We start from the raw sequence: 55,973 nt of genomic DNA, 5'->3' as shown, positions 1-55,973 counted from the left end.
CGGGGACGGCAGCGGGGACGGCAGCCGGGAGGGGCAACTGACGGTGGTGACCAACGCGGTGAACATCGCCGCGGACCTGATCGTCCGTCCGGAGATCCGGCTCGTCGTCATCGGCGGCCAGGCCCGCAGCGCCAGCTACGAACTGGTCGGCCCGGCCGCCGACCAGCACCTCGCCCGCTACCGCCTCGACTTCGCCTTCATCGGCGTCGACGGCCTCAGCGCGACCGCCGGCTGCACTACCCACGACGAGATGGAGGCCCACACCGACCGCGCCTTCCTCCGCGTGGCCTCGCGGGCGGTCGTCCTCGCGGACGCCAGCAAGCTCGGCCAGGCGACCTTCGCCTCGATCTGCCCGCTGGACGAGATCGACACCCTCGTCACGGACACCGACCCCGCCGAGCCCGAGCGCAGCGCGCTGGCCGCGGCGGGGGTCCGGGTGATCCTGGGCTGACCTCTCGGGAGCTGATTCCGCTCCGGCTGACTGCCCTGCGCTGACCGATCCCGCGTCGCGGATCCTGCGTCGCGGATCCTGCGTCAAGGATCCATGGCGGCTCAGCGAGCGCCGTCGAGGAGAGACAGCAGCCGGGCCACCTCCGCCGAGACGGCGTCCCGGCCCGGCGCGAGCCACGTGCGCGGGTCGACGAGCTTCGGATCGGCGGCGAGCGCGTCGCGGACCGCCTCGGTGAAGAGGCGGTTCAGGTGGGTCGAGACGTTGATCTTGCGCATCCCGGCCGCGGCGGCAGCGACCAGCGCCTCGTCGGGCACGCCGGACGAGCCGTGCAGCACCAGCGGAACCGGGACGGCCTCGCGCAGCCGCGTGATGAGCGCGAGGTCGAGTGTCGCCGTGCGGGACGTCATCGCGTGCTCGCTGCCGACCGCGACGGCGAGCGCGTCCACGCCCGTCCGTGCGACGAACTCGGCGGCTTCCGCCGGGTCCGTCCGCACGCCCGGCGCATGCGCGCCGTCCTTGCCGCCGATCTCGCCCAACTCGGCCTCCACGAAGAGTCCGTTGGCGTGGCACCAGGCGGTCACCTCGGCCGTGCTGCTCAGGTTCTCCGCCCATGCGAGCTTCGACCCGTCGTACATCACCGATCCGAATCCGCACGCGGCGGCCTCGCGGATCAGCCGCTCGTCGGTCGCGTGGTCCAGATGCAGCGCCGCCTGCGCGCCGCTGTGCTCGGCAGCGAGGCGCGTCGCGGCGGCGAGGGGAGCGAGCACGCCGTGGTAGCGGACGGCGTTCTCGCTGATCTGCAGCACGACCGGCGCCTTGGCCTGCTCGGCCCCGGCGAGGATCGCTTCGGCGTGCTCGATCTGGATGACGTTGAAGGCGAAGACGGGACGTTCGTCGAGTATCCGCTGCAGGGGGACGAGAGGCACGGTGGGTGGCTCCAGGATCGTGGGAGTGGGTGCTAGCGGGGGAGTGGGTGGTGGGGTGAAGCCTCAGCGGGCCACAACGGCGCGGACGGCGACCAGCGGCCGGAGCTCCGCGTACAGCTCGGCGTCGAAGTCGCCCGCGAGCGGCGCGGCGACGGCTGCCGCCGAGAGCGCGACGGCCTCGGCGAGCGCCTCGGCGGGCGGCTGACGCCGCGCCAGGGCGAGAGCGAGCGCGGCGGAGGCGGCGTCACCCGCGCCGGTCGGATTGCCGGCGACGAGTCGCGGCGGCACAGCGCGCAAGGCCTCGCCGCCCCAGTCGGCAGCCAGCCCGTCCGGCCCCGCCGACACCACGGCGGCGCGCGCCCCGGCGGCGACGAGCGCACGGGCCAACGCTGAGGGCAGGGCGTTTTCGGTGCCTGTCGCGCTGTCAGAACCAAGATCGCCAAATGTTTCACGTGAAGCATTCGGCGATCTTGATCCGCCCTCGTCCTCGCAGGTCACCCCAGGAGTGGCCGCCCCCGCTCGACGTGGTCGCGCGCTGCTCGCTTCGGGCCTTGCCGCGCTCTCGGCAGCGTGGCGCGAGGAGAGTCGTGCAGCCTCCGCGTCCGGTCCGGCCAGGGGCGCCGTGCGCGCGTCCCGCGCGACCGGCAGCACCGCGTCGTCCGGGTCGTGGCCGCGCCAGCCCACTGCGGCAGACTGTCCCAAGCCGTCCGCATCGTCGAGCCCGAGCCCGAGCCCGAGGCCGAGCCCGAGCGCGCGTCGCGCCTCCTCCGCGTTCGGCTTGACCAGGGCCGGCCGCGCCCCAAGCGCGGCCCGCAGCGCGGGCCCGTCGGCGTCGACCAGCGCCGGCACGCCGGCGTCCGCCGCCAGACGGACCAGCCGGGCGTACGCGTCGACCGGCACGCCCGGCGGCAGGCTGCCGGAGAGGACCACCGCCCGCGCGGTCGCCAGGGACGGCAGGAAGTCGTCCCGGACGAAGCGCTCGAACTCCTCCGCCGTCACCATCGGCCCCGGCTCCCAGAATCCGGTCACCCCGCCGCCGCTCGCCCCGCCGCCCGCCGCCGCGTCCACCACCGCCACCGCACGACGCGTCGCGCCCGCGATCGGCGTCAGCCGGTGCGGGACGCCGGACGCCGCGAGCTCCGCGCGCAGCGCGTCGCCGGTCGCCCCGCCCGCTAGGCCGAGGGCCAGGGCCGGCTCGCCGAGCGCGGCCAGCACCCGCGCCGCGTTGACGCCCTTGCCGCCCGCCCGCTGAGCGACGGACCGGACCCGGTGCGTCGCACCGAGCGTCACGCCGTCGACGACATACGTCACGTCCAGCGCCGCGTTGAGGGTGACCGTGACGATCACGAGGAGAGCACCACCGACCGGGTCAGGTGCTGCGGGTTGTCGACGTCGCGGCCGAGCCGCTCCGCCAGCGCGACGCCCAGGCGCTGCACCTTGACCAGCTCCGCTAGCGGGTCGTGGCGGGCCGTCACCAGGTGCGCGCCGGTGGCCCGTACCTGCTCGGCGAGGCCGTCCGGCAAGGGGCCGAGGCTCCACACCGCGCGGCCGGGCCGCGCGACGCTGATCGGGCCGTGCCGGTACTCCATCGCCGGGTAGGACTCGGTCCACCACGCCGCCGTCTCGCGCACCTTCAACGCCGCCTCGCGCGCGATGCCGTAGCTCCAGCCGCGCCCGAGGAAGGAGACCTGCTCGGCCTCGACCAACTCCTTGTCCAGCGGCTGCTCCAGCGCCTGCGCGGCCTGCGCGGGCAGCCCCGAGACGTCCTCGCCCAAGTGCGCGCGGAGCAGCACCATCTGCGAGGTGGGGAACCGGGTCTGCACGACCGAGCGCTCGTCGGCCCAGTCGAGCACGACCAGGTCCTGCGCCAGATCGGCGATCGGTGTGTTCGGGTCGGCGGTGATCGCGGTCGTGGCCACCTGACCGCGCACGGCGTCCAGCAGTGCCAGCACCTCCGTCGTCGTACCGGACCGCGTCAGCGCGAGCACCCGGTCGTAGCGCCGTGCGAAACCTGCGCCGAGCGGGGCCTCGGACGCGGCGAACGCGTCGGTCTCGCCCAGGCCCGCGCCCTCCCGCAGAGCGGCGTAGGCCTGGGCCATGAACCACGACGTGCCGCAGCCGACCACGGCGACCCGCTCGCCGGTTCGCGGCAGCAGGTCCGTGAACGACGGCAGCAGGTCCAGCGCGCGCTGCCAGAGCGCGGGCTGTGAGGCGATCTCCACGGAGGTCTGCGAGGCGACGGTCACCGGCGACACCTTCTCTTTGTTGATTGTTCGATACGGCTGTTCATTACTGCGCAAATTAGCATCAGGATGAGCAGGACTGAGCATAGCGACTGACGCTCGAAAGCGAAACGCCCCGCCCGGCCAAAGCCGGACGGGGCGTTCACCTCACCGAAGAGCGGAGGCGGCCTACTCCTCGTCCGCCAGCCCCGCCTCCTCCAGATCCAGCGCGCGCTGGATCCGGCGACGCGTCGTGTCGCTGATCTGCCGCTCCTCGTAGAGCCGGCCCAACTCCTGCGCCTCCGCCCGGATCAGCTCGTGCCGCAGCTCGCGGTGGGCGACCATCAGCGTGTGCTCCGCGCTCTGCTCCTCGTCCAGCAGCGCCTGCGCGTGGTCGAGGCGCGCGTGCAGGCTGCGGCGCAGCTGCTCGACGACGACCTCCGGGGCGGCGTCGACGTCGGCGACCTGCTCCAGCCGGGCCAGCCCGGCCCGGGCCAGGCTGTCCTGGGCCTGCGCCTCCTCACGCGCGGTCGTGGCGGGCTCCAGCGCGATGCCCGAGGCGCGCACCACCGGCGCGAGCGTGAAGCCCTGAAGCACCAGGGTCAGCACCACCACGCCCGTCGTCAGCACCAGCACCAGCGAACGGTGCTGCAGCGGCTGGCCGTCGCTCGCCGCGAGCGGGATCGACAGGGCGGCCGCCAGCGGCATCACCCCGCGCGTCCCGGCCCAGGTCAGCACCGCCGGGACGCGCCAGGAGAACGGGCCCACGCCCCGGCGCCGCTGCATCACCGCGGACATGGGGAAGATCCAGAACAGTCGCGTCGCGATGAGCGTGCCCGCGATGGCGACCACGCCGAGCGGCCACATCATCTCCCCGGCGCTCAGACCGTGGATCAGCGAGGGCAGTTCCAGTCCGATCACCGCGAAGACGACGCTCTCCAGCAGGAAGACCACCGTCTGGTAGACGGCGTGCACCTGGAGCCGGATCCGGGCGTTGGTCAGCCGCTGCCCGGTCGTGCCGAGCACCACGCCCGCGACGACCACGGCGGTGACGCCCGAGGTGTGCGCGTCCTCGGCCAGCACGTAGGCCGCGTAAGGGGTGACCAACGCGATCACCGTCTCCAGCACCGGCTCCTCGGTGCGCCTGCGGATCTGCGCGACCGCGAGTGCGACCAGCCCGCCGACCAGCGCGCCGCCACCGCCCAGCAGCAGGAACTGCCACGCGGCGTGCGGCACAGAGAAGGACCCGGCGGTCACCGCGGTGCCGACCGCGACCTTGAACAGCACGAGGCTGGTCGCGTCGTTGAAGAGACTCTCCGACTGCACCATCACCTGGATCTTCGGCGGCAGCGACAGCCGCCGCCCGAGCGCCGTGACGGCGACGGGGTCGGTGCTCGCCAGCACCGCACCCAGCACGAAGGCCATCGGCGCGGCCAGCGGCGTCAGCGCGGCGGCGACCACGCCCACGGCCGCCGCCGAGACCAGCACCAGGCCGAAGGCCAGCAGTGCCACCGGCCGCCAGACCAGCCGCAGCTCACGGAAGGAGATCTCCTCGGCGGAGGCGTAGAGCAACGGCGGCAGCACCCCGACGCTGATCACCGCGGGCGGGACGTGCAGGTCGGGGGTGAACGGCAGCGCGCCTATCACCACGCCTGCCACGACCAGCATCGAGGGAGCCGGCAGGCTCCACCGTCGGGCCCCCGTGGCCACGAGCGTGGCGAGGGCCACCAGCAGCAGGACGGCGGTCAGATCGGTCATCGGTGTGGCTACTTCCGGAGGTCGGATCGGTTCAGCTCTTCCCCGGAGCGCCTCTGCCCCGGCTCACCGACCAGACTTCCCGGCTCACCTCGCCGCGCCCCGGGCATCGTATGCGCGGGGGCCGCGTAAAGATCCTGTCAACGCGCCAGCCCCGAACGCAAGCCCGAACGCAAGCCCGAACGCCGGCCCGAAAAGCGGAACCGCCCCCGCGCGAGCGCGGGGGCGGTCCGGTGGAGCGCTGGGGCGCAGCCCCAGTTGTCAGCCCTGCTGTCAGCCCTTGTAGTCGAACGGCACCGAGCCGTCGCTGGTCGGGTTGAGAGGCGTGTCCGCCCCCGGCTGCGGGCCGGCGACGCGCGGCGCGTACGGCGTGGCGGCCTTGCCGTTGTAGGTGCCCAGGTCGTGGTGCACCGCCCAGGCGATCCGCTCTATCGTCGTGACGCCGTAGTCCATGGACGACTCGTTGTCGGTCAGGACCGTCATCCGGTAGTTCTTCCCGTTGCCGGTGAAGACACCGATGCTGTGCACGCGCCAGTCACCGAAGGACCGCTGGAGCCAGCCGTTCTTGTTGTGGGCGACGACCCCGGGGGGCGTCCCGTAGGGGGTGCCCCAGCGCTGGTCCGACTCGACGTGAGCCATCAGCGAGAGGCCGAAGGCCTTGCTGTTGGGCGTCAGCACGTCCGTGCGGTCGGTGTACGCGTCCAGCAGATGCATCTCGTCCCGGGCGGTGATCTGGGTGAGACCCCAGTAGCCGCCGGGGCCGAGCGTGGTGTAGTTCATACCGACCAGCCTGAGGAAGTTGTTGAGCCGGGTCCGGCCCAGGTCGTTCCACAGGTTGCTGGCGGCGGAGTTGTCCGAGTTCTCGATCATCGGACGCAGGTTGCTGATCTCCCAGGAGGTCAGGTAGCGGTGCTGCTCCTGGGCCCGGCGCAGGACCGCGCCCATGATCGTGGCCTTGACCACGCTGGCGGAGTCGAAGGTCGAGTAGGCGTGCAGCGCGCAGTACACACCGGTCTTCGCGTCCCACACGTTGAGCGCGTAGCGGTCCGTACGGCCGGCTACGGCTGACGCGATGTCACGCGACAGCTTGGCGGCGAGCGCGGGGTGGGTGTGCGAGCTGCAGATCGGCACGCTCGCCGCAGCGGCAGGCTGAGCCAGTCCCAGGGGGACCAGTGCGGCCAGGGCGGCGGTGCCGATCCCGGCCGCGAGCGCGCGGCGGGCTCGCGCCCTGAGGGGTGATGCCACGGAGTGGTTCCTTCCGACGTCGGTCCGTGATGCTAGTCCTACGAGTGTGCAAGTTGACGACTCGTCGCATGTGCAGACATTCCGAACGTCGGACAGGTTGCGCAGAAATTGTAACGATCAGACCATCAGTTCGCGCCCGTCCTGACGGTGCGGGAGGCGGTGGCCTGCGGAATCATCAGTTCCGGGCTCTTCCGCGCCGACCGGCAGGGACGAGTCCCGTGAGACGAGCGCGGCGTAATGCCCGCCGAGAGCCAGCAGCTCCTCGTGGGTCCCGCGCTCGGCGACCTGCCCGGCGTCCAGCACCACGATCTGGTCGGCGTCCCGCACGGTGGAGAGCCGGTGGGCGATGGTGATGGTGGTCCGCCCGGCTGACAGGGCGTCGAGTGCCTGTTGCACCGCCTGCTCGGTCTGCGTGTCCAGCGCGCTCGTCGCCTCGTCGAGTACCAGCACCGGCGGATCGCGCAGGATGGTCCTGGCGATCGCCAGGCGCTGCTTCTCGCCGCCGGAGAAGCGGTAGCCGCGCTCGCCGACCAGCGTCGCGTAGCCGTCCGGCAGCGAGCTGATGTGCTCGTGGATCTGCGCCGCCTGCGCCGCCGCGACCAGCTCCTCGTCGGTCGCGTCCGGTTTGGCGAAGCGCAGGTTGTCGGCGACGGAGGCGTGGAAGAGGTACGTCTCCTGGGAGACGACCCCCACCGCGTCGGCGAGCGCCGCGAAGCTGAGGTCGCGCACGTCCGTGCCGTCGATGGTGACCCGGCCCTCGGTGACGTCGTAGAGCCGCGGGACCAGATAGCTGAGCGTGGTCTTGCCGGATCCGGTCTCGCCGACCACGGCCAGGCTCCCGCCGGGCGGGACGGTCAGGTCGACGCCGCGCAGCGTCGGCCGCTCCTGCCGGTTGTCGTAGCGGAAGCCGACCTCCTCGAAGCGCACCTCGCCGCGCGCCCGCGCCGCGGGGACGACCGGGTCGGGCCGCTCGGTGATGTCGGGCACCAGGTCGAGGTACTCGAAGATCCGCTGGAACAGTGCGAGCGAGACCTGGACGGAGACGCCGACCTGAAGCAGCGAGACGGTCGGCCGGAACAGACTCTGCTGCAGCGAGGTGAACGCGACGAGCGTCCCGAGCGAGACGGTCGCCCCGTGCCCGCCGGCGAGCCCGGCGGCCCAGTAGATGACGGCGGGCATCGCGGCCATGACGATCTGGATCGTCGACTGCCGCCAGCGCCCGGCCATGTCGGCCCGCACCTCCAGCTCCGCCAGCGAGGCCGACTCGCTCGCGAAGTCGTCGCTCAGCGCGCGCGAGCGCCCCATCGTCCGGCCGAGCAGGATGCCGCTGACGGAGAGCGACTCCTGCATGATCGACGACATCGACGCCAACTGCCGCTGCCGTTCCCCGGCGATCCTGCGCCGCTCGTTGCCGACGCGGCGGCTGATCCAGACGAAGAGGGGCAGCAGGAGCAGCGAGACGATCGTCAGCTGCCAGTCGAGCGCGACCATGGCCGCGACGGTCGCCACCACGGTGGTGGTGTTGGAGACGAGCGAGGTGGCGGTGCTGGTGACCGTCGCCTGCATGCCGCCGATGTCGTTGGCGATCCGCGACTGCACCTCGCCGGTGCGGGTGCGGGTGAAGAAGGCCAGCGGCATCCGCTGCAGGTGCGCGTAGACGGCGGTGCGCAGGTCGTGCATGACGTGCTGGCCGACGGTGGTGGAGAGGTAGGTCTGCCAGACGTTGAAGACCGAGTTCGCGACCGCGACCGCGATCATCCCGAGCGCGAGGACGCTGAGCAGTCCGGTGCGCCGCTCGGGGATCGCGACGTCCAGGATGGCCCGCAGCAGGAACGGCGAGGCCACCGACACCAGCGAGGACAGCCCGACCAGCACGGCGACCACCGCGAGCCGGCCCCGGTAGGGCCGGAACAGCCGCAGGATCCGGCGCAGCTGCCGGGGCTGCCGGGGCGCTTCCGGCGTGCGCGGCGGGGGAGTCCAGTCCGGACCGGGAGGTTTCATGGGATCGAGAATAGCTCACTATTGCTGAACCTAATAGTGAGTTCTACTCACTATTAGGGCGCGGGGTCTGCGGCGCAGTCAGTGCTTGAGCGCGTCCGCGCCCCGGTAGTCCTCCGGCACCCCGTGCACGATCATGACGTCGGCGACCATGTGCCGGGTCCGCAGCGGTAGAAGCTCCTGGTAGGCGGGGGAGCCGTACCAGGCCCGCAGCGCGGCGTCGTCGGGGAACTCGATCAGGATCACGTCCCCGGCCCAGGAGCCCTCCAGCGACTCCACCGGGCCGCCGTGGACGAGGAACCGGCCGCCGAAGGGGTCGAGCGTGGTGTCGATTCGCTCCAGGTACTGGACGATGTCCGGGCCGAACTCGACGGAGTGGACGTGGGCCATGGCGTAGGCGGTCATCTCTCTGCTCTCCTCTGCTGCTGCGACTGGATCTGCGGCGGTGCCGTTGTCGCTGTGCCACGAGTCTCCCGACTCACGCCGGACGGGGAATCCGTCGCGCTTAGGTAATGCGGGACCTGCCGACCGGCGACCGGGGCGTGAGCCCGTCGTAAGCTCGAGAGAGGACAGGCATGCCGAGTCCGGAGCGGCCGCCATGATCTTCGTCGATCGCAGGGAAGCGGGGCAGCGCCTCGCCGCGTGCCTCGAGCACCTGCGCGGTGCGGACCTCGTCGTTCTCGGCCTTCCGCGCGGCGGGGTGCCCGTGGCAGCCGAGGTCGCGGACGCGCTGGGCGCGCCGCTGGACGTCGTGGTGGTGCGCAAGCTCGGCGTCCCGTTCCAGCCCGAGCTCGGGCTGGGCGCGATCGGGGAGAACGGAGTGCGGGTCCTCAACCGCGAGCTGGTGTGGGAGACCCGGACCACCGAGACCGAACTCGCCGCCGTCGAACGCAAGGAGCGCGCCGAACTGGAGCGCCGCGTCCACCGCTACCGGGGAGAACGCCCCGCCCATCCCGTGGCGGGGCGTACCGCCCTCGTCGTGGACGACGGCATCGCCACCGGATCGACCGCCCGCGCGGCCTGCCTCATCGTCCGCGCGCAGGGCGCGTCCCGCGTCGTCCTGGCCGTCCCGGTGGCCCCGCGCGGCATCGGGACGGCACTCGCTGACGCGGCGGACGAGCTCGTCTCGGTCGAGACTCCGACGTACTTCGTCGCGATCGGGCAGTTCTACGAGGACTTCACCCAGACCACCGACGCCGAAGTCATCACCTGCCTCGAACGCGCTGCGCTCCACAACCGCTGAATGGTGCTGGGCGCGTCCAACGCCGTCAGCTCGCGGTGGGATCGCCCGGGCGGTCGCGGGCTCCGCGCACGGTCACGACCGCGAGCCCGCAGGCGAAGACCAGTCCGGCGCACAGGGTGCCGCCCAGGTCGTGCGGCGGCCGGGCCGGCCACAGCCAGGGGGTGGTCAGCGCGGGCGGGTGCCACTGCGTGTAGAGCGCGTACACCGCAGCGACCAGGTATCCCGTCGGTCCCGTCCAGGACAGGCCGCCGCCGAGCGCCGCGGCGCACAGCAGGCCGATGCCGGTGATGCCGACGACGTTGCGCAGCACGTCCAGCGTGCCGCCGGACAGGTGCCCGCCGGTCCCGGCGGCGGCCAGCAGGCCGACCGCCGTGGCGGTCAGCGCGGCCGTGACGGTCAGCCGCAGGACCGGCAGCCACCGGCCGGCCACGCGCTCCGGATCGCCGAACGGACTCACCGTGGTGGCCGCCACGCTCACCGCTGCGGCGGCCTCGAAGATCAGCGGCAGCTGCAGCGCGCCGTAGTCGTCCCAGTGCCCCAGGAGCGCGAGCCGCAGGCCGATCGCGCATACCGCTATCGCCAGCACGGCGAACGGGACCCGGTGGCCCACGGCGTACAGCCGCATCAGGCGCGCGCCGGTCACGGGAGCTGCTCCGGCGTGATCTGACCGGCGCGCAGCGCGGCCAGGTGCTGTACGAGCCACGCGTGTCGTGCCGAGGCCAGCAGCGCGGCGAAGCGTTCGGCCGCCGCGTAGGCCGGGGTCCCCGGCGCGACGCTCGGCCACGGGCTCGGGTCCAGCCCGCCCGCTCGGGCGGAGGGCCCCTGGTCCACGGGGACTTCGTGCAGGCCGGCTGCCAGCAGTAGCGCCCTGGCCACCGCGTTCTGGGCCTGGGACGCGCCGGGTCCGTCGCCGACGACTCGCGCGACCAGGTCCGGGCCGTAGGCCTGAGCCAGCTGGCCTCGCAGCTGGGCTGCCAGCTGCTCGGCCGTCAGGGACGGTCCCGGCAACTGCACGGGAAGCACCAGGTGGGAGTCCGACGATGTGCCGCCGACTCGCGATCCCCCCTGCCGAACGCCGAGGCCGTTGCCGTTGCCTGGCCGGTAGGTCACGGACTCCTGGAGGATCCGGGTCGGCGCGCCCGGCAGGCCGGCGAGCTGACTGAGCAGCGGCGCCAGGGCGTTCGCCGTGCCGGGCAGGTAGCCGGCGTAGGCGGGATTGAGGCAGACCGGGATCGCCGTGTGGCTGCACACCGGCGTGAAACGGAGCGGCTGGTCGCTTGCGGCGTCGTGCAGGGCCGGAATGTCGATCGCGCCCTGCGCGTTCATGGTGCCCGTCCCGGCCAGTACGGCCGCGGTCCCGGCAGCCAGCAGACCTGCCGCTGTGAGGCAGGCCGCGATCGCGCGCGTCGACCGGCCTGCCGACGCGGCGGGCAGCGCGAGAGCAGCGAGCAGCGCGAGGGTGGTCCCGGTGAGGAACATCACCTGCGCGATGGGCAGGTCGGGGACGAACGGGTAGAAGGTCGCCACGCCCGCCTGCGGGCCCAGGTTCCACGGACCCGTGACGAGCGGCGAGATCTGCCAGGCGGACTGGCTGCCGTTGATCAGCTCGGTGCTGAGCGCCAGGACGAAGAACGAGGCGATGGCCGCCAGCGGCGCGGTGAAACGGCTGGGCACGAAGGTGCCGACGGCGAACCCGAGGGCAGAGAACGCGGGCAGGCTCGCGGCGGCCACCGCGGCAGGCCACCACAGCGGGCCGCCCCAGCTCGCCTGATGCGCCGTCACCCCGTACAGAACGGCGACGCAGCCCAGGTAGGCCGCCATGGCCCAGATCGTGGTGGCGGCCCAGGGCGCGAGCAACCGCGCCCACCCTGGCCGGGCTGTGATCGTCACCTGATCGGTGACCCGGCGTCGCGCTTCCCTCGATCCCATCCACGCCGCTGCGCCGGTCACCGGGACGGCGAAGGCGAGCACGGCGCCGCTCTGCAGTCCGGCCGCGCGCAGGTTCCACAGCGGCGGCATGGCCATGTCCTTGCGGTAGGTGGTGAGCCAGAACAGCCCGATCGCGACGGGCAGCAGCCACACCATCGCGTTGTGGCGCAGCTCCAGCCGCAGCAGCCGCAGCATCACCTGACCCCGGGCCACGGCGGACCGCGGCCGTCCAGCCGCCGGAGCCGCCGTCGCCGCGGTCATGACCGCGCCTCCGCCAGGACGGCGCTGTACCCGCGCTCGATCGGGGTGTCACCGGCGTCCTGTCCGTCGCCCCGGGCGGCGAGCCCGTCCGGCGTGCCGTGGAAGACGATCCCGCCCCGGTCCATCAAGGCGACCCGGGCACAGACCGTCGCGACATCCTCGACCAGGTGGGTGCTCACCACGACGGTCGCGCGCTGCCCCAGGTCCCGCAGCAGCGCCCGGAACGTCACGCGCTGCTGCGGGTCGAGGCCCGCGGTCGGTTCGTCGAGGAGCAGCAGCTCCGGCTCGTTGACGATCGCCTGCGCGATGCCGACCCGGCGCAGCATGCCGCCGGACAGGGTGCGCAGCCTGGCCTTCCTCCGGTCGCCGAGTTCGACCCTGTCGATCGCGGTCGCGACCGCGACGCGGAGCCGGGCCGGCGGCACCTCCTTCAGCAGCGCGAAGTACTCGACGTACTCCGCCACGGTGAACCCCGGGTAGTAGCCGGGGTTCTGCGGCAGGTAGCCGAGCCTGCGCCTGATCTCCCGGCGCGGGCCGTAACGGCCCGGATCACGGCCGAGCAGCCGCAGGTCGCCGGAGGACGGCGGCATCGCCGTCGCCATCATCCGTAGCAGCGAGGTCTTGCCAGCGCCGTTCGGCCCCAGTAGCCCGAATACCCCGGGACCGACCTGCAGGTCCACCCCGGCCACCGCCGTGACCGCGCCGAAGCGTCGGCTCAGGCCGGTGATGTCGATGTTCATGATGTCGGCGTTCATGATGTCGGTGTTCATGGCACTCCTCCCCGCTGGATCGCTGATGCGGTCCCAGGCTGCCCGCCGGGGCCGGGCCGGGGCGTCCCACCGTGGAGCTCGATCCCCGGTGCTACCACCGGGGGCAGTCCGGTCCGGGCGCGGGCGGAGTCATACCTGGGTATGACCATCCAGGAGTGATGAGCGGACGGCCCCGCCCGCCTACGCTGAGCTCGTGAAACGACTGCCAGCGATCGCGTCGGCGGCCTGGCGCGCCCTCAACCAGGTGCTGACCGGCCCGGATCCGGCCCCGGCCTGGCCCTGGCGCTCGCAACAGGCGCGCCGGGCCGAGTACGCCGCGCTCGCTGCGGCGACGCTGACGCTGTGCTTCGTCAACGCGACCCACGTGAACCAGGTGGCCTCCGACGGCGCCCAGCCGCCGCCCGGCCCCTGGCAGGTACTGGTCGCCGTCGCGGCGGTGCTGCCACTGGCGCTCGCCGCGAAGCATCCGATGGCGGCTTGGCGGCTCGGGTGGCTCGCCCTGCTGCTCACGCCGCTGCTGCCCGCCGCCTGGTGGGGCGGCTGGCCGTGGGGCCCCCCGCAGCTGCTGGCACTGCTCGGGGCCTTCTGCCTGGCGGGGGTCCGTCGGCAGCGGTCCGCCGTGTGGTGGATGTGGGCGCTGACGATGATTCCGTGGGGGCTGTGGCTGATCGTGGACATTCCGAACCTCAACGGCCCCGCCAGTGCCACGATGGTGTTCACCGCCGTGGCGATCGCGGTGGACAGTGCCGGCTCCCGGCTGCGTACCCAGCGCGCACTGGCCATGCAGACCGAGCTCACCGACACCGAGCGGGCGGAGCGCGCCGTGCTCCAGGAGCGCACACGGATCGCCAGGGAACTGCACGACGTGGTCGCCCATCACCTGTCGCTGATCGCGGTCCAGGCCGAGACCGCGCCCTACCGGCTCGGCGAGCTGCCGGAACCGGTCCGCGCCGAGTTCGGCTCACTGAGCGAGGTGGCCCGCGAGGCACTGACGGAGATGCGGCGGCTGCTCGGCGTGCTGCGCCAGGACCAGCCGGCCGGGCTCGCGCCGCAGCCCCAGCTGACCGAACTCCCGGCGCTCGTCGACGCCGCCCGGCGGGCGGGCGTGCAGGTCGAGCTGTCGGCGCCCCCGGAGCTCGGCAAGCTGCCCGTCGGCGTCGGGGTGTGCGCGTACCGGATCGTGCAGGAGTCACTGTCCAACGCGAGCCGGCACGCCCCGGGCGCTGCGGTCATGGTGTCGGTGGACCACGAGGCAGGCGCGGTCCGGCTCCGGGTGGCCAACGGACCCGGCAGTACGGCCACGCGACCGGGACGTGAGCGCGGACGCGGCCACGGCCTGACCGGAATGCGCGAGCGGGTGGCGCTGCTCGGCGGGTCGCTGTCGGCCGGGCCGACACCGGCCGGCGGGTTCCTGGTCTCCGTGGTGCTCCCGCTCGGAGAGTTCACATGAGCGCGGCGGGTCACGGCGGCACGCGCTGCCTGATCGCGGACGATCAGGCCATGGTCAGGGAGGGCTTCGCCGCGGTACTCGCGGCCCAGCCGGGCCTCGAGGTCGTGGGTCAGGCCGCCGACGGCGCCGAGGCGGTGTCCCAGGCGCGGCGCCTGTCTCCCGATGTCGTGCTCATGGACGTGCGGATGCCGATAATGGACGGACTCCAGGCAACCAGGGAGATCCTGCGCGGCACGGCGGGGCAGGAGTGGCCGCGGGTGCTGATGCTGACCACCTTCGATCTCGACGACTACGTGTACGAGGCGCTGCGGGCCGGTGCCAGCGGATTCCTGCTCAAGGACGCCACCGCCGCCGAACTGGTGCACGCGGTCCGGGTGGTGGCGGGTGGTGAGGCGCTCCTCGCGCCGTCGGTCACCCGGCGCCTGATCGCGGACTTCGCCCGGCTTCCGCGCCAGGACCAGCCGCCCCCGCCCGCGCTCGGCGTGCTCACCCGGCGGGAGACCGAGGTGCTGCGGCTGATCGCCCGCGGTCTGTCCAACGCCGAGATCAGCGAGACGCTCGTCATCGCCGAGCAGACCACCAAGACCTACGTCGGCCGGATCCTGGCCAAGCTCGGCCTGCGCGACCGGGCCCAGGCCGTCGTGGTCGCCTACGAGAGCGGTCTCGTCAGGCCGGGCTCCACGCAGCCAGGACTGTAGCCGGGACCGCAGCCGGGACTGCCGCCGGGACGCGCGCCCCGCCGTCTCCGGCTACCGGTATCGGCCGGTCGGATGCATGGTGGTGGGTGGGCCGAAACTCGCGATCCCGGGCGGTGAGCGCAGATGGCGGACGACGGAGCGAACGAGGGGAACTCCCCGAGCGGCAGCAGTCCGGCCGGTCCCGGCCAGGCGCGGGGACGCCGACGCAGGCGCGTCCTCGCGGGCATCGCGGGTCTCGCGGTGGTCGGGCTCGGCATCTACCTCGGTGTCTCGGTGGGAGGTGGCGGTCCGGCTTCCTCGCCGTCCTCGTCAAGCCCCTCGCCGGTCGGCAACCCGCTGACCGGCGAGGGGAGGGCGGGACACGTGCTCGGCGTCAAGATCGACAACGTGGGCGCCGCCCAGCGCGAGCAGGCGGGCCTGAACTCGGCCGACATCGTCTACGTGATCCGCGTCGAGGGCGGCCTCAGCCGCTACCTCGCCGTCTTCGACAGCCAGCACGCGCCGCCGAAGGTGGGCCCCGTGCGCAGCGCCCGGCAGACCGACATCCCGCTGCTCGCCCCCTACGGCAAGGTCGGCCTCGCCTACTCCGGCGCGATATCCGGCCTGCTGCCCGACCTCGCGGCCGCGAACCTGCAGAACGTCACGCCGGTCACGAACCCGAGCCTGTTCAGCAACGGGGGGAGCGACCCCACCTTCATCGCCCCCGACAAGGTCTTCGCCGCCTACCCGGGCCTGGCGCAGGCACCGGACGTCGGGCTCCGCTTCGGCGCCGCGCCGGCCGGTGGCGCGAGCGCTCCGAGCGTCTCGGTCCGGATGCCCTCCGCGTCCTTCAGCTTCACCGCCTCCGGCGCGAGTTGGCTGGTCTCCGTGGACGGCCGGGCCGCGACCACGACGGACCAGGGACGGACCAGCACCACCAACGTGATCGTCCAGCACGTCCAGGTCGTGCCGGGCAAGTACACCGACTTCAACGCCGGTCACGCCGACAACGAGGTCTTCTCGCAGACGACGGGGCAGGGCGCGGCCGACTTCTACCGCGACGGAAAGGTCTGGCACGGCCAGTGGTCGAAGCCGTCCGACACCGCGCCCACCGCGTTCACCGTCGGCGGCGCGCCGATGCAGCTCGCGCCCGGCCGCACCTGGATCGTGCTCGCCGGGTAACGGCCTCCCCAGGTGTAACGGCCTCCCCCGGTGCAAGGGGCGAGCCAGGCGTAAGGAGCGAGGCGGTCGTCAGCGCGCCCCCGACACCGGCCCCGCCAGGTAGGCGAAGTCGTGCGAGGCCATGTCGTGCAGCCGACTGGCGAGGTCCTCCAGCGCCCGGCTCACGGCGAGCTCGTCGCCGATCTCCGGCACGGAGCGGTCGCCCGGGTTGCGTCGCGCCACGCCGCGGCCGACCGCGCTCGCCTCTCCGCCGTCCGACATGATCGCCCGCGCCTCGGTGCGGGTCTCGTCCTCCTCGATCACGACCTTGACGGTCCATTCCTTGGTCTTCATGGGATCACCCGTTCCTGCGTGTATCACCAGTGCGCCACGCCGCGCCGCCCGCGTCCAGTCCGGCGCTGCCGCCCCGGCGGTCATGCCCGCCCGGCATCGCCGCAGCCTTGCACGGACCGGCCGTGCCGGAGCTCGCCCTCACGCGGCGAAGGGGGTGGCCCGAGCCCAGAGGCGGTCGAAGCCGTCCTCGAGTTCCTCGACGGCCTGGGCGTCGTCGATGAGCAGGACAGGACCTGTCGAGGCGTCAGGGTCCGCGAACGGGACGGTGACCAGGGCCCGTGAGCTGTCCGTCAGGATCATCCGGGTCTCCACGGACTCGGTGATCCGCGCCTCCTCCCCGGCCTCCGCATACGCCGCCGCCCGCGCGACGAGGCGAGGGTCGTCGAGCAGGTCGGCGTGGTAGACGCAGCGCACGGTCCCGCCCGAGCAGGTCAGGCTGCGGACCCGGCGAACCCAGTCCGGGTCCGCCAGGCCGTCGAACGGCGGCCGGGCGGTGGCGAGCACGGAGCGCCTGGCGTAGTCCCGCCACTGCTCCATGCGCGCGGGGGAGAGCCGGGCGTCGGCGGGCGCGGTGCGCGCCGCACCCCGCCGCGCCGCCCGCGCCTCCAGCCAGCTCTGGCGCAGTGCGGCGACCAGGTCGACGGCCACCAGTTCGAGCCGGGCCAGGCTGTCGCGGTGGGCGCCGAGCAGGGTGGCCGTCGCGTCGACCGGGTCGACGGCGCGGTACAGGGCCGGTTTGCCCGCGGCCTTGACGACCAGGCCCTGGTCGATGAGCAGGCTCAGCACGTCGTAGACCCGTTGCCGGGGGACCCTGGTCGTGTCGGCCAGATCGGTGGCGGTGGCCTGGCCGACACGAGCCAATGCGGCGTAGGCGCGGGACGCATACGGCGTCAGGCCGAGGGTCTCCAGGGCGAGTTCGCAGGACGATGGTGCTGTCGGTGTCATGCCCAACTCATATCACCGGGACATGTCCGGTTGCGACCGGTGATCATTCAACTACTGAGCCGGAGGGCGAACGGTGGCCCCCGCCCCGTCCGTCCCCGGGGACAGGGGCCACCGTCGTGCCGTTCCTATCGCGCCGCCGAACCCGCGGCCCTCGACGGATCGGCCGTGCCCGAGGCCGGCGCGGGCGCGTAACCGCTCGGCCGGGCGGTGAACGTGCCCCGGCCCTGCGTCCGGCTCCGCAGCCGGGTCGCGTAGCCGAAGAGCTCGGCCAGCGGGACGGTCGCCGTGACGACCGACGTGCCCCCGCGCACGGTCGAGCCCGACACGCGACCGCGCCGCGCCGCCAGATCGCCGAGGACCGAGCCCACCGCCTCCTCCGGCACGGTGACCGTCACCTCGACGACAGGCTCCAGAAGCACCATGACGCAGGCGCGCAGCGCCTCGCGCAGGGCGAAGCGTCCGGCCGCGCGGAAGGCCAGGTCCGAGGAGTCCTTCGGGTGCGTGGCTCCGTCGGTGAGGGTGACCCGGACACCGGTCACCCGGTGACCGCCGAGCGGACCCTCGGCCAGGGCCTCACGGCAGCCCGCCTCGAACGCGCGGACGTATTCCTGCGGCACCCGCCCGCCGGTCACGGTGGACCGGAAGGCGAAGTCCGCGCCCGCGGTCTCGACGGTCCGCTCGCCCGCTGTCTCGCCGGTCGGCTCGAACGGCTCGACGTCGACGACCACATGAGCGAACTGACCCGCCCCTCCCTCCTGTTTGACATGCCGATGGACCAGCCCGGTCACCCCGCGCGCGACGGTCTCCCGGTAGGCCACCTGCGGCCTGCCGACCCTGACCTCCAGGTCGTGGGCCCGGCGGAGCTTCTCCACCGCGACCTCCAGATGCAGCTCGCCCATGCCCGACAGCACGGTCTGACCCGTCTCCGGGTCGGTCCGCACGCCGAGCGAGGGATCCTCCTCCACTAGTCGTGCGAGCAGCCCGGTCAGCCGCTCCGCGTCGCTGCTGCGGCTCGCTTCGACCGCGACCGAGACCACCGGCTCGGCCGTGCCGGGCGGTTCGAGCAGCAGCGGCGCGCCCGGCGCGCACAGGGTCGCCCCCGCCCGCGCGGACTTGGGACCGATGACGGCGACGATGTCGCCGGCGACGGCCTGGTCCACGTCCGCGTGGCGGTCGGCCTGCACCCGCAGGATCCGCCCGATCCGCTCGGTGCGCCGTGCACCCGGGTCCAGCACGGTGTCCCCCTTCCGCAGCGTGCCCGAATAAACCCGCAGGTAGGTCAGCCTCCCGGTGGCGGCCGAGCTCACCTTGAAGACGAGCGCGGAGAGCGGCGCCGCCGGGTCTGCGGCCCGCTCGACCACCTCGCCCGACGTGGCGTCGTTGCTGCCGCGCACCGCGGGGACGTCCAACGGCGACGGCAGGTACGCGACGACCGCGTCGAGGAGCGGCTCGATCCCGCGATTGCGATACGCGGAACCGCACAGCACGACCACGGCCTCACCCGAGGCGGTGAGATCACGCAGCGCGGCGGCCAGTGTCGGCGCGCTCAACGTCGCCTCGGTGCAGAACTCCTCCAGCGCCCCGGGATGCAATCCGGCGACCGTCTCCTCCAGCAGTCGGCGTCGACGCAGTGCCTCGTCGCGCAACTCGGCCGGCACCGGCCCCTCCTGCACGCCCGTGCTCCCGCCCGCGCCGTCGTCCCACAGGAGCGCGCGCAGGCGCAGCAGGTCGACGACGCCGACGAAGCCGTCCTCCGCACCGATCGGCAGCTGCACGGTGAGCGGCGTCGCGTGCAGTCGCTCACGGATCGAGGCGACGGCCGTGTCGAGGTCGGCCCCGGCCCGGTCGAGCTTGTTGACGAAGGCGATGCGCGGCACCCCGTAGCGGTCCGCCTGTCGCCAGACGGACTCGCTCTGCGGCTCCACGCCGGCGACGGCGTCGAAGCCCGCGACCGCTCCGTCGAGGACGCGCAGCGAGCGTTCGACCTCGTCGGTGAAGTCGACGTGCCCGGGGGTGTCGATGAGGTTGATCCGGTGCCCGGCCCAGTCGCAGCTCACCGCCGCCGCGAAGATGGTGATGCCGCGGTCGCGCTCCTGCGGGTCGAAGTCGGTGACGGTCGTGCCGTCGTGGACCTCTCCGCGCTTGTGTGTGGAGCCGGTGGCGAACAGGATCCGTTCGGTGACGGTGGTCTTCCCCGCGTCGACGTGGGCCAGGATGCCCAGGTTGCGGACGGCGGAGAGGGTCTGGCGAGTGGTCGTGGAGAGGTTGGCGCGCACGGCCGTTGGCCTTTCGGGGTGATTCAGGAAGCGATGACGGCGCGATTCACCATGGTCGAGCGGGCCTGCCTGACACACCAGGACGGAACGTCAGGCAGCACGCGCGCTCGCCACGGAGCTCCGGTTCCGGCCGCGCAGCCGGTACCGGGCGGCCGAAGACACCAGGATCACCTCGAACCGCGACAGGGGAGCGACGACGGCGGCGCTGCGTGCGCGCATGGCCTGGCTCCCCTCACTGGTCACGGTGGCGCGCCCGGAGTCTCTCGTGGCGCGCGGTACGGATCGAGTGTAGGGAAACAGGGCTGACGGCGCATCGGCTTTATGGGCTCCGACGGTTCGCGAGCCCTGACGAAGCGTCGTCAACAGATCCTGTCAGAGCCATTGACCGAGGTTCGAACCAGTCGGTAACTTTCCCGCCAGTAACCTCGCGGAAATGTCGGCGACACCGGGTGGACGCCCGGCGTGCCCCGGCTTTTCGCGCGCCCGGAGCGCCACATTTGTGCCTGTACCTCCTGTCGCGGACCACCCCCCGGATTCAAGGAGAACCCGCATGTCGATCCGTGCCCGTGCCCGAAGAATGGCCGCCGTCGCGGTCGCCGCCGCCACCGTCTCCGGCCTCGCCCTCGCCGTCCCGGCCCAGGCGTCCTCGGCCGCCGGTCTCAACTACGTCGCCCTGGGCGACAGTTACAGCGCCGGTTCCGGTGTCCTCCCGGTCGACTTCAGCGCCCCGCTCGAGTGCGCCAGATCGACGGCGAACTACCCCCACGACCTCGCCGCGAGCACCGGCGCCCAGCTCACGGACGTGACCTGCGGCGGCGCCCAGACCAAGGACTTCGCCGGCTCCCAGTACCCCGGCGTCGCACCGCAGTTGAACGCGCTGAGCGACAGCACCGATCTGGTCACGCTGACCATCGGCGGCAACGACAACAACACCTTCATCAGCGCGATCCTCGCCTGCGGCTCGGCCGGCGTGGTCACCCTCGGATTCGGTCACCCCTGCGAGAGTCTCTACGGCTCCACCTTCGACGACCAGATCGACAACAACACCTACCCGGCGCTGGTGGCCGCGCTGAACGCGGTGAAGGCCAAGGCCCCGAACGCCCGGGTCGCGATCATCGGCTACCCGTGGATCGTGCCGAGCCAGGCGGTCTGGGGCTGCTTCGCCAAGATGCCGATCGCCTCCGGCGACATCCCCTACCTGCGCGAGCTCGAGGGCCACCTGAACGCGGCGGTGCAGCGTGCCGCCGACGCCACCGGGGCGACCTTCGTCGACATGGCGGCCGCCTCGGATGGACACGACGCCTGCCAGCCGATCGGAACCCGCTGGATCGAGCCCGTGCTCTTCGGCACCAACTACGTCCCCGTTCACCCGAACGCACTCGGCGAGTCCGCGATGGCCGACCAGGTAGCCGGCGCCCTCAACCTCGGCTGACCTCGCAACGGCCCAGCAGCGGCCCCGAAGGGGCACAGGCCCCGCACCCGGCGAGAGTGCGGGGCCACCTCACGGTTCAACCCCGGTGTCCCGATCAGGCGACGGCCCGATCAGACGACGGTCGCCTTCCAGTCGATCGGGTAGTCGAACTGCCAGGTGCTCTTCTCCGGCTTCATCAGCTTGAACATCACCGGCAGCAGCGCGTCGCGGACGACCCGCGCCACCGGCCCGGCGGCCTTGCGCGCGTTGGTGCGGGCGGTCGCCTTGATGATGCGTTCGACGCGCGGCCGCCGCAGCGCCTCGTAGGCCCTCAGTGCGCCGTCCAGCGGGAGGTCGCGCAGGCAGCGAGCGAGCTCGACGGAGCTCTCCGCCGCCAGGGACGCGCCCTGGCCGGAGCTGGACGACGGGGCGTGCGCGGCGTCGCCGGTGATGACCATGCGGCCACGGCTCCAGGACGGCACTCGCGGCATGTTCTGCGTGCTGCCGGCGAAGAGCATCGTCGCCGGGTCGGTGGCCCGCAGCATCTGTTCGGCCGGGTTGTGGTCGCCCGCGCAGACCTCCAGCAGCGTCGCGATCCAGTGCTCACCGCCCAGTGCCTTCTGCTCGGTGACCGAAACGGCGGTCGGGCTCGGCAGGTTGATGAACCAGACGCCCGCGCCGTCGGCGAACACCTGCCAGCCGAAGAAGGCGCGCTTGCCGAAGGTCATGTGCATCCAGCCGTCGGTCGACGCGAGCCCGGTGTCGGCCACCAAGGCGCCGAAGCCGACCGTCCCCGCGAAGCGCGGTTCGGGCGCCGCGGGGTCGATCAGGCGACGGACGGTGGAGTTGATGCCGTCGGCGCCGATCAGCACGTCGGCGTGGGCCGTGCCGCCGTTGGCGAACCGGGCGGTGATGCCGCCCTTCTCCTCGACCGCGTCGACCAGACGCTTGCCCCACACCATCGGGACGCCACGCGCCTCCGCCTCGCGGCGCAGGGTGCCGAACAGTTCGGGCCGCAGGACGAAGCGCTGCGAGGGGATCCCGGGCAGGGGGCCGAACTCGGCGAGCTGCTTGCCGTTCCAGCTCTGCAGCACGATCCCGTTCATCTGGGTGCTGACCGCGCGGACCGCGTCGCCGACGCCGATCGCGTCGAAGGCCTGGAAGCAGTTGGGCGCGAGCCCCATGCCGCCGCCGACGCCGTCGGCCGTGTCGGCGTAGGCCTCGAAGACGGTCGCCTCGATGCCCGCCTGCTGCAGGGCCATCGCGGTGACCGGGCCGGCGATACCGCCGCCTATGACCAGAGCGCTGCGGACCCGCTGCCGCTGTCCTACGGGTGTCGTCGTTTCCATGGATCGATAGTCGCACGGGTACTAGTTTCAATGCAACTAGTATCCGTGCGGAGATTTGCCTCGATCACGTGGCGCAGCTCAACTCGATATGGCTCAACTCCGAAGCAGATCAACTCCGACACAGGTCGACGTGCTGCACCGTCAGGATCGCGTCCGCGGCGGAGATCAGGCGGGCCCGGCCCAGCTCGCCGCTGTTCACGGCCGAGACGATCGCCGAGGCGGTGGCGGACGTCTGGCCGTTGACGTCGGGCCCCAGGCCGAACATCACCATGTCCGCGCCGGACTTCAACGCTTGCACGGTCGCCTGCGGCACGCTGTACCCGGCAGCCGAGATGGCCTTCGCGTCGAGCGCGTCGGTGATCACCAGGCCGTGGAAGCCGAGCCTGCCGCGCAGTTCGCCGTTGATGACGGTGGCCGAGAGGCCGGCCGGGACGGACGTCAGGCCGGGGACGGTGTTGTTGGACACCATGACCGCCGGTGCGCCCGCGGCGATGGCGTCGGCGAACGGCGGGACGCCGATCGACTGCTCGGCCGCCCACGGCACGGTCTGCGCGGGCCCGAAGTCGGAGTTCCCGCTCGATCCGCCCAGTCCGGGGAAGTGCTTCAGCACCGGGATCACGCCGCCGGACCGCATGCCGTTCATGTAAGCGATGGTGGCGCGTCCCACCAGTGCGGGATCGCCGCCGAACGAGCGAAAGCCGTCGGGGTTGGTCGTGCTGGGCGGCACGTTCGAGCCGTCGACGTCCGCGACGGGAGCCAGGTTCATGTTGACGCCCGCGGCGGCCATCCTGGCGGCGACCTGGGCTGTGGCCTGGTGGATCCGGTCGGGACTCCAGTGCGCACCCATCCAGGCCGGCCATGGCAGCGAACCGACCAGATTGGCCATCCGCTGAATGCCGCCGCCCTCCTCGTCCGTCATGACCAGCAGGCCGCTGCCCCGGGGGGCGTGCGCCCTCAGTGCGGCCAATTGGGCGCCGAGATCGGCAGGCGCGTAGCTGCCGAACAGCACGAGGCCGCCGACGCCCTCCCCGACCTCGGTCCTGACGCCGGAGACCGAGCCTTCCAGGACCGGCACCGCGATCGTCAGCAAGGCCAGTCGGCGGTCCGACCAGCCCGCTAGCCGCGTCGCGTTGCTGCAGGTGGGTGCAGGAGTCGTGCGGACCGCCGAGCTCGGGGGCGGCGGCGCAGACGACGCTGACGCGGTCCCGGAGGACGGAGAGCTCGGGACCGGGGCGGCGCTGCTCGCGCGCGGCCCTGCGGACCCACTGCCGCAGCCCGCCAGCAGCACGGCTGACCCGACAGCGAGCGCGACGGCTCGCAGCGACGTATGCGGCGTGGCCCGAACGGACTGTGTGCCACGGGTACCGGATTCGGTTCGGGCGGGGTGGCGGTGCTGCCTCATGGCCGGCTCCTTTCGCGCCTCACACCGGCGGGCGCAGTGAGATGACCTCGAACCCGGACGCGTAGCGGACGCCCAGACGACTGCCCGTCATCCGGGCGAAGGACTCCAGGAACTCCTCCGGATCCGCCATCGCGTGGTCGCCCAGGCCGGCGAGGTAGGCGCGGTGCTCCTTGAGCGAGGCCACGCCCAGCGCGAAGGTCTCCGTCGTGTCGACGGCGTGCCGACCGTCGGGGGAGCCGGCGGCGAGCACCATCTGGACCCCGTCCCAGGGCTCCAGGCCCTCAGCGAGCAGCTCGCGGAAGACCCAGCGGTTGCCCGCGTCCCGCGCCGCGTCCAGGGTCGCGCGACCGGCCGCGATGTGGTCGGCCTGGTTCGGGAACACCCCACCGTAGGTCTCGCGGTAGTTCGTCGTGATCACGACGTCGGGGCGGTGACGGCGGACCAGTCGGGCGATGTCGCGGCGCAGCGGCAGGCTGTACTCCAGCACGCCGTCGGGATGCCGCAGGAACTCGACGGTGTCGACGCCGACCACCGCCGCCGAGGCGATCTGCTCCGCCTCCCGAAGGGGGCCGCACAGCTCCGGGTCCATCGAGTCGATGCCCGCCTCGCCGCTGGTGACCATCGCGTAGACGACGCGTTTGCCCTGCGCCGTCCACCGGGCGACGGCCGCTGCCGCCCCGTACTCGAGGTCGTCGGGATGGGCGACCACCGCCAGAGCGGTCTGCCAGTCCTCGCCGACCGCTTCGAAGGGCTCGGGCGTCTGCTCGGTCAAGGTGTCGCACCCTCCGTCGGTCCGTCCGCCGCCGCCCAGTGCCGTCGGCGGGAAGCTCTCAGGTCGAGCCTAGTCACCCTGCCCGGATCAGCGCAGGCGCAGCGCCGTCATCTCCGGACGAGCAGGCCCCGGATCGGCGCGGGCACGCGCCACGCGGTGACGGAGATCGTTCGGATCGCGACAGACAGTCGCTAGTGTTCCGTAGGTCCGCTCGCCGACGCCGCACGGAGGATGCTGCCCCCATGCCCGCACGTGGGACCGCCGTACCCCTCTGGACCACCCACCTCGGCGGCGGCCGCATCGCCCGCTGGTCCGACCGGGCGCTCGACGGCGACCCCCGGGCCGAACGTCAGATCCTCTGCCTGCTGGCGCTACTGAGCCTGGGCCTGGCAGTGCTGGCTGTGGTGAGCCCCGACTTCTGGCCGCCGTCGACGCAGACGCTGCCCCTCGTCCTGGGCGGACTGCTGCTGCGCACGCGGCTCCAGTTGCTGCTCATCGCCGTCGTAGCGGTGGGGATCACCGCCGACGCCCTGTGGCGGGAACCCTACGGCGTCCGGCCCGGCTCGGCCGTCGTCCTCGGCGAGACGGCGCTGATCATGCTGATCGCCTCCCGGTTCAGCGGCAGGCTCGGCGTCCGCGGCAACCGGGGCAGCTCGGTCCTGCTGGAACTCGCCTACCGGACCCGCGAGTTGAACGTGCTGCCGGATCTGGGACCGCAATGGCGGATCGACCAGGCACTCGTCCCGACCGGCGGTCTCTCCTTCTCCGGCGACCTGCTGCTGACCCGCCGTCACCAGGACACCGGCCTGTTCGAAGCGCTGCTCGTCGACGTCTCGGGCAAGGGCAGCCGGGCCGCCGCCCGTTCGCTCCACCTGTCCGGAGCCTTCGCCGCGCTGCTCGGCTCCGTCCGGCCCGAGCAACTGCTGCCCGCCGCGAACAGGTACATGCTGCGCCTGGACTGGCAGGACGAGTTCGCCACGGCCGTCCATCTGGCGCTGGACCCCGCCAGCGGTGACTACCAGCTCTTCAACGCCGGGCACCCGCCGCCCGGCTGCCACACTCCGGGCACGGGATGGACCCTGCTCCACGACGCTGGTCCGGCCCTGGGGCTGCTCCCCGACATGGCCTACCCCGCCAGCACCGGCCGCCTCGACGTCGGGATGACGCTGCTCCTCTACAGCGACGGCCTGGTCGAGGTCCCCGGCGAGGATCTCGACCTCGGCATCCGCCGCCTGCTGGACGCGGCTACGCCCCTGCTGTCCGCCCGCCCGCCCCAGGGCATCGCGGCCACTTTGCTCCAGCAGGTCGCCGGCGACATCGCGGACGACCGCAGCCTGCTGGTCGTCCAGCGGGAGCGACCCGGCTGAGCCGCCCTGGCGCGGCGTCAGCTCACGTCATCGTCCGGGCGTCGTGCCTGAACCCGGCGTGGCGGTGGTCGTGGCCGTGTTCGCGGTCGGCGTCGGCGTCGTGTTCGTGGTCGCTGTCGGGCTCGGTGAGGTCGCGGAGCCGGAGGGGGAGCTGGACGCGGAGCCGGAAGGGGAGAGCGAAGGAATCGCACTCGGCGATGTCGACGCGCGGGTGGGCGACGTCGACGGATCGGCCGTCGCCGACGAGCGCGGGGACGTGCCAGGCGTGGCGGTGCCCGCCGGTGCGGTGTCCGAGCTGCTGGGAGGCTCAGCCGCTGTGCCGTTGCCGCCCGCAGTGGTACCTGCGGGCGCGCTCGACCCGGCCGGTGCCGGCGCCGTGCCGGCCGCGCGACGGGGCGCGGACGTCACGGGGGGCGTGGTGGTGCCACCGGACATGGGGACCTGCGTGGCCGGACCTGAGGGCGCGGCGGCGGACGGCGTCGACGTCGGGTTTGGCGTCGGAGTCGGGCTCGCCGACGTGGCCGCTGCCGTCGCGCCGGCACTCGGCGCACCGCCGGTCGTCGTGACGGACCTGTTGCTGCTCAGTCCCGCCGCAGTGGCCCTGGTCCCGGGCGACGCGTGCGCGCCGGTGAGCGTCATGGCCGCCACCGCGCCCGCCGCAGCCAGGGCGAGCCCGCCGGCGGCAGCGAGCGTTCCGGGTCCGCCGGGCACGGAGCGGCCGGACAGCGTGCGGGGGCGGACGCGCCGGTGACGCAGCACGCCCTGGGGGTGGCCGGCGCGTCCCGAGGCGCCGAGCGGCACCAGGAAGCGGACGGCTCCAGTCGCGAACACGGACAGCAGAGCGGGGCCGACCAGTGCGGGCACCCGACGGTTCGCCTCACGCAGCAGGGCGAGTCGGTCGTGGCAGTCGGAGCAGAACTCCGTATGGGTCCGCAGCAGGCGGTCCTGGCGGGAGTTGCCGGCGGCGAGGACCACGCCGCGCAGTTGCTCCCACTGCGGCGCGCAGGCGGGATCCGCGGGCGTGCCCGGTTGCGCGCGCAGGTAGGCCTGTCGCAGTCCCTCCTCGGCGCGGTCCAGCAGAGCGGCAGTGGCTTCCCGGCTGGTGCCAAGTTCCTTCCCCGCATCGTCGAGCGGCCGCTGCTCGACTTCGGCCAGCCAGAGCGCGCGCACCCAGCGGTGCGGCAGTTGCCGTACCGCCTCCGCCAGCACCTCCACCTGGGCAATGCACTGACCACGCCCCGGCGCGTCCTCGCCCCGGGCGCGTTCCGCGACCAGGCGACGGACGTCCGCGGCCAGGCGGTCGCTCGCGTAGTCGACAGGCTGCCCCGTGATGCTGCGCCGCCACAGGTGGAAGAGCGCCTCAGCGGTCAGGTCCTCGGCCAGCAGCGCGTCGCCGGTCAGGCTGCGCGCGTACGCGGCCAGCGCGGCGTGGTGCTCCTGCCGGGCACGGGTCCAGGCCGCGAGAGCGGGCTGCGGGCCCGGCGCGGTGTCGGTGGTCGTCGCGTCGCCGGAGGCGGGCGTGGCAGTGTCGCCCTGGGTCACGGGAGCCCCTTGGAGTGCGAGGTGCGGGGGGCCTCTGCGGCGGGACCCCGGGTGCGGTCGGGTGGTGGCGTCCACTAGATGCCGAGCGGCGCGAATTGCCAATGGCGCAGATCACAGCGGAGCAGACGGTCGCGAGTCGCGGCCGGGGGTTGACTGCGGCGGACCGTGAGCGCATACTTAACGTATTAGTTATGGAACAAGGTGGTTATGGATGGCTGTCGACCAGCTCAGCATCGTCTTCGGCGCCCTGGCCGACCCCACCCGACGCGCGATACTGACCCGGCTGACCAGCGGCGACGCCACCGTCGCCGAACTGGCGGCGCCGTTTCGGATGTCGCAGCCGGCGATCTCGCGGCACCTGAAGGTGCTGGAGCAGGCGGGGCTGATCTCACGCAGTCGGCGGGCCACGGCGCGGCTCAGCCATCTCGAAGCCGAGCCGCTGCGTGAGGTCACCGGCTGGCTGACCCGCTACCAGCGGTTCTGGGACGAGAGCCACGAGCGGCTCGACGAGCTCCTCGCCTCTCTGCAGAGCACGCCGGACGACGTACCGGCACCGGACGAAGCCTCCGGGCCGGAAGACCGAACCAAGGGAGAGTCGACATGAGCAAGACGCAGATCACCGCGGAGCCCGGGGTCCCGCTCATCGTCATGGAGTGCGAGTTCGACGCACCGCGCGACCTCGTCTTCCGCGCCTACATCGAGCCGGACCTCATGGCGCGGTGGGTCGGACCGCGCTACCTGACGACGACAGTGGACCGCTGGGAGGCCCGCGACGGCGGCCGGTGGCGCTTCGTCCAGCAGGCTCCAGACGGGAGCGAGTACGGCTTCCATGGCGTTTTCCACGGCGACGCCTCGCCGCAGGAGACGGTACGGACCTTCGAGTTCGAGGGCGTCCCGGGACACGTCGCCCTGGAGACGCTGACCATGACGGAACTGGAGGGAGGTCGCACGCGAGTGCGCACCCTGTCCTGCTTCCAGGCCGTACAGGACCGCGACGCCGCGATCGCCTCGGGGATGGAGAGCGGTGTCCGCGAGGGTGAGGAACGCCTGCGCGAGCTCCTCGCCTCGCTGCAGGGCTGAGAGACTCTGCCGGGTTTCCCGTCGCGCCCCGAGGATGTGACGGCGGTCACAGCAATCCGTTCGTTCCCCGCCTAAAGTGGCCGCCGCTTCACCCGCGACCTGTGAGGATGCACCGACGTGGCACCACCCGACCCGACCCCTGCCGACCGTACGACCCGCGACACCGGCGGCGGCGGTGACCGTGACGGTGACGTGAGCGTGGAGCTGCTGGAGCAGATCCTGACCAGGCTCCACCGGGCCGACGAGCAACGCGAGCGGGACGGCCGGCCCCAGGCGGAGCCGCGTCCGGAGGCCCCTTCCGCTCCGGCGCTGCCGGTCCGGAAGCGCCGGCCCCCGCAGGGCGGCGCGCGCGGCCGTTAGCCGCGGGCCCGGCCCTCACGCGCCGGGCGGCTGCCGGTGTTCGGTGAAGTTGCGGCCGGCCAGAGCACCCGAGTACAGCGTGAAGCCCACGCCGATGAGCCAGGACTGGACGATCAGGACCGTGCCCACGGAACCGTAGGAGACGGCGTTCGAGACCAGCAGCGGAGCCAGTACCAGCCGGGAGAAGAGTTGCAGGCCCGCCAGCGCGGCCACGGTGGCCACCGCCCCCGGCAGCAGCCGCCGCCACGTGACACGTGAGGCCAGCAGCAGGTGGGGGAGCCACCAGAACAGGCCGAGGCCGCCGAACAGCGTCGCCACGACCCGCAGCGCCGGCTGCATGACGCTGTGCTGCCAGGGCAGGCCGCTGAACACGGCCAGAAGGATGTAGCCGATCAGGCCGGCCAGGCTGATGACCTGGCGCCAGGTCGCGTGCCACGGGCCTCGGGGCAGGTGCCAGATCTGCTCGAACGCGGCCTGTACCGAGGCCATCAAGGAGATTCCGAAGACGGCCAGGGCGGCCAGGCCGAACCCGGTGGTCGTGCTGAGGGTCTGTCCCCGGGTGGTGAAGAGCTGACGCACCGCGCCCGCCCCCGCGCCCGACAGGCCCAGGGCGTCGGTGACCCACTGGGCGATCCCGTTGCCCCGGGAGGCCGAGGCGGCGGCGATGACGATGAGCAGTGGGACCAGGGTGACGAAGAACAGCGCCGCGAACGCCATGGAGCGTTGCATGATCTCCACCTCGCGGCCCTGTGCCCACAGCCGGTGCAGGTAGCGCCGTGCGGCGCCGTTCACCCGCACGGACGTCCGGTGGCGGCCCGGTGAGACTCCCGCACGAATGGACTCCTGACTCCGAGGCTCGGTCGTGCTCCTTCGGTCAGCATCGCTCCAACGGGTGTCCGGTGCCAGGACGCTCGTCCGTCCGGGTGTGGCGCGCTGTCCGGATCAGGCCGGTCCGGCCCGCCTCGTGGTTCTCATCGCGACGTGAGGCGCGCCAGCTGCTCGGTCAGCGTCGGTACGTCACGGTAGGTCAGCCCCAGCGCGGCGATGTGCTTCCACCGCAGGACGCCCTCCGCGTCGACCAGGAACACCGCCCGCCGGGTCATCCCGCCCAGGCCGATCCCGTAGGCGGCGACGGCCGCCCGCTCGGTGTCCGCCAGCAACGGCATCCGCAGCCCGTGCTTGCGGGCGAAGGACTCGTGGCTGTCGAGGTCCTGCGTGCTGATGCCCCAGACGGTCGCCCCGAGATCGGTGAACGCCTCCAGGCCGGAGGAGTAGGAGCACAGCTGCTTGGTGCAGACCGCCGTGTCGTCGCCCGGGTAGAACGCCAGCACCAGCGCCTGGCCGCGCTGCTGCGACAGCGTCAGCTCGCTGCGCTGTATCTCGCCGTCGACCAGCTGCACAGCCGGCAGGGTGAAGTCGGGAGCGGGAGCGCCGAGCTCGGGTGATTTCGCCATCTGGATCCTCCGGGGGGCCGAGACGCCGCGCACTGCCGCGCCGCGCCGCGCGGCCGACACTACTCGCCGCCCCGCGCGCCGAAACCGCGGGCTACGACACCACGTCCTTCGCCCGGAAGTGCCTGAACGCCAGCGCGACCAGCACCACCGCGTAGCTGACCGACAGTGACGCCCCCTTCAGCATCCCGCTCCACTGCAGGGTCGGCTGCAGCGCGTCCACCCAGGAGTACGCCCAGTACGTGGGGAGGAAGTCCCTGACGCTGCCCAGCGCGCTGATCTGGCCCAGGATGTTGCCCAGGATGGTCAGCCCGAGCGCGCCGCCGACCGCGCCGAGCGGTGCGTCGGTGACGGTGGAGAGCCAGAAGGCCAGCGCGCCCGTCACCAGCTGCGAGACGAGCACGAACGCCATCGCGATCCCGAGCCGCGCGAGCGCTGTGCCGGCGGGCAGCGAGCCGCCTGTCGGCAGCCCGAGCGGACTCCACCCGTAGACGAGGCCGCCCGCGACCAGCGCCACCAGCGGCACCACCAGCGAGGCGACGGCGCTGAACAGCAGCGCGACGCCCAGCTTGCTCATCAGCAGCCGGCCGCGTGGCACCGGGGCCGCGAGCAGGTAGCGCAGCGAGGACCAGCTCGCCTCGGACGCGACGGTGTCGCCGAAGAACAGCGCCACCGGCACCAGCATGAAGAAGCCAGCCGAGAGGAACAGGCAGGTCGCGGCGAAGTTGAGGCCGGAGCCCGTGGTCACGCTGAGGAAGGTGACCTGGTTGCGCTGGCCGCTCGGAGTGCCGCCCACCTGAAAGGCCACCAGGATGATCAGCGGCAGCGCGACGACCAGCACGCCCATCGCCAACGTGCGGCGCCGCCGCAGCTGCCGCACCGCCTCGACCCTCAGCGGCAGCGCGCGACGACGGCCGGGGCCGGCCTGCGCGGAGGCGGACGTCGGCGTGGGGGAGTCCGGCTGCTCCGGGACTGCGGTGCTGGCGGTCATCGTGCGGTGCCTCCGATCAGGGTGAGGAACGCGTCCTCCAGACGCCGGTTGGGGGTCAGGCTCGCTACCTTGACCTCCAGCCGGACCAGTTCGACCAGCAGCCGGTCCGCGCTCGTGCCGTCCAGCCGCACCAGCAGCCCGGCGTCGGTGGTCTCGGCCGAGCCGACCCCCGGCAGCGCCGCGACCTTGTCCAGCAGGCTCTCGGAGAGCGGCTCGACCGTGCCCACCAGCAGTGTGTCGTCGGATCCGGTGATCTCGGCGACCGGCCCGGCCTGGGCCAGCTGCCCGTGGTCCATCACCACCAGATGCGTGCAGGTCTGCTCGACCTCCGCGAGCAGGTGGCTGGAGACGATGACGGTGCGTCCGGTCGCCGCATAGGCGGTGATGACGTCGCGCATCTCCCTGATCTGCGGCGGGTCCAGGCCGTTGAGCGGCTCGTCGAGAATCAGCAGATCGGGCAGGCCGAGCATCGCCTGGGCGATGGCCAGGCGCTGCCGCATCCCCTGCGAATACGTCCGCACCGCGCGCTCCACGGCGTCGCCCAGCCCGGCGATCTCCAGCGCCTCGGCGAAGTGCGCCTCCGCGGCCGGGCGTCCCGTCGCCCGCCAGTACAGGTCCAGGTTGTCGCTGCCGGACAGGTGCGGCAGGAAGCCGGGGCCCTCCACGAAGGCGCCCACCCGTGACAGCACCGGCGCGCCCGGCCGGATCGCCTGCCCGAAGACCCTGATCTCACCCCCGTCAGGGCGGATGAGGCCCATCAGCATCCGCAACGTCGTCGTCTTGCCGGCCCCGTTCGGGCCCAGCAGCCCCAGCACCTGGCCCGCCTCGACGCGGAACGACAGGTCGCGCACGGCGTAGCGGTCGGCAGCGCCCTTGTAACGCTTCGTCAGCCCGCTGATCTGCAGCGGCACGCCATCCAACGCCGGCTCCGGCGCGGGCGTCGCCGTCCGGCGGCGGCCGGTGAGCAGCAGCGCGGCCGCGGCCAGCACGGCCAGCAGCTGCAGCGCCCACACCCACCACGGCAACGGCGGCGCGACGGTGAGCAGCTGCGGATCGACCGGCACGCTCAGCGGGGTGCCGGTGAGCGCGACCGTGTAGCGGGCGGGCGCGGTGGGAGAGGCGTAGCCGAGATCGGTCGCGGCCAGCACCAGCCGCAGCCGGTGCCCCGCCTGCACGGCGTGGTCCACGGCGGGCAGCCGCAGCTCGACGTCCGCCCCGGCCCGCGCCCCGGTCACCCGCAGCGGGGTGACCAGCTGCGAGGGCAGCACCTGCTGCTGCGCGCCGCCGGGGGCGACGTCGTAGAGCTTGGCGAAGAGCACGGCCTCGTCGCTGTCCGCCTGCACCCGCAGGCGGACGTGGGGGGAGCCGGTGATCCGCACGTCCTGTGCCAGGGGCGCGGAGTCGAAACGGGCGTTCTGGCCCGGGAAGTCGACGGCGAGCGAGAGGCCTGCCGCGCCCCCCAGCCCGGACAGTTGCCCGAGCGAGCCGAGGCCGGGCACGGCCGAGATCGCCGGCGGATTCGCACCGGCCGGGTTGTCGAAGGTCTGGGTCGCGCCCGCGAGCGGGAACTCGCGCTGCTCGGCGCCGTCCAGGCCGGGGTAGCTGCCGCTGGTGGCGCCGTCCAGGGTCAGCGTGGCGGTCGTACTGTCGATCCCACCGGTGCGGGAGACCCGGAACGCGGGCCCGGTGTCCACGCCCTTGTCGCCCTTGAGGTAACGGTCGAACCAGGCGACGGTGCGGGCCTGGACGCGCTTGCTCTCGGGGTCGCCGCCGTCGTGGCCGCCTGCGGTCCAGTCGACCGAGACCGGGGCGCCGTTGGCCCTGATCGCCTGGGCGGCCCGGTCCGACTGGTCCAGCGGGAAGAGGGAGTCCGTCTGCCCCTGCAGCAGCAGGGTCGGCACGTCGATGCGACTGCCCACGGCGGACGGGCTGCGCGCCTCCAGCATCTGACGCGCCGCCGGATCCGGCTTCCCCGCCACGGCGACCCGCTGGTACATCGCGCACAGCTCGGCGGTGAACCGCCCGCACGCGCCGGCGCCGCTGCCGGCCACCGCTCCGGGACCGCTCGTGGAGCCTGCGGACGCAGTGGAGCCTGCGGAGCCCGTGGTGAAGAAGATCCCGGCCCACAGCTTCTTGAAGACGTCGTTCGGGAAGAGCGCGTCCGCCAGGTCCCAGTACGTGATCTCCGGGGCGATCGCGTCCACCCGCTTGTCGTAACCGGCGGCCAGCAGCGCGATCGCGCCCCCGTACGAGGCCCCCGCGACGCCGACCCGAGGATCACCCGGCGCGTCCAACTGCACCTCGGGACGCCCGGCCAGCCAGTCGATCAGTCCCTTGACGTCGGCGACCTCGGCGCGGGGGTCGTTCAGCCCGATCTGCCCGCCGGAACGCCCGAACCCGCGCGCGGACCAGGTCAGCACGGCGTACCCGTCGCGGGCCAGATCCTGAGCCTCCGCGCGCATGTCGTCCTTGCTGCCGCCGAACCCGTGCGCGAGCAGCACCGCCGGGCGGCGCACCGCCGGGCTCCCGTTGGTGAAGAACGCGGTGTCGATCCGCACGTCGGCACCGCCGCCCGGCCCTGCCGGGAACGCGAGGAACCGGTCCTCCTCCCGCACGGCCGCCGCGCCGCCACCGGCCGCCGCGGACCAGGTGGCCAGCCCCAGCAGCACGACCACCGCCAGAACCCCGGCGATCACCGCGCCGCGCCGCCGTGACAGCGCGGCACGCAGCCGACGCGGTGTTCGCAGACCCATACGGGAACCCTTTCGTTCCGGACGTCTACCGTCCCGACGTCCTGACCTCTGGTCCGATTCTCCGCAGCGGCCTGCTGACGGTGCATCCGACGTCGGTAGGAGATCACGATCCGATCCTTGAGCTATGCGCGGGGCTCGACACGCAGCATCTCATCGATGCCGCGAATTCGATTTGTCCGATGTTGTACTGGTTCACATGACAGAGCCGCATGCTCGCAAGCACGAACGGCGAGCCGCCAAGGCGCGGAAGGCGCAGCAGACCGAGAAGACCAGGACCCGGGTACGGATCCTGATCGAGCTCACCGCGCGGACCGGCACCTACCGTAAGGGGCTGCTCGCCGCCTCGTCGCGGCTGAGCCCCGAGGAGGCGGCCATCATCGCCGACCTGGAGCGCCACGGTCTGCAGGTCCAGCAGCTGCACGATGTGCTTTGCGGCGGCCACGTCCTGGTCGACGACCCGCGACTCTACGAGACCTGGAGCTTCCCCGAGACGAGCCATCCGCGCGTATCCAGCCATCACCGCGACATCGACAAGTCCCGCTACCCCGACATCGGCATGCGCGGCAACGTCGTCCGCGAGAAGCTGCACGGGCGGACGGCGCAGGGCACCTGGCTCCAGTTGGAGAAGACCCCGGCCGCCTTCGGGAAGGGCAAGCTGCCGACCCTGAGCGACCTGCGGCATCTCATGGACTACGTCGTGTACCGGCTCACCCGCAGCAACGTCGGCCCCTGGGGGCTGTCCCGAGTCACCGAGCGACGGCCGATGTACCTCAATCCCGCCCTCGCCGTGCCCACCGTGCTGACCCCACCCGTCGCGCAGGCCCTGGTCGCCGCGCTGCGCCGGATCGAGTTGGACGACGACGTCACCTCGTTCTCCCAGGACCTGGCCGGTCGCTTCCCCCCGCCCGAACAGGCGGAGCCCTCGGACGAACTGGGCCTCGCGCTGACCGGCCGCGCCGGTCGGGGACTCTTTGGAAGTTCGCAGGTGTGGGTCGGCGAGACCCCACTGCCGAGTACCGCGGCAGTCCTGGCCGCAGCGGGAGAGAAGCCGCAGCCAGGGACACGGTGGATCGAGGACGCGGCATGACCGGTATCGACAGCGCGACGCCCGAGCAGCCGGCCCCCGGAGAGGCTGTCACCCCCGAGGGACTGGTGTCGGCGGTGGTCAATTTGGTGCACACCGGTCCTGTGCCGCTGGGCGCCTATACCATCGCCGAACTCACCGCCGTCGACGCCGTCGTCGACTTCCTGGAGGCCCGCCCCTCGGACGAGGTCCTCGCCGAGGCCGTCCGCTCCCTGGCCGCCCGTCAACTACTGCTCGCCGGCGCCGGAGCGGACCAGATCCAGGTCAGGGGCGACCTCGGTATCGCCGTCGCCTTCCAGCAGCGCGCCCGTATGGTGCTGGACGCGCGCACCACCGGCACCGCTCCCGGCGAAGCCTGGCGGATCCTGGTGCTGCCGCAACCGGAGCAGATCTGCGTGATCGTCCGCATCGACGCCCTCGGCGTTCACGAGATCTCCCTGCGCACCCTCGATGACACCCTGGGCATCATCGCCGAATGGCTCCCACGCGGCCCCTGGGCCGAGCCGGGCCCGGACACCGACGCGGACGCGATCCTCGCCGGCGCCGAGCGCTCCGCGCTGCTCACCGCCGTCCACTACACCGCGATCGGCTCCGCCGAGATCGCCGGCGCCAGCACCGACCTCGTCCTCGCCCGCCACGACGGCCGCCTGCACGCCTTCGCCCGCGACCCCCAGCAACGCACCCGGCTGACCCCGGCCCCCGGCCGCCGCAAGGACCTCCGCGACACCGTCGCCGCCCTGCTGAACTCCCAGCCGAAACCCTGACGCCGAGGGCGGCAGACTCTCAGCGCACGCGTCGCCGGCGACGGCGAGCTCTGCTCCAGAACCATCCCGCAGGAGGCTGATCGGCACGCCACGGCTGCGGCTCGGGGGCTTCTCGCTTCCAGCGGGCACCCAGCATGCGGGCGCGGCCTGATGCCTCGTGGATCTCGGCTCTGCGGACGAATCCGTCGTCGAGGATCTCTGCGTCCCAGTCGTCGTCAGCGGGTCCGGGCTCGATGGTCATGCGTGGATTCCTGGCGGTCGAGCGGCGGCGGGGTGCGCCGCGAGTGTCTCCGGTGTGTCCCGGACTTCTTTGATACCCGGTGATCCGTAGGCTGGCCGTAAGGGGTGTCGACGATCCGCCCTGGCCTGCGGGTTCGATGGGATCGCCTCGCCGGCTGAGCCGAGCTCCGCGCGTCCCGCCCGTCCACAGCGGATGCACAGTGAATCTGAGGCGCCGCTTCAAGCCGGCCTCAGAATTCCCTCACGCCCCGCCGCGAGCTTTGCGTCATGTCCGCAATCACCGCACCACCGACGTCGTCGGCCGCGGCCTCGCTCGCGGCACCGACCATGCCGCGCCGCGAGCCGCTACCGCACGGGAGCGCCGCATGACCCTCCATCTCCACGACTCGCCGCCGACCACGCCGCCGCGCCAGTCCCCGCCGTCCGCGCACCGCGCCGAGCCCGACGCGCTCTTTCCAGCTATCGTGCCGTCGCCCGAGCGGCCCCGTCCGTCCTTGGGAGAGCGACTGCGTTCGCTCCCGGCCCGCGCCTGGCGCGGCCGTCCGGAGGACGCGCGCTGGGTCCGGCCCGCGCTGCTCGCGCTGCTGCTGGTCACCGCCGTGCTCTACCTGTGGGACCTCAGCGTCAGCGGCTACGCCAACTCCTTCTACTCGGCGGCCGTGCAGGCCGGTTCGAAGAGCTGGGAGGCTTTCTTCTACGGGTCCTCGGACGCGTCGAACTTCATCACGGTCGACAAGCCGCCTGCCTCACTGTGGTTCATGGCCCTGTCGGTCCGGCTCTTCGGGCTGAGCTCCTGGAGCATTCTGGCACCCCAGGCGCTGATGGGCGTCGCCACCGTCGGCGTGGTCTACGCGGCGGTGCGGCGGCGCTTCTCCGCGCACGCCGGGCTGATCGCCGGCGCGGTGCTGGCACTGACGCCGGTCGCGGTGCTGATGTTCCGCTTCAACAACCCGGACGCGCTGCTGGCGCTGCTTCTTGCCTCGGCGACCCACGCGATGCTGCGCGCGCACGAGAACGGGCGCACGCGCTGGCTGGTGCTGGCCGGAACGTTGATCGGCTTCGCGTTCCTGACCAAGACCCTGCAGGCATTCCTGGTGCTGCCCGCCTTCGGCGGGGCGTACCTGGCCCTCGGCCCGCACCGGCTGCGCAAGCGCATCGGTCAACTCGCCTGGGCCACGCTGGCGATGGTGGCGGCAGCCGGCTGGTGGGTCGCCGTGGTGCAGCTGGTCCCCGCTGCCGACCGTCCGTACGTCGGCGGTTCCACCGACGACTCCTTCCTGTCGCTGACCTTCGGCTACAACGGCTTCGGCCGACTGACCGGCAACGAGACCGGAAGCGTCGGCGGAGGCGGCGGCTCGACCGGGCAGTGGGGCGCGACCGGGATCACCCGGCTGCTCGGCTCCGAGATCGGCGGGCAGATCGCCTGGCTGATCCCGGCGGCGCTGATCCTGCTCGCCTTCGGCCTCTGGGCGAGCCGTCGCTACGGCCGCGCCGACACCGCTCGCGCGGCGTTCGTGGTGTGGGGCGGCAGCTTCCTGTTGACCGCGCTCACCTTCAGCTTCATGAGCGGAATCTTCCACGCGTACTACACCGTGGCCCTGGCTCCCTCGATCGCGGCGCTGGTCGGGATGGGCGCCGACGGGCTGTGGCGCGGACGGCGGCGGCGGTGGGTGGCGGCGGTGTCCGCCGTGACCGTCGGTATCTCCGCGGTCTGGGCCTTCGTGCTGCTCGACCGGACCGCCGCCTTCTACCCGGCGGTGAAGTGGCTGGTGCTGGTGGTCGGCCTCCTGGCCGCGGCGGGTCTGCTGGTCCATCCGTTCCTGACGGACTCGCTGCGTTCACGCCGCATGGTCGCCGCCGCCGCGCTGGCTGCGGTGATCGCGCTGCTGGCCGGCCCGGCTGCCTACGCGGCGGACACCGTGTCCACCGCCCACACCGGCTCCCTCCCGACCGCCGGCCCCAGCACGGGCGGCATGGGCGGCATGGGTGGCGGCCGACCCGGCGGCACCGCTACCGGCGGCGGAAGAACGGGCATGACGGGCACCCCGCCGGGCCTGCCCGCCCAGGGCGGCACGGCCGCCGGCGCCTCCCGGACCGGCACCGGCAAGACCGCAGGCGGGGGCGGCATGGGCGGCCTGATCAACGGCGCCGGCGTAAGCAGCGAGATGAAGACCCTGCTGGAGCAGAACGCCTCCGCCTACACCTGGGCCGCGGCAACGGTCGGTTCCCAGAACGCGGCCAGCTACCAACTGGCCACCGGCGACCCGGTCATGGCACTCGGCGGCTTCAACGGCACCGACGCCGCGCCGACTCTCGCCCAGTTCAAGCAGTACGTCAGCGAAGGGAAGATCCACTACTTCATCGCCGCCTCCACCGGCCAAGGCGGCCAAGGCGGTCAAGGCGGCCAGGGCGGCAACAGCACCACCTACGCGTCCCAGATCGCCGCCTGGGTGAAGGCCAACTTCACCGCCAGGACCGTCGGCGGCACCACCGTCTACGACCTCACCTCGCCGAAGTCGACGAGCTGAGCCCGACCGCGCGCGAGCTGCGCTTGATCCGTTAGGATGCATGCACACGACGACGTGGTAGCAGCGTAGTTGACTGAACGTCAAGGTCAGTTGGTCGTCCGCGAGAAGTGAGGATGTCGGTCATGGACGGGATACGACAGGAGCGGCAGGAGCACGAGGGTCCGAGCGTCGACCTGCGCATGGACGTCCCGCACTCTGCCCGCGTCTACGACTATCTCATCGGTGGCAAGACCAACTTCGAGGCGGATCGAGTGGCGGCCCGGGCCTCCGTCAGCGCCTGGCCGTCGCTTCCGATCTCGATGCGGACCACGCGCACGTTCATGCAGCGCGTGGTCCGCCGCCTCGCGGAGGAGTACGGGGTCCGGCAGTTCCTCGACATCGGGACCGGCATCCCCACCTCGCCCAACGTGCACGAGATCGCGCAGAGCATCACCCCCGAGGCGCGCATCGCCTATGTCGACAACGACCCGATCGTGCTGACGCACGCGCGGGCCCTGATGTCGAGCAGTCCCGAAGGCAGGACCTGCTACATCGACGCCGACCTGCGTGACGTCGACTCGATCATGCAGGATCCGAAGCTTCAGGCGGTGCTGGACCTGACCGAGCCGGTGGCGCTGTCCCTGATCGCGATCGTGCACTTCGTCCTCGACGAGGACGATCCGCAGGGCATCGTCCGACGCCTGATGGATCAGCTCGCACCGGGCAGCTTCCTGGCGCTCACCGTGTTCACCGGCGACACCAACCCGGAGGCGGTCGGCGGGGTCGGCCGCGAGTACAACGCTCGCGGCATCCCGCTGCAGATCAGGGACAAGGCCGAAACCCTGGCCTTCTTCGACGGCTACGACCTCCTCGACCCCGGGGTGACCCTGGTCCACCACTGGCGACCCGACCAGAACAGCCCCCAGGTGCGCGACGAGGACATCGCCATGTACGGAGGCGTCGCCGTCAAGCGGGCCTGACGTCGCAGCCGCTCCCCAGATCGATATTCGCTTCTCGCTCCGCCGCGTCGCCTGCGAAGCTGTGACGCATGGGTGCGACGGGACAGTTCCGGCAGGCGGTCGTGGCGTGGGCGGCCGGCGGGGCGGACGCCCACGCGGCTGCCGCTCTCGCGCGCGGCCTCGCCGCGGAGGTCGGTTTCCGTGCCGTCGTGCTGGTCGAAGGGGCGAGCGATCAGGCGGCCGTCGAGGCCCTGGCCCTGCGTCGCGGCCGGGATCTGGACGGGGAACGCGTCGCCGTCGTGCCGCTGGGCGGTGCGACGAGCGTCCGGCGGTTCCTGGACCTGCTCGGGCCGGGAGGTCTCGGGCTGCGGGTGACCGGTCTCTGCGACGCGGGGGAGGAGGGCTTCTTCCTGCGCAGCCTGGAACGCTCCGGCCTCGGCTCCGAGCTCACCCGCACCAGCATGGAGTCACTCGGCTTCTTCGTCTGCGACGCCGATCTCGAGGAGGAGCTCATCCGCTGCCTCGGCACCGACGGCGTGGAGCGGGTGGTCGACGCGGAGGGCGACCTCCGGGCGTTCCGCACCTTCCAGAAGCAGCCCGCGCAGCGCGAGCGAACCACCGAACAGCAGCTGCGGCGCTTCATGGGCACCCTCAGCGGCAGGAAGATCCACTACGCCCGCTCCCTCGTCGAGGGCCTGGATCCGGCCCGCGTCCCCCGGCCCCTGGACCGACTGCTCGCGCAGCTCTGAGGAGCTGCTCCTATCGTTGAGATCACGGGGCGGCGGCAGACGCTGAGGCGGCGGACCATGACCGGACCGGTGATCGACTACGCGGGGGTGTTCCAGGCGTTGCCGGGAATGGTGGCGCTGCTGACCCCGGAGCTGGCGTACGCGGACGCGAACGAGGAGTTCCTGCGGATGGCGGGCCGGACGCGCGAGCAGCTGGTCGGCCGCTACCTGTTCGACGTCTTCCCCGACAACCCGCAGGACCCGGGCGCCAGCGGCGCGCGGAATCTGGAGGCCTCCCTCCAGCGGGTCCTGCACAGCGGCGAGCGGGACACCATGGCCCTGCAGCGCTACGACGTCGAGTCGGCCGAGCGGCCGGGGGAGTGGGAGGAGCGGTACTGGAGCCCGGTCAACGCACCGATCCTCGGCCCCGACGGCACGGTGGTCCTACTGGTGCACCGGGTCGAGGAGGTCACCGAGCTCATCCGCGCCCGGGGCGGAGCCTCGGGGCCGCAGGACAGGGCGCTGGAGGCGGAGCTGTACAGCAGGGCCCGCGAACTCCAGGAGGTCAACGAGCGGCTGCGCGAGGCCAACTCCCGCGGGCGTGAGGTCGCGATGGCCCTTCAGGAGGCCATGCTGCCCGCGCCCAGCTCGGTGGGCGGTCGGGCCGCGGTGCGCTACCGCCCCGCTACCGGCGCACTGAACGTCTGCGGTGACTGGTACGACCTCGTCGACCTTCCGGGGGACCGGGTCGGGGTGGCCGTCGGCGACGTCGTGGGCCACGGGCTGGCCGCCGCCTGCGTGATGGGGCAACTGCGCAGCGCTCTCAGCGCCGCCTCCCGCGTCGCCAGGGGTCCGGGCCAGGCTCTTGAGGTCCTCGGCCTGTACGCCCGGTTCGTCCCGGGCGCCGAGAACACCACCGCGGTGCAGACCTACGTCGACTGGGCGGCCCGGACCATCCGCTACAGCAGCGCTGGGCACCTGCCGCCGGCGCTGTTGCACCCCGACGGCACCGTGACCTTCCTCGACCAGGCCACCGACCCACCGCTCGGCGCCCGCCCCGACCACGCCCCGCGCCCCGAGGCCACGGCGTCGTTCGATCCGGGCGCTGCCTTGGTCCTCTACACGGACGGCCTGGTCGAGCGCCGCCGTGAGGACATCGACGTCGGCCTCGGCCGCCTCGCCGCCTCCCTCACCCGCCACCACCGGGCCGGTCCCGAGGCCCTGGCCGACGCCGTCCTGCTGGACCTGCTGCAGACCGGCGGCGCCACCGACGACACGGCCCTGGTCGTGATGCGCCTTTGAGGGGCTGCTGCACCCCCGCTCACACGGCGCCTTACTCGTCGGGGACCTTGTATCCCGCCACCGACGGCCAGCGGACCGTCAGGACGACCGACTCCTCCTCGGCGTACCAGGAGTGGTCGACCCCCTGCCCCCACACCACGTAGTCACCCTGCTCAGTCAGCAGCACGCTCCGCCCGGGGAGCTCAACCCGGAAGCGTCCGCTGATCAGCACCAGCAGGGCCGTTCGCTTCTCGCCGGTGACCCACTCCGCCCGCTCGTCGCCGGGCGGGTGGACACCCCACTTGATCTCGACATCGGTGCTGTGCCGCGGGTCCGACGCGTCCTTGAAGTGCCCGAGCAGCCAGCCCCGGTCCAGGGCCGCGTCCTTGCCGGCATGTCCCACGTAGACGCTGTCTACGTACACGGTGTCCTGCATGTCGTCGTTCATGGGCGCGACAATATCGGCGGCTCCTCCTGGCCCCGCCGCCCGCCTACCCCGACAGGGCCGTGCGGCGCAGGACGCGCAGCAGGTAGCCCTTGCGGTCCAGCGGGTTCTGGTCGCTGCGTTCGCGCTCCGGGACGGGCCCGCGAACCGGCCGGTAGCTGCCGAAGGCACACTCCAGCGCGCCTTCGCCGCTGGTGAGCGCGGGCAGCCGCTGTTCCAGCCCGTGCACGGCGGCGGCCGGAATGCTGCCCTCGACCACGGCCGATGCCCCGTCGACGGTGGATCCGCCGGTCACAGCACCGAGCCGGGACAGCTCGGGAACCACCGCACCGACCATGGCGGCGGGAAGCTCAAGGCGGAACCGATGCAGCGGCTCGAGCACGCGCGTCCCGGCCCGCCGCAGCGCCTCCATCAGCACCAGCGGCGTGAGGTGGCGGAAGTCCCGCGCGGTGCTGGACATGTTCTTGTCGAAGACCGCGTGGGCGTGACTCTGGCGCGGTGCGTACCCGCTGTGGGTCATGGTGACCGCGCAGTCGAGCACCTGCCATCCGTGGAGCCCTTGCTCCAGCGTCTCGTGGACGGTCTCCTCGACCGCTTTGAAGAACGCGTACGGCATCGACCCGAGCTCCACCTCCAGCCGGAACCGGCTACCGCTCCCCGGCGGGGCCGGATCGACGCGCAGCCCGATCGTGGCGAGGAAGGGGTTCGGCTCCTGGTGCATGATCTCGACGGCCGCGCCGGAATGCGCGAGGCGTTCCACGCACAGCGTCGTCGACTCGCGGAAGTCCGCCTCCACCCCGTAGTCCCCGGCGAGCGTGGCGGCGATGACTTCCTTTTGCACTTCGCCGTACAGGGACAGGCGCAGTTCGTTCCGTACGCGGTCCTGGCGCAGGTCGATCAGCGGGTCCTGCTCCGCGAGTTGGGTGAGGGCGGCATGCAGGGCCGGGCCGTCGGCGGGGCGGGAGGGCCGGACCACGGTCTCCAGGGTGGGCGGCGCGAAGTGTCCGCTGCCGGAGCGGCGGGAGTCCGGTACTCCGAGCGTGTCTCCGACCCTGACGCCGCCGAGCCCCCACAGCTTGCCGATGCGTCCGGCGGTCAGCGGGACGTTCCGGAGCCCGGTGCCGTGCTCGAAGACGCCGATCGCGGTGACCTTCGCTTCGTCTCCCCGCCCGCCTCTTGGCGGTCCGAACCGAACCCGGTCGCGCGCCCGGACCGTGCCCCCGAACAGGCGGACGTAGGCGATCTTCTCACCGGCGGGGCCACGCTCGACCTTGAACACCGTGCCGCTTGCCGGCTCGTCCTCGGTGTCGGCCTTGCCCTCGCCTGCCGCGCCAGAGGGCAGGAAGGCGCGCAGCCCGGCGGCCAGCGATCCGACGCCCGCACCGGTGACCGCGGAACCGAAGTAGACGGGATGAACGAGCGCCCGCCCGGCCTGCTCGACCAGGGCCGCCCGCAGGCGCGCAGGGCTCAGCGCGGCCTCGTCGGCGACGAAGGCCGCGAGCAGCGTCTCGTCCTGACGGGTCAGCAGCTCTGCCAGCCCGGCGGTGAAGCCGACGTCGCCTTCCGTGAACGGCTCGAAGTCCGCCTCGGGGCTGCCGGCTCCGCCCGCCCGTCCCATCGCCACCATCGGCGCAGACAGCTTGGCGTCGAGCTCACGCAGGAGCGATCCCTCGCGTGCTCCGCGCCGGTCGATCTTGTTGACGAACACCACCGTCGGGATGCCAAGCCGCCGCAAGGTGCGCATCAGCACGCGCGTCTGCGCCTGCACCCCCTTCACGGCGGACACGACCAGCACGGCCCCGTCGAGCACGTTCAGCACCCGCTCCACCTCGGCGATGAAGTCCGGGTGGCCGGGAGTGTCGATCAGGTTGACGAGCAGGTCGTCGATGCGGAAGGAGACCACCGCCGACTTGATGGTGATCCCGCGTTGCCGCTCCAGCTCCGTGGAGTCGGTCTGCGTGCTCCCGTCGTCGACGCTGCCGAGGGCGTCGATGACACCGGCGGTGTGCAGGAGCCGTTCGGTCAGGCTGGTCTTACCGGCGTCGATGTGCGCCAGGATCCCGAGGTTGAGCGTACGCACGTGCAGTCATGTCCTTCGAAGAGGGGAAAACGGTCTTCTGGGGGGACATGAAGGCAGGACGCATGACCAGTTGCTCCTCGGTAGGAAGTACCTCGGGGAAAGTCCAGCAGGCACCTGCGGGGGCAGCAACCGAATTTGCGCGGCCACGCCCGTCCACACACGCGGCAGCCCGCCCGGGAATCCCGGACGGGCTGCCACCGCCGTCGGCGGCTGCCGGCTCAGCGGCCGTTCTCAGCCGCCGACCTGCCGCGCTGCGCCGCGCCCAGCGCGTAAGAGAGCGCGCCGAGCCCCACGAAGGCGATGAGCGGCACGAGCTGACTGAGCGTGTACGCCATCCGCTGCCCGGCCCAGGCCTGCGGGAGCGAATCGGCCGGGTTCCCGCTCGTCCCGAACCAGCCGACGCCGAAGCCGGGCCAGATCAGCACCACCACGGTGAAGGCGACCAGCCCAGTTGTCAGCACGGTGACCAGCCAGACACCGACGCGTCCCCCGGGGACGCGGTAAGGACGCGGAGCGTCGGGGAACTTGCGGCGCAGCACCAGCAGCGCGGGAAAGGTGATGACGTAAGAGACGAAGGTCGTCGAGATGGCCAGCCCGAGCCCCGCGGCGAAGTACTTCTCGCCGTTCCCGTGGGTCAGGTTGAACGCGGCGACCATCAGCACAGAGGCCAGCACACCGGAGACGACGTTGACCCGCACCGGCGTGCCGAAACGTTCGCTGATCTGCCCCATCCAGGCGGGACCCGCGCCGTCCGCGCAGGCGACGGCCTGACCGCGGTCGCCGCCCATCGCCCAGCTGATGCCGCTGGTCAGCAGGCCCACGATCAGTCCGATCGCCGCCACCGAGCCAAGCACGCTGCCCGCGCCGGTGAGAGTGACCGTGCCGTCCGCGGCCACATGCCCGCCGTAAACGGTGAACACCGCCTTGCAGGCGTCGATGAAGCCGCTGAGGCTGCCGATCTGCTTGGCCGGAAGGACCAGCAGAATGCCGATCACCGGCCCGCCGTAGAGCAGGAACGAGGCGAAGCCCGACCGCAGGATGGAGAGCGGGATGTCACGGCGCGGGTCGCGCATCTCCTCCGCCGCCGCACTGGGGAGTTCGAACCCCACGTAGTTGAAGATCAACACGGGGACGAGTCCGACGAAACCCACGTAGCTCGGCGTCAGATCGCCGGCGGAGATCGCGTGGACGCCGTGCTGGGCCGCGTAGAGCACGACCGAGACCAGGAAGAAGCCCAGCAGCACGATCCGGGCCGCCGCTCCGGCGATCGGCACCCACTTGCCGACCCTGACCGAGAGCAGCACCGACAGCACGCCCGACCAGATGAAGACCAGCCCGGCGACGTAGCGCCAGGCTCCCGGCAGCGGGGTGAAGAACTGCTCCCAGGTCGTCAGCGCGATGATGCAGAGGCTGCCGCCGATCCAGACCGGGTTGGAGATCCAGTACAGGACCTGGTTGACCCCGGCCACGAAGCGCCCGAAGGCGAGCCTGGTCCAGACGTAGGGGCCGCCCTGGACCGGGAAGGCGGAGCCGAGTTCGGCCACCAGCAGTCCGTAGGGCAGGAAGAAGGCCACCGCGAGGACGACCATCCAGGTCAGCCCCTGGGGCCCCTGCGCGGCGACAGAGCCGACCGTGTCCAGTCCGACGACGGTGCAGACGAGGAAGAAGAAGACGTCGCGCCTGCTCAGATCCTTGCGCAGGCGGGAGCGTTGCTCACCCCAGCCGTCCCCGAGATCGGGCGACTCGGGCGACGCGGGCGACTCGGCTGGTTCGGGGGTGGGAGTGTTGGTCGGTAGGGGCCGTGCTGAGGTCACGGGCGTCTCTCCTCTGGGCGTCGCAGGTCGCGGCGGTGCGCCCGCGCGGCGGACCCCGGTCGGGGGTGCGCGCGGCGGGTGCGGACGGAGCGCGGAGGCAGGGGCGATCGGCAGTCACCGCGCGTCGGCATGGGTCGGGCCGGCGGCGGAACCGGGGCAATCAACTGAAGGGCGATTCAGTAGTGGCGAGACTGGACCTCGCCCTGTGCGGCTGTCAAGAGTCGCGGCGTGAGCCTGTGTAGGCTGACGCCGTGGCCAGGGTCAGGTTGGGTGTGGAGGAGCGGCGCGAGGAGCTGCTGCGCGCGGCGGTCGAGCAGATCGAGCTGCGCGGCGCCGCCGCCCTGCGCATCTCCGACGTCGCCGCCGCCCTCGGCGTCAGCAGCGCGCTGGTGCTCTACCACTTCGAGACCAAAGAGAAGCTGGTCGCGGCCGCCTTCGCCTACGCCGCCGACGCGGACCTGGCGCGCCTGCACAAGCTGCTCGGGCGGTCCACGAGCGCCGAACGGCGGCTGCGCGCTGCGGTGCGCTGGTACTCGCCCACCGGGCAGGCCAAGGGCTGGCGGCTGTGGATCGAGGGCTGGGCGGTCTCGCTGCGCGAGCCCACCCTGCGCGAGGTGGCCGGCGACCTGGACCGGCGCTGGCGCGGTGCGCTCGTCGAGGTGATCGCCGAGGGCGTCGCGGCGGGGGAGTTCGACTGCCCGGACCCGAAGGCATCCGCCGAGCGGCTGACCGCGTTGCTGGACGGCCTCGCCGTGCGGATGACGGTCCACCCCGGCGTGCTGGGCCGACGGGCGATGGACGCCTGGGTCGACGAGGCGGTCGTCCGCGAACTCGGCCTGCGCCGTGGCGCGAAGCAGGAGACTCCCGGCCGCAGCTGACCCTCGCGTCGGCCTCTCGCGCGGTCGCACCAGCCGCGCATTACTGAATCACGAAACAGTAGTGAGTCCATTGACAGGGCCTTCCCCGGCTCTCGATACTGACTCACGATTCAGTTGTGGAGCACCGAGCCGACCCCTGGAGCCCCCGTGTCCGTCCTGCCGACCGAGCTGTGCCCGCTGACCACCGAGCAGTCCGACATCATCGACCTCACCCGGGCCTTCGCCCGCGACGAGATCCGCCGCCGCGCCCGCGCCGTCGACGAGGCCGACACGGCCACGCCCTGGGACCTGTGGACCAAGGCCGCCAAGATCGGCATCACCGGCTGCATGCTCCCCACCGAGTACGGCGGCGGCGGCTTCACCGACGTGTTCACCCAATGTCTGGTCCAGGAGGAGCTCTGCGTCGGCGACCTCGGCATCGGCAACCTGCTGATGTCCAACGGCTTCTTCGCCGACCCGGTCCTCGAACTGGGCACCGAGGAACAGAAGCGCACCTGGCTCACCCCGCTCGCCGGCCCCGACTCCCCGATGAGCAGCATCGCCACCACCGAACCCGGCTCCGGCTCCGACGCCGCCTCCATCACCACCACCGCCACCCGCACCACGGGCGGCTACCTGATCAACGGCCAGAAGGCGTGGATCTCCAACGCCGGCGAGGCCGAGCTCTACGTCGTCTTCGCCAAGACCGACCCGACCCAGCGCGCCCGCGGCGTCAGCGCCTTCCTGATGCGCAAGGACACCGAGGGCGTCACCTTCGGCGAACCCATGCGCAAGATGGGCCAGCGCGCCATCGTCTGCCGCGAGATGTTCTTCAGCGACGCCTTCGTCCCCGCCGAGAACCTGCTGGGCGCGGAAGGCCGCGGCTTCCACGGCCTGATGCGCACCTTCGACATCTCCCGCACCGTCCTCGGCGCCGCCGCGACAGGTATCGCCCGCGCCGCGTACGAGTACGCCCGCGACTACGCCCGCACCCGCGTCCAGTTCGGCAAGCCGATCATCGAGCACCAGGCGGTCGCCTTCCGCCTCGCCGACATGCGCACCCGCATCGAGCAGGCCCGGCTGATGACCTGGCGCGCCGCCAAGCGCCTGGACGCCGGCCTGGACGCGACCACCGAGGCGGCGATGGCCAAGCTCACCGCGTCCGAGACCGCCGCCTACTGCACCTGGGCAGCCGTGCAGACCCTCGGCGGCTGGGGCTACTCCCGTGAGTACCCGGTCGAGCAGTGGATGCGCGACGCCAAACTGGAGGAGATCGAGGAGGGCACCTCCGACATCATGCGCCTCGTCATCTCCCGGGGCCTCTGATGATCCGCCAGCCGATCACACCACGCACCGGCGGCGAAGCCGTCGTGCGGGCGCTGGCCGCCCACGGCGTGGACCTGCTCTTCGGCATCCCCGGCACCCACAACCTCGAGATCTACGCCCACCTCGCCCAGTACGGCATCCAGCAACTGACCCCCCGCCACGAACAGGGCGCGGGCTACGCCGCCGACGGCTACGCCCGCGTCACCGGCCGCCCCGGGGTCGTGCTGACTACGACCGGTCCCGCGCTGCTCAACGCCGCGGCGGCCGTCGGGCAGGCGTACTCGGACAGCGTCCCGCTGCTCGTCGTCTCGCCCGGCATGCCGCTGCGCCACCCACGGCAGCCCACCGGGCTGCTGCACGAGATGCGCAGTCAGACCGAGGCGCTGCGCGGCGTCGCCGCCTTCAGCCACCGGGTCTCCTCGGTCGCGGAGATCGGCCCGGCCGTCGCCCGCGCCTTCACCCTCTTCCGCACCGAACGACCGCGTCCGGTGCACCTCGAGATCCCGCTCGACCTCCTCGGCTCGGCCGAAGCCTGCCCCGAACCACCCAGCGCGCCCGAGCGCCCACCCGCCCAGGCCGCCGCCGACACCCTGACCCGCGCGGCTCAGGCGCTGCGCGACGCCCGTCGACCGGCGCTGATCCTGGGCGGCGGAGCCAGGGGAGCGGCAGACCAGTGCCTGGCCCTCGCCGAACTGCTGGACGCCCCGGTGGTCACCACCGCCAACGGCAAGGGCGTGGTCGCGGAGGCCCATCCGCTCTCCCTGGGCGTCGCCCTGCACAGCCCCGAGGTGCAGCGCTGGCTCGCCGACCGCGACATCGTGCTCGCCGTCGGCACCGAGCTGGCCGAGTCCGACTTCTGGTGCGCCCCACCGGAGCTGGGCGGCACACTCATCCGCGTCGACCTCGACCCGGCCCAGATGTACGCGGGGCAACCCGCCGACATCGCCCTCGTCGGCGACGCGGCCACCGTCCTCGGCGCGCTCCATCCTCTGCTCGCCAAGGCGGAGCGCCCCACCCCCGAGCGAGCCGCCCCCGAGCGACCCGCCGTCACCGCCCTGCGCGCCGCCCGCGACCTGCCCACCCGGCAACGCGACGCCCGCTGGATCCCCTACCTCCAGGCGATCCGCGCCGAACTCGCCCCCGACGCCGTCATCACCTCCGACAGCGCCATGTGCTGCTACTACGGCGCGCTCCCGCACCTCCCCGTCCCGCCCGAGGGCCGCTACCTGCACCCCACCGGCTTCGGCACCCTCGGCTTCGCCCTGCCCGCCGCGATCGGCGCCAAGGCCGCCTGCCCCGACCGGCAGGTCGTCGCGCTCAGCGGCGACGGCGGCTTCCAGTTCACCGCCCAGGAGCTCGCCACCGCAGCCCAGTACGGCTTCCCGCTGCCCGTCGTCGTCTTCGACAACGGCGGCTACGGCGAGATCCGCGACGAGATGGCCGCACGCGGCGACGAACCCGTCGCCGTCGACCTGCCCTCGCCCGACCTGCCCGCCCTCGCCCGCGCCTACGGCGGTCACGGCCTGCGCGCGGACAGCCCGGACGCCCTTGCCCGGGCCCTGCGCGCCGCGCTCGTGACCCCCGGCCCCACCCTGATCGTGATCCCCGAGGAGCGTTCCTGATGGCCGACAGCCCGGACAGCGCCACTCCCGACAGCGCCACCACCGCCAGCCCGCTCGTCCAGCTCACCTGGACCGACCACGTCACCGGCTGCGCCGGCTACCTCGTCGTCGACCGCCTCGTCCGCGGCGTCTCCAGCGGCGGCCTGCGCATGCGCGCCGGCTGCACGCTCGACGAGGTCGCCGGACTGGCCCGGGGCATGAGCATGAAGGAGGCGCTGCACTACGACCCCGAGGCCCGCTACATCCCTCTCGGCGGCGCGAAAGGCGGCATCGACTGCGACCCGCGGGACCCCCGCGCCTACGGCGTCCTCGTCCGCTACCTGCGCGCGATGCGCCCCTACGTCGAGCACATGTGGACCACCGGCGAGGACCTCGGCCTGACGCAGGACCTGGTGGACCTCGCCGCCGCCGAGGCCGGCCTGGTCTCCTCCATCCAGGCCGTCTACCCGCTGCTCGACGACGAGGCGGCAGCCGTGAAGCGGCTCGCCGACGCCTTCGCCATCGAGATCGACGGCATCGGCCTGGGTGAACTCGCCGGCGGCTGCGGCGTCGCCGAGGCCGCTCTCGCCGCCCTCGACCGCGCCGGCCGTCCCTACGCCGGGACGCGCGTCTCGATCCAGGGCCTCGGCACGATGGGCGGGGCCACCGCCCGGTTCCTCGCCCGCGCCGGGCTCACGGTCGTCGCAGTCGCCGACCTCAAGGGCACCATGGCCAACCCGTCCGGCCTGGACGTCGAGGCGCTCCTCGCCGCCCGTGACACCTTCGGCGTCGTCAACCGCGCCGCGCTGCGCCCGGACGACCGCGAACTCCCGGGCGACGCCTGGCTGGAGGCCGACGCCGAGATCCTCGTCCCGGCCGCAGTCTCCTACTGCGTCGACGCCGCAGCCGCCGAACGGATCGGGGAGCACTGCAGCTGGATCGTCGAGGCCGCCAACATGCCCGTCCTGCCCGAGGCCGAGCAGCTGCTGGCCGCCCGCGACATCACCGTGCTGCCCGACGTCGTCGTCAACTCCGCCACCAACGCCTGGTGGTGGTGGACCCTGTTCGGCGACGTCGACGCGGACGCCGACGAGGCCTTGGCGCGCGTGCGCGGCTCGATGCGGCTGCTCGTCGCCCAGATGCTCGACCGCGCCGCCCGCGACGGCAGCTCGCCCCGGGCCGCCGCCCACGCCATCGTCGCCGAGCGGCTCCCGGTGATCAACGAGCGCTTCGGCTGGTACCGATGACCGACACCGCCCGCATCGACACCGCCCACGATCTGTCCGCGCTATGGGACCCGGCCTCCGTCGCCGTCGTCGGCGCGTCCAGCAACCCCGCCAAATGGGGCTACTGGCTCGCCTCCGGCGCCCTCGAGGGACGCCACCGCCGAGCCGTCCACCTCGTCAACCAGCGCGGCGGCCGACTGCGCGACACCCCGTTCGCCGCCTCGCTCGCCGACCTGCCCTCCCCACCCGAGCACATCGTCGTCGCCGTCCCCGCCGCCCACGTCCACGCCGTCGTCGCGCAGGGCCTGGAACTCGGAGCCCGCCAGTTCACCGTCATCACCGCAGGCGCCGACCCCGCCCAGGAGGCGGAGCTGGCCGCACTCGTCCGCTCGCGCGGAGCACGCCTGCTCGGCCCCAACTGCATGGGCGTCGTCGACACCGGGACCGGGCTGCGCCTGTCCTGGGGTGACTTCCCCTCAGGGCGGGTAGGGCTGGTGTCGCAGAGCGGCAATTTGGCCCTGGAGATCGGCCGGCTGCTCGGCCGGGCGGGGGAGGGCTTCTCCCGGTTCGTCTCCCTCGGCAACCAAGGCGACATCGACGCCGCCGACGCACTGGAGAGCCTGGTCGCCCACGAGCCGACGCGGGTGATCGCCGCCTACGTCGAGGACTTCCGCGACGGCCGGCGCCTCGCCCGCATCCTCGCTGCCGCCCGTGACGCCGACAAGGCGGTGCTGCTGCTCACCGTCGGCCGCAGCGAAGCCTCAGCCCGGGCCGCCGCCTCGCACACCGGAGCACTGGTCAGCGCACTGGCCACCGTCGACGCACTCTGCGAGGAGACCGGCGCGCTGCGCCTCGACAGCGCCGGACAGCTCGTCGACACCGTCCAGGCCCTGCTCGCGCCCGCACTCCCGGCGGGCCGCCGCGTCGCGATCGCCGGCGACAGCGGCGGCCAGGGTGCGCTGGCCGCCGACGCCCTGGCCGCGCGTGGCCTGACCGTGCCGCGCTTCACCGCCGCCACCCGCGACCTCCTCGCCGCGCTGCCCCCGCAGACCTCCCGCGGCAACCCCGTCGACCTGGCCGGCGCGGGCGAGGCCGACCTGGGCAACTACGCGCGCGCCGTCCGCGCGCTGCTGCTCGGCGGCGACGCCGACGCGGCCGTGCTCACCGGCTACTTCGGCGACTACGCGACCGGCGACCCGGCCCAGGAGCAGCGCGAATGCGAGGTCGCGGCGGAACTCGCCGCAGCCGTCCGCGCATCCGGCCGCCCACTGGCGGTGCACACCATGGCCAGGGACACCGCCGCGCTGCGCACGCTGCGCGCCCTCGGCGTCCCCGTCTACGAGCGCATCGAACAGGCCGCCGACGCCCTCGCCCACGCGGCCCGCTGGGCAGCCGGCCACGCCCTGCCCCCGCCGCCACCCCGCACCACCGCACCCCACCCCGTGCCCCTCGCCGACGGCCACTACGCCACCGTCCGCACCCTGCTGTCCGCCTACGGCATCGCCTTCCCCCGCGCCGAATTCGTCACCGACGCCGACGAGGCCGTCAAGCAGGCCGCCGTCATCGGGCACCCCGTCGTCCTCAAGGCCATGGGCCTCGCCCACAAGACCGAGGCGGGCGGCGTGGCACTCGGCCTCGCCGACGACGACGCGGTGCGCACCGCTTTCGGCCGGATGCGGCAGCGCACCGGCGCCTCCCACTACGTCGTCGAGGCGATGGTCCGTCAGCCGCACGCCGTCGAACTCATCATCGGCGTCCGCCGCGACCCCGCCTTCGGCCCGGTCGCCATGGTCGGCATCGGCGGCATCACCGCCGAACTCCTCGCCGACACCGCCGTCGGCCTCGCACCGCTCAGCCCGCAGCGCGCCCGCGAACTCCTGCTCTCGCTGCGCCACAGCCCCCTGCTGCTCGGCTGGCGCGATGCCCCGCCCGTCGACCTGGACGCGGCGGCCGACGCTCTGGTGGCGCTCTCCCAGGCGGGTGCCGACCACCCCGAACTGTCCGAGATCGAGATCAACCCGCTGCTGGTCCACCCCGGCGGCGCCATCGCCCTCGACACCCTCGGATCCCTCAGCTGACTCTCCACAGGGAGCCCCCCATGCCCGTCACGCCCCTCGCCCCGCTCGCCCGTACCGCCGAGCACACCGGCCTCACCTACATCGTCACTGGCGGCGGCAGCGGCATCGGCCGCGCCATCGCCCGCCAACTCGGCGCCGCAGGCGCCCGCGTCGTCGTCGCCGGCCGCACCAAGGAGCGGCTGGACGACACCGTCGATCTCCTCGCCAGCCAGGGCGCCGACGCCCTCGCCGTCCCCGTCGACGTCCGCGACGCCCAGGCGGTCGACGACCTCGTCGACCGCGCCGTGGACCACTTCGGAGCGGTCGACGGACTGGTCAACAACGCGGCCGGCAACTTCGTCTGCCCCGGCATCGAACTGAGCCCCAACGGCTGGAAGTCCGTCATCGACATCGTCCTCAACGGCTCCTTCCACTGCACCCGCGCCGTCGCGCGCCGCCTGCGCGACCAGGGCACCGGCGGCTCGATCCTCTCCGTCATCGCCAGCTACGCCTGGCACGGCCACCCCGGCACCGTGCACTCCGCCGCCGCGAAGGCCGGCGTCCTCGCCATGACCCGCACCCTGGCCGTGGAACTCGCCCCGCTCGGCATCCGCCTCAACTGCCTCGCCCCCGGCCCGACCGAGACCGCCGGCGCGGGCGCCGCCCTCTGGCCCACCGACCAGGCCCGCGACCAGGTCCTCTCCTCCGTCCCCGCCGGCCGCTTCGCGGACCCCACCGAGATCGCCGACGCCGCGCTCTTCCTCCTGAGCCCCCGCTCCTCCTACCTGACCGGCGAATGCCTGACGGTGGACGGCGGCCAGTGGCTCGGCAAGCAGATCTACGGCAGCCGCCCCACCGCCTGAGCCTGCCTCAGGGCGGTGTGATAAGGGTGGGACATGAATGGATCACTGAGTGCGACGACGGTCCGGTTCCCCGGGCACAGCGGCGACGAGATCGAGGCCTATCTGGCGCGTCCGGAGGGCGACGCCCCGCGGGGCGGAGTGGTGGTCATCCATCACCTGCCTGGCTACGACCGGGCCACCAAGGAGATGGTGCGCCGTTTCGCCGAGCTCGGCTACGACGCGGTCTGCCCCAACCTCTACAGCCGTGAGGCCCCGGGCGCGGCCCCCGACGACGCGGCGGCGGTGGCCCGCGCCGCAGGCGGCATCCCGGACGAGCGCCTGGTCGGCGACGTGGGCGCGGCGGCGGCGTATCTGCGGGCGCTTCCGAACGCCAACGGCAAGGCCGCGGTGATCGGGTACTGCTCGGGCGGTCGGCAGTCGGTTCTTGCGGCGTGCAACCTGGAGCTGGACGCCGCGGTCGACTGCTACGGCGCGTTCGTCACCCTCGACCCGCCGTCGGAATTCCCGCTGAAGGTCTCCTCCCTGGTCGATCAGCTGCCCCGGCTGAGCGCCCCGCTGCTGGGCCTGTTCGGCGCGCAGGACTCGTACCCCTCCCCGGAGCAGGTCGCGGACCTGGGCCGGCTGCTGGACGGGCACGGCAAGCGGCACGAGTTCCACGTCTACGAGGGCGCGGGCCACGCCTTCTTCGCGGTGGACCGGCCCTCCTACAACGTCGCCGCCGCCAACGACGGCTGGGAGCGGATCGCCGCGTTCTTCGCGGCCAACCTGGGCAACTGAGCACCGAGGGAGGACCAGTATGTGCACTTACACCACCGTGAAGGCCGAGGTCGAGGGCAGCGGCAAGGGTCCGGGAGGCACCTGGATCCGGGTGACCGACGCGACCGTCTACTTCGACCACCCGGTCCACGCGATGCACGAGCACACGCTCAACATCGATCTCGCCGATCCGTCCCGCGACCCGGCCGCCCGCGTCGCACTCGAACTCTCGGCCGACTCGGCCCGCCGCCTGGTCGAAGCGATCCAGCAGGCCCTCGCAGCGGTGCCGCCGGACCTGCTGGCCTCGCCGCCGACGGCCTGACCCTTGAGCCGGGACGGAGCTGGTGGAGCCGAGGAGGGTGCCGGTATGGCGGTGACGGTTGAACACGTGCGGTCCTACGCGCTCTCCTTGCCGCGCACGTACGAGGCGCTCGTGCGGGACCGGGTCAAGTTCCGCGTCGGAAGGATTGTCTACCTCGCGTTCTCCGGCGACGAGACGCTGATGGGCTTCGCCTACCCGAAGGAGGAACGCTCCGAGCTGGTGGCAGCCGAACCGGAGAAGTTCGCCATGCCCGACCCTGTCGACGAGCGCTTCAACTGGGTGCAGGTGCGGATGGCCGCCATCGACGCGGAGGAGATGCGAGAGATCGTCACCGAGGCGTGGCGGATGGTCGTCCCCAAACGGGTGGCGGCACAACACCTGGGAGAGGCCCTGCGCTGACCTTCTGGTGCGTCAACCGATCTGTTCGGCCAGGGCGACGATGATGCCCGCAGGGCCGCGGAGGTAGCAGAGCCGGAAAATGCTCTCGTACTGCGCCACCTCGCCGAGGAGCTCGGCGCCGTGAGGGCGCAGGCGGGCGATGGTGTCGTCGATGTCGTCGACGGCGAACATGACGCGATGCAGGCCCAGAACGCGACGGCGGCATCCAGGTCATCGACGACGATGCCGACGTTGTCCATTGCAACAATTTCTAGAGGCGGACGGTCATTTCGACGGTCACCTCGTCACCGGCCGAGAGATTCTGCGGCTTGCGCACGGCGTTTTTGATGGGCAGCAGATAACCGCCGTCCTTGGGGAAGAGAGACGTCGAAAAGTCAATCTCGCCGATCCGGGCGCTGACCGGAATCACTCCCCAGCCGTAGGTGGCCGCGGAAGCCACCTCCTGGATGCCGGCGCACTCGTCTTCCGGCACCCTCACGAAGTAGAACGGCGCGGGCCCACGCCACTCGATCACATGGCCGAC

Annotated in this window: 51 protein-coding genes and 2 pseudogenes (2 of these 53 cut by a window edge); 25 read left to right on the top strand and 28 right to left on the bottom strand. The window is 72.5% G+C overall.

Going from position 1 to position 55,973, the window contains the following annotated elements:
• On the top strand, positions 1-451 hold the 3' portion of the coding sequence (locus ABIA32_RS27005; RefSeq protein WP_370100707.1) for a DeoR/GlpR family DNA-binding transcription regulator. The gene continues 347 nt to the left of window position 1, outside the view; 451 of the gene's 798 nt are visible here — the last part of the coding sequence; the start codon falls outside the window, past its left edge; its stop codon occupies positions 449-451.
• A gap of 101 nt (positions 452-552) precedes the next feature.
• Here ABIA32_RS27005 and ABIA32_RS27000 read toward each other — a convergent pair whose 3' ends face one another.
• The 7 genes from ABIA32_RS27000 to ABIA32_RS26970 all read right to left on the bottom strand — a co-directional run bounded on the left by ABIA32_RS27000 (position 553) and on the right by ABIA32_RS26970 (position 9,002).
• Positions 553-1,377 carry a class II fructose-bisphosphate aldolase gene (locus ABIA32_RS27000; RefSeq protein ID WP_370100704.1) on the bottom strand — a complete coding sequence of 275 codons (825 nt, stop codon included), beginning with the start codon at positions 1,375-1,377 and terminating at the stop codon, positions 553-555.
• Between the two features lie 63 nt (positions 1,378-1,440).
• Entirely contained in the window at positions 1,441-2,724 is a 1,284-nt protein-coding gene (locus ABIA32_RS26995; protein WP_370100701.1) for a 1-phosphofructokinase family hexose kinase, read from the bottom strand.
• Positions 2,721-3,623: an SIS domain-containing protein gene (locus tag ABIA32_RS26990; protein ID WP_370100698.1), complete on the bottom strand. Its 903-nt coding sequence runs from the start codon at positions 3,621-3,623 to the stop codon at positions 2,721-2,723. The genes ABIA32_RS26995 and ABIA32_RS26990 overlap by 4 nt, the downstream gene beginning before the upstream one ends.
• Positions 3,624-3,788: 165 nt before the next feature.
• Positions 3,789-5,357, bottom strand: coding sequence for a Na+/H+ antiporter (locus tag ABIA32_RS26985; RefSeq protein ID WP_370100695.1), 1,569 nt, complete (start codon positions 5,355-5,357; stop codon positions 3,789-3,791).
• A 270-nt stretch (positions 5,358-5,627) separates the two neighbouring features.
• A complete protein-coding gene (locus tag ABIA32_RS26980) occupies positions 5,628-6,599 on the bottom strand; it encodes a serine hydrolase (protein WP_370100692.1) in 972 nt (323 codons plus the stop codon).
• A gap of 117 nt (positions 6,600-6,716) precedes the next feature.
• Positions 6,717-8,600, bottom strand: coding sequence for an ABC transporter ATP-binding protein (locus tag ABIA32_RS26975; RefSeq protein ID WP_370100689.1), 1,884 nt, complete (start codon positions 8,598-8,600; stop codon positions 6,717-6,719).
• 78 nt (positions 8,601-8,678) lie between these two features.
• Positions 8,679-9,002 carry a DUF1330 domain-containing protein gene (locus ABIA32_RS26970; protein ID WP_370100686.1) on the bottom strand — a complete coding sequence of 108 codons (324 nt, stop codon included), beginning with the start codon at positions 9,000-9,002 and terminating at the stop codon, positions 8,679-8,681.
• Positions 9,003-9,195: 193 nt separating this feature from the next.
• Here ABIA32_RS26970 and ABIA32_RS26965 point away from each other — a divergent pair.
• Positions 9,196-9,825, top strand: a pseudogene (locus tag ABIA32_RS26965) (phosphoribosyltransferase); the annotation flags it as partial.
• 40 nt (positions 9,826-9,865) lie between these two features.
• On the opposite strand, the gene ABIA32_RS26960 reads toward ABIA32_RS26965, so the two are convergent.
• From ABIA32_RS26960 to ABIA32_RS26950, 3 genes are read right to left on the bottom strand one after another with little or no spacing between them, the layout of a single operon-like run.
• Positions 9,866-10,483: a hypothetical protein gene (locus tag ABIA32_RS26960; RefSeq protein WP_370100683.1), complete on the bottom strand. Its 618-nt coding sequence runs from the start codon at positions 10,481-10,483 to the stop codon at positions 9,866-9,868.
• Entirely contained in the window at positions 10,480-12,030 is a 1,551-nt protein-coding gene (locus ABIA32_RS26955; RefSeq protein ID WP_370100680.1) for a hypothetical protein, read from the bottom strand. The genes ABIA32_RS26960 and ABIA32_RS26955 overlap by 4 nt, the downstream gene beginning before the upstream one ends.
• The gene (locus ABIA32_RS26950; RefSeq protein ID WP_370100677.1) at positions 12,027-12,800 is read right to left on the bottom strand and encodes an ABC transporter ATP-binding protein; all 774 of its coding nucleotides are present in this window, start codon (positions 12,798-12,800) and stop codon (positions 12,027-12,029) included. The genes ABIA32_RS26955 and ABIA32_RS26950 overlap by 4 nt, the downstream gene beginning before the upstream one ends.
• A 193-nt stretch (positions 12,801-12,993) precedes the next feature.
• Here ABIA32_RS26950 and ABIA32_RS26945 point away from each other — a divergent pair, with 193 nt between their 5' ends.
• The 3 genes from ABIA32_RS26945 (at position 12,994) to ABIA32_RS26935 (ending at position 16,109) form a co-directional block, all read left to right on the top strand.
• On the top strand, positions 12,994-14,250 hold the full coding sequence (locus ABIA32_RS26945) for a sensor histidine kinase (protein WP_370100674.1): 1,257 nt from the start codon (positions 12,994-12,996) through the stop codon (positions 14,248-14,250).
• Entirely contained in the window at positions 14,247-14,948 is a 702-nt protein-coding gene (locus ABIA32_RS26940; protein ID WP_370100671.1) for a response regulator, read from the top strand. The genes ABIA32_RS26945 and ABIA32_RS26940 overlap by 4 nt, the downstream gene beginning before the upstream one ends.
• Before the next feature lie 123 nt (positions 14,949-15,071).
• Positions 15,072-16,109, top strand: a complete 1,038-nt coding sequence (locus tag ABIA32_RS26935) for a DUF3048 domain-containing protein (RefSeq protein ID WP_370100668.1) — start codon at positions 15,072-15,074, stop codon at positions 16,107-16,109.
• Positions 16,110-16,178: 69 nt separating this feature from the next.
• On the opposite strand, the gene ABIA32_RS26930 is transcribed toward ABIA32_RS26935, so the two are convergent.
• From ABIA32_RS26930 to ABIA32_RS26915, 4 genes are all read right to left on the bottom strand, one after another.
• Positions 16,179-16,442: a DUF1876 domain-containing protein gene (locus ABIA32_RS26930; RefSeq protein WP_370100665.1), complete on the bottom strand. Its 264-nt coding sequence runs from the start codon at positions 16,440-16,442 to the stop codon at positions 16,179-16,181.
• Positions 16,443-16,580: 138 nt separating this feature from the next.
• On the bottom strand, positions 16,581-17,387 hold the full coding sequence (locus tag ABIA32_RS26925; RefSeq protein ID WP_370100662.1) for a TrmB family transcriptional regulator: 807 nt from the start codon (positions 17,385-17,387) through the stop codon (positions 16,581-16,583).
• A 125-nt stretch (positions 17,388-17,512) separates the two neighbouring features.
• Positions 17,513-19,663 (bottom strand): elongation factor G, encoded by a 2,151-nt coding sequence (fusA, locus tag ABIA32_RS26920; protein WP_370100659.1) that lies wholly within the window; start codon positions 19,661-19,663, stop codon positions 17,513-17,515.
• Positions 19,664-19,753: 90 nt separating this feature from the next.
• Entirely contained in the window at positions 19,754-19,882 is a 129-nt protein-coding gene (locus ABIA32_RS26915; protein ID WP_370100657.1) for a hypothetical protein, read from the bottom strand.
• A gap of 331 nt (positions 19,883-20,213) precedes the next feature.
• Here ABIA32_RS26915 and ABIA32_RS26910 point away from each other — a divergent pair, with 331 nt between their 5' ends.
• On the top strand, positions 20,214-21,095 hold the full coding sequence (locus tag ABIA32_RS26910) for an SGNH/GDSL hydrolase family protein (protein ID WP_370100654.1): 882 nt from the start codon (positions 20,214-20,216) through the stop codon (positions 21,093-21,095).
• A 110-nt stretch (positions 21,096-21,205) separates the two neighbouring features.
• Here the strand turns inward: ABIA32_RS26910 and ABIA32_RS26905 are convergent, their stop codons facing one another.
• From ABIA32_RS26905 to ABIA32_RS26895, 3 genes are all read right to left on the bottom strand, one after another.
• On the bottom strand, positions 21,206-22,423 hold the full coding sequence (locus ABIA32_RS26905; RefSeq protein WP_370100651.1) for an FAD-dependent oxidoreductase: 1,218 nt from the start codon (positions 22,421-22,423) through the stop codon (positions 21,206-21,208).
• A 109-nt stretch (positions 22,424-22,532) separates the two neighbouring features.
• On the bottom strand, positions 22,533-23,825 hold the full coding sequence (locus tag ABIA32_RS26900) for a glycoside hydrolase family 3 N-terminal domain-containing protein (protein ID WP_370100648.1): 1,293 nt from the start codon (positions 23,823-23,825) through the stop codon (positions 22,533-22,535).
• Positions 23,826-23,844: 19 nt separating this feature from the next.
• On the bottom strand, positions 23,845-24,597 hold the full coding sequence (locus tag ABIA32_RS26895) for a PIG-L deacetylase family protein (protein ID WP_370100646.1): 753 nt from the start codon (positions 24,595-24,597) through the stop codon (positions 23,845-23,847).
• A 242-nt stretch (positions 24,598-24,839) separates the two neighbouring features.
• Here ABIA32_RS26895 and ABIA32_RS26890 point away from each other — a divergent pair, with 242 nt between their 5' ends.
• Positions 24,840-25,964, top strand: a complete 1,125-nt coding sequence (locus ABIA32_RS26890; protein WP_370100643.1) for a PP2C family protein-serine/threonine phosphatase — start codon at positions 24,840-24,842, stop codon at positions 25,962-25,964.
• 27 nt (positions 25,965-25,991) lie between these two features.
• Here ABIA32_RS26890 and ABIA32_RS26885 read toward each other — a convergent pair whose 3' ends face one another.
• Positions 25,992-27,506, bottom strand: coding sequence for a hypothetical protein (locus ABIA32_RS26885; RefSeq protein WP_370100641.1), 1,515 nt, complete (start codon positions 27,504-27,506; stop codon positions 25,992-25,994).
• A gap of 211 nt (positions 27,507-27,717) precedes the next feature.
• On the opposite strand from ABIA32_RS26885, the gene ABIA32_RS26880 reads away from it, so the two are divergent.
• The 3 genes from ABIA32_RS26880 (at position 27,718) to ABIA32_RS26870 (ending at position 28,946) form a co-directional block, all read left to right on the top strand.
• Positions 27,718-28,110, top strand: a complete 393-nt coding sequence (locus ABIA32_RS26880) for an ArsR/SmtB family transcription factor (RefSeq protein WP_370100638.1) — start codon at positions 27,718-27,720, stop codon at positions 28,108-28,110.
• Positions 28,107-28,586, top strand: coding sequence for an SRPBCC family protein (locus tag ABIA32_RS26875; RefSeq protein WP_370100636.1), 480 nt, complete (start codon positions 28,107-28,109; stop codon positions 28,584-28,586). Before ABIA32_RS26880 ends, ABIA32_RS26875 begins: the two co-directional genes overlap by 4 nt.
• A gap of 117 nt (positions 28,587-28,703) precedes the next feature.
• Complete coding sequence (locus ABIA32_RS26870; RefSeq protein WP_370100634.1) at positions 28,704-28,946, top strand: hypothetical protein; 243 nt, start codon at positions 28,704-28,706, stop codon at positions 28,944-28,946.
• Positions 28,947-28,961: 15 nt separating this feature from the next.
• Here ABIA32_RS26870 and ABIA32_RS26865 read toward each other — a convergent pair whose 3' ends face one another.
• From ABIA32_RS26865 to ABIA32_RS26850, 4 genes are all read right to left on the bottom strand, one after another.
• Positions 28,962-29,675, bottom strand: a complete 714-nt coding sequence (locus ABIA32_RS26865; protein ID WP_370100631.1) for a YhjD/YihY/BrkB family envelope integrity protein — start codon at positions 29,673-29,675, stop codon at positions 28,962-28,964.
• 242 nt (positions 29,676-29,917) lie between these two features.
• Positions 29,918-30,400, bottom strand: a complete 483-nt coding sequence (locus tag ABIA32_RS26860; RefSeq protein WP_370100629.1) for a peroxiredoxin — start codon at positions 30,398-30,400, stop codon at positions 29,918-29,920.
• A gap of 91 nt (positions 30,401-30,491) precedes the next feature.
• On the bottom strand, positions 30,492-31,388 hold the full coding sequence (locus tag ABIA32_RS26855; RefSeq protein WP_370100626.1) for an ABC transporter permease: 897 nt from the start codon (positions 31,386-31,388) through the stop codon (positions 30,492-30,494).
• On the bottom strand, positions 31,385-34,141 hold the full coding sequence (locus ABIA32_RS26850; protein ID WP_370100623.1) for a CocE/NonD family hydrolase: 2,757 nt from the start codon (positions 34,139-34,141) through the stop codon (positions 31,385-31,387). Before ABIA32_RS26850 ends, ABIA32_RS26855 begins: the two co-directional genes overlap by 4 nt.
• A 196-nt stretch (positions 34,142-34,337) precedes the next feature.
• Between ABIA32_RS26850 and ABIA32_RS26845 the strand changes: the two genes are divergently transcribed.
• Positions 34,338-35,228: a hypothetical protein gene (locus ABIA32_RS26845; protein WP_370100621.1), complete on the top strand. Its 891-nt coding sequence runs from the start codon at positions 34,338-34,340 to the stop codon at positions 35,226-35,228.
• Positions 35,225-35,989, top strand: coding sequence for a hypothetical protein (locus ABIA32_RS26840; protein WP_370100618.1), 765 nt, complete (start codon positions 35,225-35,227; stop codon positions 35,987-35,989). The genes ABIA32_RS26845 and ABIA32_RS26840 overlap by 4 nt, the downstream gene beginning before the upstream one ends.
• A 19-nt stretch (positions 35,990-36,008) precedes the next feature.
• Here the strand turns inward: ABIA32_RS26840 and ABIA32_RS26835 are convergent, their stop codons facing one another.
• Positions 36,009-36,230 (bottom strand): hypothetical protein, encoded by a 222-nt coding sequence (locus tag ABIA32_RS26835; protein WP_370100615.1) that lies wholly within the window; start codon positions 36,228-36,230, stop codon positions 36,009-36,011.
• 364 nt (positions 36,231-36,594) lie between these two features.
• Here ABIA32_RS26835 and ABIA32_RS26830 point away from each other — a divergent pair, with 364 nt between their 5' ends.
• The 4 genes from ABIA32_RS26830 to ABIA32_RS26815 all read left to right on the top strand — a co-directional run bounded on the left by ABIA32_RS26830 (position 36,595) and on the right by ABIA32_RS26815 (position 41,725).
• On the top strand, positions 36,595-38,757 hold the full coding sequence (locus ABIA32_RS26830) for a glycosyltransferase family 39 protein (protein ID WP_370100612.1): 2,163 nt from the start codon (positions 36,595-36,597) through the stop codon (positions 38,755-38,757).
• Positions 38,758-38,879: 122 nt separating this feature from the next.
• Positions 38,880-39,716, top strand: a complete 837-nt coding sequence (locus ABIA32_RS26825) for an SAM-dependent methyltransferase (RefSeq protein WP_370100609.1) — start codon at positions 38,880-38,882, stop codon at positions 39,714-39,716.
• Between the two features lie 68 nt (positions 39,717-39,784).
• Positions 39,785-40,444 carry a TOPRIM nucleotidyl transferase/hydrolase domain-containing protein gene (locus ABIA32_RS26820; protein WP_370100606.1) on the top strand — a complete coding sequence of 220 codons (660 nt, stop codon included), beginning with the start codon at positions 39,785-39,787 and terminating at the stop codon, positions 40,442-40,444.
• A 57-nt stretch (positions 40,445-40,501) separates the two neighbouring features.
• Positions 40,502-41,725, top strand: a complete 1,224-nt coding sequence (locus tag ABIA32_RS26815) for a PP2C family protein-serine/threonine phosphatase (protein WP_370100603.1) — start codon at positions 40,502-40,504, stop codon at positions 41,723-41,725.
• 31 nt (positions 41,726-41,756) lie between these two features.
• On the opposite strand, the gene ABIA32_RS26810 is transcribed toward ABIA32_RS26815, so the two are convergent.
• The 3 genes from ABIA32_RS26810 to ABIA32_RS26800 all read right to left on the bottom strand — a co-directional run bounded on the left by ABIA32_RS26810 (position 41,757) and on the right by ABIA32_RS26800 (position 46,043).
• Positions 41,757-42,152, bottom strand: coding sequence for a signal peptidase I (locus tag ABIA32_RS26810; RefSeq protein WP_370100600.1), 396 nt, complete (start codon positions 42,150-42,152; stop codon positions 41,757-41,759).
• 43 nt (positions 42,153-42,195) lie between these two features.
• Positions 42,196-44,229, bottom strand: a complete 2,034-nt coding sequence (locus ABIA32_RS26805; protein ID WP_370100598.1) for a GTP-binding protein — start codon at positions 44,227-44,229, stop codon at positions 42,196-42,198.
• A 218-nt stretch (positions 44,230-44,447) separates the two neighbouring features.
• The gene (locus ABIA32_RS26800) at positions 44,448-46,043 is read right to left on the bottom strand and encodes an APC family permease (protein ID WP_370100595.1); all 1,596 of its coding nucleotides are present in this window, start codon (positions 46,041-46,043) and stop codon (positions 44,448-44,450) included.
• Positions 46,044-46,294: 251 nt separating this feature from the next.
• Here ABIA32_RS26800 and ABIA32_RS26795 point away from each other — a divergent pair, with 251 nt between their 5' ends.
• The 9 genes from ABIA32_RS26795 (at position 46,295) to ABIA32_RS26755 (ending at position 55,450) form a co-directional block, all read left to right on the top strand.
• On the top strand, positions 46,295-46,921 hold the full coding sequence (locus tag ABIA32_RS26795; RefSeq protein WP_370100592.1) for a TetR/AcrR family transcriptional regulator: 627 nt from the start codon (positions 46,295-46,297) through the stop codon (positions 46,919-46,921).
• Positions 46,922-47,068: 147 nt separating this feature from the next.
• Complete coding sequence (locus ABIA32_RS26790; protein ID WP_370100589.1) at positions 47,069-48,226, top strand: acyl-CoA dehydrogenase family protein; 1,158 nt, start codon at positions 47,069-47,071, stop codon at positions 48,224-48,226.
• On the top strand, positions 48,226-49,848 hold the full coding sequence (locus tag ABIA32_RS26785; protein WP_370100587.1) for a thiamine pyrophosphate-binding protein: 1,623 nt from the start codon (positions 48,226-48,228) through the stop codon (positions 49,846-49,848). Before ABIA32_RS26790 ends, ABIA32_RS26785 begins: the two co-directional genes overlap by 1 nt.
• Positions 49,848-51,074 (top strand): Glu/Leu/Phe/Val dehydrogenase dimerization domain-containing protein, encoded by a 1,227-nt coding sequence (locus tag ABIA32_RS26780; protein WP_370100584.1) that lies wholly within the window; start codon positions 49,848-49,850, stop codon positions 51,072-51,074. Before ABIA32_RS26785 ends, ABIA32_RS26780 begins: the two co-directional genes overlap by 1 nt.
• The gene (locus ABIA32_RS26775; RefSeq protein WP_370100582.1) at positions 51,071-53,131 is read left to right on the top strand and encodes an acetate--CoA ligase family protein; all 2,061 of its coding nucleotides are present in this window, start codon (positions 51,071-51,073) and stop codon (positions 53,129-53,131) included. Before ABIA32_RS26780 ends, ABIA32_RS26775 begins: the two co-directional genes overlap by 4 nt.
• A gap of 20 nt (positions 53,132-53,151) precedes the next feature.
• Positions 53,152-53,973 carry an SDR family oxidoreductase gene (locus tag ABIA32_RS26770; RefSeq protein ID WP_370100579.1) on the top strand — a complete coding sequence of 274 codons (822 nt, stop codon included), beginning with the start codon at positions 53,152-53,154 and terminating at the stop codon, positions 53,971-53,973.
• Positions 53,974-54,006: 33 nt separating this feature from the next.
• Positions 54,007-54,750, top strand: coding sequence for a dienelactone hydrolase family protein (locus tag ABIA32_RS26765; RefSeq protein ID WP_370100576.1), 744 nt, complete (start codon positions 54,007-54,009; stop codon positions 54,748-54,750).
• Between the two features lie 19 nt (positions 54,751-54,769).
• On the top strand, positions 54,770-55,051 hold the full coding sequence (locus ABIA32_RS26760; protein ID WP_370100573.1) for a DUF6295 family protein: 282 nt from the start codon (positions 54,770-54,772) through the stop codon (positions 55,049-55,051).
• A 45-nt stretch (positions 55,052-55,096) separates the two neighbouring features.
• A complete protein-coding gene (locus ABIA32_RS26755) occupies positions 55,097-55,450 on the top strand; it encodes an MmcQ/YjbR family DNA-binding protein (RefSeq protein ID WP_370100570.1) in 354 nt (117 codons plus the stop codon).
• Positions 55,451-55,462: 12 nt separating this feature from the next.
• Here ABIA32_RS26755 and ABIA32_RS26750 read toward each other — a convergent pair.
• Positions 55,463-55,639 (bottom strand): annotated as a pseudogene (locus ABIA32_RS26750) (VOC family protein); the annotation flags it as partial.
• A 61-nt stretch (positions 55,640-55,700) separates the two neighbouring features.
• Positions 55,701-55,973, bottom strand: partial view of a DUF1905 domain-containing protein gene (locus ABIA32_RS26745; protein WP_370100567.1) — the 3' portion only. 15 nt of this gene lie beyond the right edge of the window; only the last 273 of its 288 coding nucleotides appear in the window; its start codon lies off the right edge, out of view; it ends in the stop codon at positions 55,701-55,703.

Origin of the sequence: Streptacidiphilus sp. MAP12-20 (assembly GCF_041262525.1) — a bacterium.
Lineage (GTDB): Bacteria > Actinomycetota > Actinomycetes > Streptomycetales > Streptomycetaceae > Streptacidiphilus.
Note: the sequence above shows the minus strand (reverse complement) of the source record. Positions and strands in the feature narration are given on the sequence as shown.

What these genes read in the sequence shown, in the direction of transcription:
- ABIA32_RS26985 (WP_370100695.1), bottom strand. Translation starts at nt 5,357, where the DNA reads ATGACCGATCTGACCGCCGTCCTGCTGCTGGTGGCCCTCGCCACGCTC.
- ABIA32_RS26975 (WP_370100689.1), bottom strand. Translation starts at nt 8,600, where the DNA reads ATGAAACCTCCCGGTCCGGACTGGACTCCCCCGCCGCGCACGCCGGAA.
- ABIA32_RS26970 (WP_370100686.1), bottom strand. Translation starts at nt 9,002, where the DNA reads ATGACCGCCTACGCCATGGCCCACGTCCACTCCGTCGAGTTCGGCCCG.
- ABIA32_RS26955 (WP_370100680.1), bottom strand. Translation starts at nt 12,030, where the DNA reads ATGACCGCGGCGACGGCGGCTCCGGCGGCTGGACGGCCGCGGTCCGCC.
- ABIA32_RS26950 (WP_370100677.1), bottom strand. Translation starts at nt 12,800, where the DNA reads ATGAACACCGACATCATGAACGCCGACATCATGAACATCGACATCACC.
- ABIA32_RS26940 (WP_370100671.1), top strand. Translation starts at nt 14,247, where the DNA reads ATGAGCGCGGCGGGTCACGGCGGCACGCGCTGCCTGATCGCGGACGAT.
- ABIA32_RS26935 (WP_370100668.1), top strand. Translation starts at nt 15,072, where the DNA reads ATGGCGGACGACGGAGCGAACGAGGGGAACTCCCCGAGCGGCAGCAGT.
- ABIA32_RS26930 (WP_370100665.1), bottom strand. Translation starts at nt 16,442, where the DNA reads ATGAAGACCAAGGAATGGACCGTCAAGGTCGTGATCGAGGAGGACGAG.
- ABIA32_RS26925 (WP_370100662.1), bottom strand. Translation starts at nt 17,387, where the DNA reads ATGACACCGACAGCACCATCGTCCTGCGAACTCGCCCTGGAGACCCTC.
- ABIA32_RS26915 (WP_370100657.1), bottom strand. Translation starts at nt 19,882, where the DNA reads ATGCGCGCACGCAGCGCCGCCGTCGTCGCTCCCCTGTCGCGGTTCGAG.
- ABIA32_RS26910 (WP_370100654.1), top strand. Translation starts at nt 20,214, where the DNA reads ATGTCGATCCGTGCCCGTGCCCGAAGAATGGCCGCCGTCGCGGTCGCC.
- ABIA32_RS26905 (WP_370100651.1), bottom strand. Translation starts at nt 22,423, where the DNA reads ATGGAAACGACGACACCCGTAGGACAGCGGCAGCGGGTCCGCAGCGCT.
- ABIA32_RS26900 (WP_370100648.1), bottom strand. Translation starts at nt 23,825, where the DNA reads ATGAGGCAGCACCGCCACCCCGCCCGAACCGAATCCGGTACCCGTGGC.
- ABIA32_RS26890 (WP_370100643.1), top strand. Translation starts at nt 24,840, where the DNA reads ATGCCCGCACGTGGGACCGCCGTACCCCTCTGGACCACCCACCTCGGC.
- ABIA32_RS26880 (WP_370100638.1), top strand. Translation starts at nt 27,718, where the DNA reads ATGGCTGTCGACCAGCTCAGCATCGTCTTCGGCGCCCTGGCCGACCCC.
- ABIA32_RS26875 (WP_370100636.1), top strand. Translation starts at nt 28,107, where the DNA reads ATGAGCAAGACGCAGATCACCGCGGAGCCCGGGGTCCCGCTCATCGTC.
- ABIA32_RS26865 (WP_370100631.1), bottom strand. Translation starts at nt 29,675, where the DNA reads ATGCAACGCTCCATGGCGTTCGCGGCGCTGTTCTTCGTCACCCTGGTC.
- ABIA32_RS26860 (WP_370100629.1), bottom strand. Translation starts at nt 30,400, where the DNA reads ATGGCGAAATCACCCGAGCTCGGCGCTCCCGCTCCCGACTTCACCCTG.
- ABIA32_RS26855 (WP_370100626.1), bottom strand. Translation starts at nt 31,388, where the DNA reads ATGACCGCCAGCACCGCAGTCCCGGAGCAGCCGGACTCCCCCACGCCG.
- ABIA32_RS26850 (WP_370100623.1), bottom strand. Translation starts at nt 34,141, where the DNA reads ATGGGTCTGCGAACACCGCGTCGGCTGCGTGCCGCGCTGTCACGGCGG.
- ABIA32_RS26845 (WP_370100621.1), top strand. Translation starts at nt 34,338, where the DNA reads ATGACAGAGCCGCATGCTCGCAAGCACGAACGGCGAGCCGCCAAGGCG.
- ABIA32_RS26840 (WP_370100618.1), top strand. Translation starts at nt 35,225, where the DNA reads ATGACCGGTATCGACAGCGCGACGCCCGAGCAGCCGGCCCCCGGAGAG.
- ABIA32_RS26835 (WP_370100615.1), bottom strand. Translation starts at nt 36,230, where the DNA reads ATGACCATCGAGCCCGGACCCGCTGACGACGACTGGGACGCAGAGATC.
- ABIA32_RS26830 (WP_370100612.1), top strand. Translation starts at nt 36,595, where the DNA reads ATGACCCTCCATCTCCACGACTCGCCGCCGACCACGCCGCCGCGCCAG.
- ABIA32_RS26825 (WP_370100609.1), top strand. Translation starts at nt 38,880, where the DNA reads ATGGACGGGATACGACAGGAGCGGCAGGAGCACGAGGGTCCGAGCGTC.
- ABIA32_RS26820 (WP_370100606.1), top strand. Translation starts at nt 39,785, where the DNA reads ATGGGTGCGACGGGACAGTTCCGGCAGGCGGTCGTGGCGTGGGCGGCC.
- ABIA32_RS26815 (WP_370100603.1), top strand. Translation starts at nt 40,502, where the DNA reads ATGACCGGACCGGTGATCGACTACGCGGGGGTGTTCCAGGCGTTGCCG.
- ABIA32_RS26810 (WP_370100600.1), bottom strand. Translation starts at nt 42,152, where the DNA reads ATGAACGACGACATGCAGGACACCGTGTACGTAGACAGCGTCTACGTG.
- ABIA32_RS26785 (WP_370100587.1), top strand. Translation starts at nt 48,226, where the DNA reads ATGATCCGCCAGCCGATCACACCACGCACCGGCGGCGAAGCCGTCGTG.
- ABIA32_RS26780 (WP_370100584.1), top strand. Translation starts at nt 49,848, where the DNA reads ATGGCCGACAGCCCGGACAGCGCCACTCCCGACAGCGCCACCACCGCC.
- ABIA32_RS26775 (WP_370100582.1), top strand. Translation starts at nt 51,071, where the DNA reads ATGACCGACACCGCCCGCATCGACACCGCCCACGATCTGTCCGCGCTA.
- ABIA32_RS26770 (WP_370100579.1), top strand. Translation starts at nt 53,152, where the DNA reads ATGCCCGTCACGCCCCTCGCCCCGCTCGCCCGTACCGCCGAGCACACC.
- ABIA32_RS26765 (WP_370100576.1), top strand. Translation starts at nt 54,007, where the DNA reads ATGAATGGATCACTGAGTGCGACGACGGTCCGGTTCCCCGGGCACAGC.
- ABIA32_RS26760 (WP_370100573.1), top strand. Translation starts at nt 54,770, where the DNA reads ATGTGCACTTACACCACCGTGAAGGCCGAGGTCGAGGGCAGCGGCAAG.
- ABIA32_RS26755 (WP_370100570.1), top strand. Translation starts at nt 55,097, where the DNA reads ATGGCGGTGACGGTTGAACACGTGCGGTCCTACGCGCTCTCCTTGCCG.